This is a genomic window from Mesorhizobium sp. M1227 (genome assembly GCF_040318315.1).
GTDB lineage: Bacteria > Pseudomonadota > Alphaproteobacteria > Rhizobiales > Rhizobiaceae > Mesorhizobium.
On the sequence record NZ_JAMYLZ010000010.1, the window covers coordinates 115,344 to 167,667 of the forward strand.

General features: G+C 59.8%; 45 protein-coding genes and 10 pseudogenes (1 of these 55 running past the window's edge). 41 read left to right on the forward strand and 14 right to left on the reverse strand.

Annotated features, from left to right (window positions below; genetic code table 11):
- The 30 genes and pseudogenes from NKH28_RS15320 to NKH28_RS15465 form a co-directional block, all read left to right on the forward strand.
- Positions 1-791 carry the 3' portion of an SDR family oxidoreductase gene (locus tag NKH28_RS15320; RefSeq protein WP_352529852.1) on the forward strand. Its footprint begins 52 nt before the window's first position, so 791 of the gene's 843 nt are visible here — the last part of the coding sequence; its start codon lies off the left edge, out of view; its stop codon occupies positions 789-791.
- A complete protein-coding gene (locus tag NKH28_RS15325) occupies positions 791-2,134 on the forward strand; it encodes a cytochrome P450 (RefSeq protein WP_352979443.1) in 1,344 nt (447 codons plus the stop codon). The genes NKH28_RS15320 and NKH28_RS15325 overlap by 1 nt, the downstream gene beginning before the upstream one ends.
- A gap of 149 nt (positions 2,135-2,283) precedes the next feature.
- On the forward strand, positions 2,284-3,282 hold the full coding sequence (locus NKH28_RS15330; protein ID WP_352979445.1) for a polyprenyl synthetase family protein: 999 nt from the start codon (positions 2,284-2,286) through the stop codon (positions 3,280-3,282).
- Positions 3,283-3,431: 149 nt separating this feature from the next.
- Entirely contained in the window at positions 3,432-4,982 is a 1,551-nt protein-coding gene (locus NKH28_RS15335; protein ID WP_352979447.1) for a hypothetical protein, read from the forward strand.
- A complete protein-coding gene (locus tag NKH28_RS15340) occupies positions 4,979-5,881 on the forward strand; it encodes a terpene synthase family protein (RefSeq protein WP_352979449.1) in 903 nt (300 codons plus the stop codon). The genes NKH28_RS15335 and NKH28_RS15340 overlap by 4 nt, the downstream gene beginning before the upstream one ends.
- Positions 5,882-5,966: 85 nt before the next feature.
- Positions 5,967-7,016 (forward strand): type 2 isopentenyl-diphosphate Delta-isomerase, encoded by a 1,050-nt coding sequence (gene fni / locus NKH28_RS15345; RefSeq protein ID WP_352979451.1) that lies wholly within the window; start codon positions 5,967-5,969, stop codon positions 7,014-7,016.
- 289 nt (positions 7,017-7,305) lie between these two features.
- Positions 7,306-7,635 carry a helix-turn-helix domain-containing protein gene (locus NKH28_RS15350; RefSeq protein ID WP_352979453.1) on the forward strand — a complete coding sequence of 110 codons (330 nt, stop codon included), beginning with the start codon at positions 7,306-7,308 and terminating at the stop codon, positions 7,633-7,635.
- Positions 7,610-8,866 (forward strand): type II toxin-antitoxin system HipA family toxin, encoded by a 1,257-nt coding sequence (locus tag NKH28_RS15355; RefSeq protein WP_352979455.1) that lies wholly within the window; start codon positions 7,610-7,612, stop codon positions 8,864-8,866. Before NKH28_RS15350 ends, NKH28_RS15355 begins: the two co-directional genes overlap by 26 nt.
- Before the next feature lie 486 nt (positions 8,867-9,352).
- Complete coding sequence (nifH, locus tag NKH28_RS15360; protein WP_352979457.1) at positions 9,353-10,246, forward strand: nitrogenase iron protein; 894 nt, start codon at positions 9,353-9,355, stop codon at positions 10,244-10,246.
- Between the two features lie 98 nt (positions 10,247-10,344).
- Positions 10,345-11,847, forward strand: a complete 1,503-nt coding sequence (gene nifD, locus NKH28_RS15365) for a nitrogenase molybdenum-iron protein alpha chain (protein ID WP_352979459.1) — start codon at positions 10,345-10,347, stop codon at positions 11,845-11,847.
- Between the two features lie 127 nt (positions 11,848-11,974).
- The gene (gene nifK, locus NKH28_RS15370) at positions 11,975-13,516 is read left to right on the forward strand and encodes a nitrogenase molybdenum-iron protein subunit beta (RefSeq protein WP_352979461.1); all 1,542 of its coding nucleotides are present in this window, start codon (positions 11,975-11,977) and stop codon (positions 13,514-13,516) included.
- Between the two features lie 61 nt (positions 13,517-13,577).
- Positions 13,578-15,068: a nitrogenase iron-molybdenum cofactor biosynthesis protein NifE gene (nifE, locus tag NKH28_RS15375; protein ID WP_352979463.1), complete on the forward strand. Its 1,491-nt coding sequence runs from the start codon at positions 13,578-13,580 to the stop codon at positions 15,066-15,068.
- A gap of 7 nt (positions 15,069-15,075) precedes the next feature.
- Positions 15,076-16,458, forward strand: a complete 1,383-nt coding sequence (gene nifN, locus NKH28_RS15380) for a nitrogenase iron-molybdenum cofactor biosynthesis protein NifN (RefSeq protein ID WP_352979465.1) — start codon at positions 15,076-15,078, stop codon at positions 16,456-16,458.
- The gene (nifX, locus tag NKH28_RS15385; RefSeq protein WP_352979467.1) at positions 16,424-16,921 is read left to right on the forward strand and encodes a nitrogen fixation protein NifX; all 498 of its coding nucleotides are present in this window, start codon (positions 16,424-16,426) and stop codon (positions 16,919-16,921) included. The genes nifN and nifX overlap by 35 nt, the downstream gene beginning before the upstream one ends.
- Before the next feature lie 17 nt (positions 16,922-16,938).
- On the forward strand, positions 16,939-17,418 hold the full coding sequence (locus NKH28_RS15390; protein WP_352480403.1) for a NifX-associated nitrogen fixation protein: 480 nt from the start codon (positions 16,939-16,941) through the stop codon (positions 17,416-17,418).
- A gap of 27 nt (positions 17,419-17,445) precedes the next feature.
- Positions 17,446-18,222 carry a response regulator transcription factor gene (locus NKH28_RS15395; RefSeq protein WP_352739315.1) on the forward strand — a complete coding sequence of 259 codons (777 nt, stop codon included), beginning with the start codon at positions 17,446-17,448 and terminating at the stop codon, positions 18,220-18,222.
- A gap of 107 nt (positions 18,223-18,329) precedes the next feature.
- On the forward strand, positions 18,330-19,217 hold the full coding sequence (locus NKH28_RS15400) for a universal stress protein (protein ID WP_352979470.1): 888 nt from the start codon (positions 18,330-18,332) through the stop codon (positions 19,215-19,217).
- 748 nt (positions 19,218-19,965) lie between these two features.
- Complete coding sequence (locus NKH28_RS15405; protein ID WP_352979472.1) at positions 19,966-20,160, forward strand: FixH family protein; 195 nt, start codon at positions 19,966-19,968, stop codon at positions 20,158-20,160.
- 408 nt (positions 20,161-20,568) lie between these two features.
- Complete coding sequence (locus NKH28_RS15410) at positions 20,569-21,738, forward strand: TlpA disulfide reductase family protein (RefSeq protein WP_352979474.1); 1,170 nt, start codon at positions 20,569-20,571, stop codon at positions 21,736-21,738.
- 335 nt (positions 21,739-22,073) lie between these two features.
- A pseudogene (locus NKH28_RS15415) lies at positions 22,074-22,539 on the forward strand (NifX-associated nitrogen fixation protein).
- Positions 22,540-22,563: 24 nt separating this feature from the next.
- Complete coding sequence (locus NKH28_RS15420) at positions 22,564-22,767, forward strand: CCE_0567 family metalloprotein (RefSeq protein ID WP_352571114.1); 204 nt, start codon at positions 22,564-22,566, stop codon at positions 22,765-22,767.
- On the forward strand, positions 22,764-23,084 hold the full coding sequence (fdxB, locus tag NKH28_RS15425; RefSeq protein WP_352979476.1) for a ferredoxin III, nif-specific: 321 nt from the start codon (positions 22,764-22,766) through the stop codon (positions 23,082-23,084). The genes NKH28_RS15420 and fdxB overlap by 4 nt, the downstream gene beginning before the upstream one ends.
- 29 nt (positions 23,085-23,113) lie before the next feature.
- The gene (locus NKH28_RS15430; RefSeq protein ID WP_352979478.1) at positions 23,114-23,437 is read left to right on the forward strand and encodes an exopolysaccharide production repressor protein; all 324 of its coding nucleotides are present in this window, start codon (positions 23,114-23,116) and stop codon (positions 23,435-23,437) included.
- Between the two features lie 89 nt (positions 23,438-23,526).
- Positions 23,527-23,933, forward strand: a pseudogene (locus tag NKH28_RS15435) (PALP domain-containing protein); the annotation flags it as partial.
- 515 nt (positions 23,934-24,448) lie between these two features.
- On the forward strand, positions 24,449-24,826 hold the full coding sequence (locus NKH28_RS15440) for a hypothetical protein (protein ID WP_352979480.1): 378 nt from the start codon (positions 24,449-24,451) through the stop codon (positions 24,824-24,826).
- 1,154 nt (positions 24,827-25,980) lie between these two features.
- Positions 25,981-27,240 (forward strand): diaminobutyrate--2-oxoglutarate transaminase, encoded by a 1,260-nt coding sequence (ectB, locus tag NKH28_RS15445; RefSeq protein ID WP_352979482.1) that lies wholly within the window; start codon positions 25,981-25,983, stop codon positions 27,238-27,240.
- Positions 27,230-28,072, forward strand: a complete 843-nt coding sequence (locus NKH28_RS15450) for a 2OG-Fe(II)-dependent halogenase WelO5 family protein (protein ID WP_352979484.1) — start codon at positions 27,230-27,232, stop codon at positions 28,070-28,072. The genes ectB and NKH28_RS15450 overlap by 11 nt, the downstream gene beginning before the upstream one ends.
- A gap of 644 nt (positions 28,073-28,716) precedes the next feature.
- Positions 28,717-29,508: a LuxR family transcriptional regulator gene (locus NKH28_RS15455; RefSeq protein ID WP_352979486.1), complete on the forward strand. Its 792-nt coding sequence runs from the start codon at positions 28,717-28,719 to the stop codon at positions 29,506-29,508.
- 135 nt (positions 29,509-29,643) lie between these two features.
- Positions 29,644-29,911 (forward strand): annotated as a pseudogene (locus NKH28_RS15460) (transposase); the annotation flags it as partial.
- A 22-nt stretch (positions 29,912-29,933) separates the two neighbouring features.
- Positions 29,934-30,224, forward strand: coding sequence for a hypothetical protein (locus NKH28_RS15465; RefSeq protein ID WP_352979524.1), 291 nt, complete (start codon positions 29,934-29,936; stop codon positions 30,222-30,224).
- A 179-nt stretch (positions 30,225-30,403) separates the two neighbouring features.
- On the opposite strand, the pseudogene NKH28_RS15470 reads toward NKH28_RS15465, so the two are convergent.
- Positions 30,404-30,691, reverse strand: a pseudogene (locus tag NKH28_RS15470) (IS110 family RNA-guided transposase); the annotation flags it as partial.
- Between the two features lie 459 nt (positions 30,692-31,150).
- Here NKH28_RS15470 and NKH28_RS15475 point away from each other — a divergent pair.
- Entirely contained in the window at positions 31,151-31,342 is a 192-nt protein-coding gene (locus tag NKH28_RS15475) for a hypothetical protein (RefSeq protein WP_352979526.1), read from the forward strand.
- Positions 31,263-31,586 (forward strand): transposase DNA-binding-containing protein, encoded by a 324-nt coding sequence (locus tag NKH28_RS15480; protein ID WP_352979521.1) that lies wholly within the window; start codon positions 31,263-31,265, stop codon positions 31,584-31,586. Before NKH28_RS15475 ends, NKH28_RS15480 begins: the two co-directional genes overlap by 80 nt.
- A 23-nt stretch (positions 31,587-31,609) precedes the next feature.
- Here NKH28_RS15480 and NKH28_RS15485 read toward each other — a convergent pair whose 3' ends face one another.
- Positions 31,610-38,857 (reverse strand): non-ribosomal peptide synthetase/type I polyketide synthase, encoded by a 7,248-nt coding sequence (locus tag NKH28_RS15485; protein WP_352979488.1) that lies wholly within the window; start codon positions 38,855-38,857, stop codon positions 31,610-31,612.
- A gap of 181 nt (positions 38,858-39,038) precedes the next feature.
- Here NKH28_RS15485 and NKH28_RS15490 point away from each other — a divergent pair, with 181 nt between their 5' ends.
- From NKH28_RS15490 to NKH28_RS15500, 3 genes are all read left to right on the forward strand, one after another.
- Entirely contained in the window at positions 39,039-39,617 is a 579-nt protein-coding gene (locus tag NKH28_RS15490; RefSeq protein WP_352979490.1) for a 4'-phosphopantetheinyl transferase family protein, read from the forward strand.
- Between the two features lie 240 nt (positions 39,618-39,857).
- Positions 39,858-40,217, forward strand: a complete 360-nt coding sequence (locus NKH28_RS15495; protein WP_352979492.1) for a transposase — start codon at positions 39,858-39,860, stop codon at positions 40,215-40,217.
- A 43-nt stretch (positions 40,218-40,260) separates the two neighbouring features.
- Positions 40,261-40,518: a hypothetical protein gene (locus tag NKH28_RS15500; protein ID WP_352979494.1), complete on the forward strand. Its 258-nt coding sequence runs from the start codon at positions 40,261-40,263 to the stop codon at positions 40,516-40,518.
- Between the two features lie 167 nt (positions 40,519-40,685).
- On the opposite strand, the pseudogene NKH28_RS15505 reads toward NKH28_RS15500, so the two are convergent.
- Positions 40,686-40,951, reverse strand: a pseudogene (locus tag NKH28_RS15505) (ATP-binding protein); the annotation flags it as partial.
- A 13-nt stretch (positions 40,952-40,964) separates the two neighbouring features.
- Between NKH28_RS15505 and NKH28_RS15510 the strand changes: the two are divergent.
- A pseudogene (locus tag NKH28_RS15510) lies at positions 40,965-41,160 on the forward strand (IS21 family transposase); the annotation flags it as partial.
- A gap of 255 nt (positions 41,161-41,415) precedes the next feature.
- Here NKH28_RS15510 and NKH28_RS15515 read toward each other — a convergent pair.
- Positions 41,416-41,598, reverse strand: a pseudogene (locus tag NKH28_RS15515) (transposase); the annotation flags it as partial.
- Between the two features lie 104 nt (positions 41,599-41,702).
- On the opposite strand from NKH28_RS15515, the gene NKH28_RS15520 reads away from it, so the two are divergent.
- Positions 41,703-41,894, forward strand: coding sequence for a hypothetical protein (locus NKH28_RS15520; protein WP_352979496.1), 192 nt, complete (start codon positions 41,703-41,705; stop codon positions 41,892-41,894).
- A gap of 151 nt (positions 41,895-42,045) precedes the next feature.
- Here NKH28_RS15520 and NKH28_RS34465 read toward each other — a convergent pair.
- The 3 genes and pseudogenes from NKH28_RS34465 to NKH28_RS34470 form a co-directional block, all read right to left on the reverse strand.
- Positions 42,046-42,188: pseudogene (locus NKH28_RS34465) on the reverse strand (IS1380 family transposase); the annotation flags it as partial.
- Between the two features lie 508 nt (positions 42,189-42,696).
- A complete protein-coding gene (locus tag NKH28_RS15525) occupies positions 42,697-43,455 on the reverse strand; it encodes a class I SAM-dependent methyltransferase (protein WP_352979498.1) in 759 nt (252 codons plus the stop codon).
- 112 nt (positions 43,456-43,567) lie between these two features.
- Positions 43,568-43,945 (reverse strand): hypothetical protein, encoded by a 378-nt coding sequence (locus tag NKH28_RS34470; protein WP_502906623.1) that lies wholly within the window; start codon positions 43,943-43,945, stop codon positions 43,568-43,570.
- 237 nt (positions 43,946-44,182) lie between these two features.
- On the opposite strand from NKH28_RS34470, the pseudogene NKH28_RS15540 reads away from it, so the two are divergent.
- A pseudogene (locus NKH28_RS15540) lies at positions 44,183-44,635 on the forward strand (transposase); the annotation flags it as partial.
- 64 nt (positions 44,636-44,699) lie between these two features.
- Here the strand turns inward: NKH28_RS15540 and NKH28_RS15545 are convergent.
- The 7 genes and pseudogenes from NKH28_RS15545 to NKH28_RS34480 all read right to left on the reverse strand — a co-directional run bounded on the left by NKH28_RS15545 (position 44,700) and on the right by NKH28_RS34480 (position 50,854).
- Positions 44,700-46,226: a M81 family metallopeptidase gene (locus NKH28_RS15545; RefSeq protein ID WP_352979500.1), complete on the reverse strand. Its 1,527-nt coding sequence runs from the start codon at positions 46,224-46,226 to the stop codon at positions 44,700-44,702.
- A gap of 701 nt (positions 46,227-46,927) precedes the next feature.
- Positions 46,928-48,217 carry an ATP-grasp domain-containing protein gene (locus NKH28_RS15550; RefSeq protein WP_352979502.1) on the reverse strand — a complete coding sequence of 430 codons (1,290 nt, stop codon included), beginning with the start codon at positions 48,215-48,217 and terminating at the stop codon, positions 46,928-46,930.
- Between the two features lie 216 nt (positions 48,218-48,433).
- A pseudogene (locus NKH28_RS34475) lies at positions 48,434-48,894 on the reverse strand (transposase); the annotation flags it as partial.
- Between the two features lie 28 nt (positions 48,895-48,922).
- Positions 48,923-49,123, reverse strand: a complete 201-nt coding sequence (locus tag NKH28_RS15555; RefSeq protein ID WP_352979504.1) for a hypothetical protein — start codon at positions 49,121-49,123, stop codon at positions 48,923-48,925.
- 246 nt (positions 49,124-49,369) lie between these two features.
- Entirely contained in the window at positions 49,370-50,011 is a 642-nt protein-coding gene (locus NKH28_RS15560; protein WP_502906625.1) for a hypothetical protein, read from the reverse strand.
- Positions 49,923-50,444 (reverse strand): recombinase family protein, encoded by a 522-nt coding sequence (locus tag NKH28_RS15565; RefSeq protein ID WP_502906626.1) that lies wholly within the window; start codon positions 50,442-50,444, stop codon positions 49,923-49,925. The genes NKH28_RS15560 and NKH28_RS15565 overlap by 89 nt, the downstream gene beginning before the upstream one ends.
- Positions 50,336-50,854, reverse strand: a complete 519-nt coding sequence (locus tag NKH28_RS34480) for a recombinase family protein (protein ID WP_502906627.1) — start codon at positions 50,852-50,854, stop codon at positions 50,336-50,338. Before NKH28_RS34480 ends, NKH28_RS15565 begins: the two co-directional genes overlap by 109 nt.
- A 184-nt stretch (positions 50,855-51,038) precedes the next feature.
- Between NKH28_RS34480 and tnpA the strand changes: the two genes are divergently transcribed.
- From tnpA to NKH28_RS15585, 3 genes are all read left to right on the forward strand, one after another.
- The gene (gene tnpA / locus NKH28_RS15575; protein WP_352979508.1) at positions 51,039-51,350 is read left to right on the forward strand and encodes an IS66-like element accessory protein TnpA; all 312 of its coding nucleotides are present in this window, start codon (positions 51,039-51,041) and stop codon (positions 51,348-51,350) included.
- Between the two features lie 118 nt (positions 51,351-51,468).
- Complete coding sequence (gene tnpB / locus NKH28_RS15580) at positions 51,469-51,801, forward strand: IS66 family insertion sequence element accessory protein TnpB (protein ID WP_502906624.1); 333 nt, start codon at positions 51,469-51,471, stop codon at positions 51,799-51,801.
- Between the two features lie 178 nt (positions 51,802-51,979).
- A partial coding sequence (locus NKH28_RS15585) for an IS66 family transposase (protein ID WP_352979512.1) occupies positions 51,980-52,324 on the forward strand: 345 nt, incomplete at its 3' end.

Consider the following 52,324-nt stretch of genomic DNA (forward strand, 5'->3'; position numbering starts at 1 on the left):
TCGGCAAGGCATGCGCTCTCGCCATCGCGCGCGGGGGCGGCAGAGTGGTGGTGGCCGACATTGATGGCTCGGCGGCCATCGCCTGCACCGCGCAGATCGGGGCCGAAGCAGGCCACGCGCTGCCCCTAGCCATGGATATCGCCGATGCGCAGGCGGTGGCAGCGCTGTTCGAGACGGCGGAGCGGCACTTCGGTGGGGTCGACCTCCTAGTGAACAATGCGAGCGCCATGCATCTGACCTCACGCGACCGCGCGATCCTCGACCTGGACCTGGCGGTCTGGGATCAGACCATGGCGACCAATCTGCGCGGCACGCTGCTCTGCTGCCGGCAGGCCATCCCACGGATGATCGCCCGCGGCGGTGGCGCGATCGTCAACATGTCGTCGTGCCAGGGGCTCAGCGGTGACACGGCGCAGACGTCCTACGCCGCGTCGAAGGCGGCGATGAACATGCTCTCGGCTTCGCTCGCCACCCAATACGGTCATGCGCAGATCCGCTGCAACGCCGTTGCGCCGGGTCTCGTCATGACCGAGCGTCTCCTCGCCAAGCTGGACGAGTGCATGCAACGGCATCTGCGCCGGCACCAGCTCCTGCAGCGCGTCGGCCGCCCCGAGGACGTGGCCGCGCTCGTGGCGTTCCTGCTCTCCGACGATGCTGCGTTTATCACAGGCCAGGTCGTGTGCATCGATGGCGGCATGCTGGCGCATGTGCCGACATACGCCGACGGTGGCAACAGCTGCGCCGCGCGCCCTGCCGGCGACACCGAATCGGCGGCGGCGGCGCGCTGCTGATGGACATGCTGCTCAACCCACTCAACCGTCGGCACCGGCTGCGATGCGACATCCCGGTCATGCCTGGCGCTTTCCCCCTGGTCGGGCATCTTCCCGCCATTGTCTGCGACCTGCCGCGCCTGCTGCAGCGCGCAGAACGGACGCTGGGCAGCCACTTCTGGCTGGATTTCGGCCCTGCCGGACACCTGATGACCTGCGTGGATCCGGAAGCGTTCGCACTGCTCCGGCACAAGGACGTGTCCTCGGCGCTGATCGAAGAGATCGCGCCCGAATTGCTTGGCGGAACGTTGGTTGCCCAGGACGGCGGCGCGCACCGGCAGGCGCGCGATGCGATCAAGGCGGCGTTCCTGCCCAAGGGGCTGACCCAGGCCGGCATCGGCGACCTGTTCGCGCCCGTCATCCGGGCGCGGGTGCAGGCGTGGCGCGACCGCGGCGAGGCAACCATCCTGCGCGAAACCGGCGACCTGATGCTCAAGCTCATCTTCAGCCTCATGGGAATCCCCGCGCAGGACCTGCCGGGATGGCATCGCAAGTACCGGCAACTGCTGCAGCTGATCGTCGCGCCCCCGGTCGACCTGCCCGGACTGCCCTTGCGGCGCGGCCGCGCCGCCCGCGACTGGATCGACGCGCAGTTGCGCCAGTTCGTTCGCGACGCGCGCGCGCATGCTGCGCGCACCGGGTTGATCAACGACATGGTGAGCGTCTTCGACCGCAGCGACGATAGGCTCTCCGATGACGTCCTGGTCGCCAATATCCGCTTGCTGCTGCTTGCCGGTCACGACACCACTGCCTCGACGATGGCCTGGATGGTGATCGAGCTGGCGCGGCAGCCTGTGCTGTGGGACGCCCTGGTCGAGGAGGCTCAACGCGTGGGCGCGGTGCCGACCCGGCACGCGGATCTGGCGCTGTGTCCGGTCGCCGAGGCGCTGTTCCGCGAGACACTGCGTCTGCATCCGGCGACCACGCTCCTGCCGCGTCGCGCGCTGCAGGAATTGCAACTCGGCCAACGGCGCATTCCCGCGGGCACCCATCTGTGCATCCCGCTGCTGCATTTCTCGACCTCGGCGCTGCTGCACGAGGCGCCTGATCAGTTCCGTCTGGCGCGGTGGCTGGAACGCGCGGAGCCGATCCGGCCGGTGGACATGCTGCAGTTCGGTACCGGCCCACACGTCTGCATCGGCTACCACCTGGTATGGCTGGAAATGGTGCAGTTCTGCATCGCCTTGGCGCTGACCATGCACCAGGCCGGGGTGCGGCCGCGGTTGCTGAGCGGCGTCGAAAAAGGCCGGCGCTATTACCCGACCGCACATCCGTCCATGAAAATCCGAATCGGATTCTCATGAGCTGGCATCGTATGCCCCGTGTGGCGAGGCAGCGGCGCCGGCGACGCGCGGCATTGCTGCACTCGGCGCGCGCGCTCGGTGCGACGCCGGCAACACCGCGGCGGCTCGGCGCTCGCCGTGGCCATGTCAGGTACAAGGACATAAACAACATGCAGACCGGTTCCACGCTACACGACGACCGAACTGGCGTTCCCGCGCTCGGCGGATTGGGCGCGCAGGCGCGCGCCGCATCCGGCAGGCTGCTGCCGGAGATCTGGATGCAGGACGGCGCAAAGCGGGTCGAACAGGCGCTGGCGCGTCTTCTCTGCGCCGAAGACGACGGTGAGACCGAGCTGATGGCGGCGATGCGCTACGCCACCTTGCATGGCGGGAAGCGCACCCGCGCCTTGCTCTGTCTGGCGGCCGGCGCACTGGCCGACACGCCGGCGCACATGCTCGACGACGTCGGCGCCGCCATCGAGATGATGCACGCCTGTACCCTGGTCCACGACGACCTGCCCGCGATGGACGACGACGTGCTTCGCCGCGGCCTTCCGACCGTGCACGTAAAGTTCGGCGAAGCCACTGCGATCCTGGTCGGCGATGCGCTGCAGGCGCACGCCTTCCTGACCCTGGCGAGCCTGGATGCGCCGGGCGACAACCGAATCGCGCTCGTGCGCGAAATGGCGCAGGCGGTTTCCGCCGAGGGTGCCGCAGGCGGGCAGGCCATGGATCTGTCGCTGGTCGGAAAGCACGTCGAGCTGGACAGGATCGTGGCGATGCACCGGATGAAGAGCGGAGCGTTAGTGCGCGCGTCCGTTCGCATGGGCGCGCTATGCGCCATCGCGGAGGATGCCGCGCACGCTGCTCTGTACTGTGCGCTCGATCGCTACACCGCCTGTTTCGGCCTGGCGTTGCAGGTGGTCGACGACATTCTCGACGCGACAGCGGATACCGCGACGCTGGGCAAGACCCCCGGCAAGGACGCGGCGGCGCAGAAGCCGACCTGCGCGTCGATCATGGGGCTGCAGGCAGCGCGCCAGTTCGCGCTGGATTTGTTGCGCGACGCCGGGGAAGCCATCGCCCCGCTGGGGCCGCGTGCGGAACGGTTGGCGCAGATACTGCAGCGGGCCAACGGGTATCTGTCCAAGCACGCGCCATGCGCATGAGCACGCCCGTCCGCATGGAGTCGCCCCTGTGCCGCTGCGATCGGCTGGCGGCAGCGGTGCATGCTGCACTGTGTCCGAATCCGCGACGACGTGCGCGGCGTCTGCCCGATCCTGGTTCTCGTTAACCCTCTGCAGAAGGAACATCCCGCGTGAACGCGCTGTCCGAACAGATCCTTTCCGAATTGCGCCACCTGCTGAGCAAGATGAGCGACGGCGGCAGCGTCGGTCCGTCCGTCTACGACACGGCGCGAGCTCTGCAGTTCCACGGCAACGTCACCGGTCGGCAGGACGCATACGAGTGGCTCATCGCGCAGCAACAGGCCGATGGCGGATGGGGAAGCGCGGACTTCCCGCTGTTCCGCCATGCGCCCACGTGGGCGGCGTTGCTGGCATTGCAGCGTGCCGATCTTCTTTCCGGCGCTGCCGACGCAGTCCAGGCTGCAACCCGGTTCCTCGAGCGCCAGCCCGATCCCTACGCGCATGCGGTTCCGGAAGACGCGCCGATCGGCGCGGAGCTGATCCTGCCGCAGTTGTGCGGCGAGGCCGCATCCTTGCTGGGCGGCGTGGCTTTTCCGCGCCACCCGGCGCTGTTGCCGTTGCGGCAAGCGTGCCTGGTCAAGCTGGGGGCGGTGGCGACGTTGCCGAGCGGCCATCCGTTGCTGCACTCCTGGGAAGCCTGGGGGACGTCGCCGACCACCGCATGCCCGGATGACGACGGCAGCATCGGCATCAGTCCGGCGGCCACCGCCGCGTGGCGTGCGCACGCCGTGACACAGGGGAGCACGCCGCAGGTCGGGCGCGCCGACGCGTATCTGCAGGCGGCATCGCGGGCGACGCGCAGCGGCATCGAAGGTGTCGTTCCCAACGTCTGGCCGATCAATGTGTTCGAGCCATGCTGGTCGCTGTACACCCTGCATCTGGCCGGTCTGTTCGCGCATCCCGCGCTCGCCGAGGCGGTGCAAGTGATCGTCGCGCAGCTCGACGCCCGCCTGGGCGTGCGCGGTCTGGGCCCGGCCTTGCACTTCGCGGCCGATGCGGACGACACCGCCGTTGCGATGTGCGTCCTGCGCCTTGCAGGCCGCGACCCGGCGGTCGATGCTTTGCGCCATTTCGAAATCGGCGAGCTGTTCGTCACCTTCCCCGGCGAGCGCAATGCCTCGGTGTCGACCAACATCCATGCCCTGCATGCGTTGCGAATGTTGGGAAAGCCCGCCGACGGCACCAGCGCCTACGTCGAGGCCAATCGCAACCCGCATGGTCTATGGGACAACGAAAAATGGCACGTTTCGTGGCTGTATCCCACCGCGCATGCGGTCGCTGCGCTGGCGCAAGGCAAGCCCCAGTGGCGCGACGAGCGCGCGCTGGCGGCGCTGCTGCAGGCGCAGCGCGGCGACGGCGGCTGGGGCGCCGGTCGCGCGTCCACATTCGAGGAAACCGCCTATGCGCTGTTCGCGTTGCACGTGATGGACGGGAGCGAAGAGCCGAGAGGGCGCCGGCGCATCGCGCAGGCGGTGGCGCGTGCGCTGGAGTGGATGCTCGCCCGCCATGTGGCGCATGCATTGCCGCAGACGCCGCTGTGGATCGGCAAGGAACTGTATTGCCCCACCCGGGTGGTGCGCGTGGCCGAACTCGCCGGGTTGTGGCTGGCGCTTCGTTGGGGGCGGCGCGTCCTGGCCGGGGGAGCAGGAGCGGCGCCATGATCCAGACCGAACGCGCGCTGCAGCAGGTGCTGGAGTGGGGGCGTTCCCTGACCGGGTTCGCCGACGAGCATGCCGTGGAAGCGGTCAGGGGCGGCCAGTACATCCTGCAGCGCATCCACCCGAGCCTGCGCGACACCAGCGCCCGCACCGGCCGCGATCCGCTGGACGAAACGCTGATCGTGGCGTTCTATCGCGAACTGGCGCTGCTGTTCTGGCTCGACGATTGCAACGACCTTGGCCTGATCGGGCCGGAGCAGCTCGCCGCCGTGGAGCAGGCGCTGGGGCAGGGCGGGCCGTGCGCGCTCCCCGGATTCGGGGGCTGCGCTGTGCTGCGCGCTTCGCTGGCCGCGCTCGCCTACGATCGTCGCGACTATGCTCAGCTTCTCGACGATACCCTGTGCTACTGCGCAGCGCTGCGCGCCGGACACGCGCAGGCGGCAGGGGCGGAACGCTGGTCCTACGCCGAGTACCTGCACAACGGCATCGATTCGATCGCCTACACGAACGTGTTCTGTTGTCTGTCGTTGCTGTGGGGGCTGGACATGGCGACCTTGCGCGCGCGTCCGGCGTTTCGCCAGGTCCTGCGGCTCATCTCGGCGATAGGGCGCCTGCAGAACGATCTACATGGACGCGACAAGGACAGGTCGGCCAGCGAGGCCGACAACGCGGCGATCCTGCTGCTGCAGCGCTATCCGGCTATGCCTGTGGTGGAGTTCCTCAACGACGAGCTGGCCGGCCATACGCGCATGCTGCACCGGGTGATGGCGGAAGAACGCTTTCCCGCGCCGTGGGGACCGTTGATCGAGGCCATGGTGGCCATCCGCGCGCAGTACTACCAGACCTCAACCAGCCGCTACCGCAGCGACGCTGCGGGGGGAGGCCAGCGTGCGCCGGCCTGAACGCGGGGGAGGCGGCGGCGTGCGCGCGCTGCCGTCGGTCCGATCCGACGCAACGCCGTCGCCCGACGCGACGTATGGAGCGAGCATGAGCGACACCAACCTGAGCCGGCGCAAGAACGACCACCTGGACATCGTGCTGGATCGGCGAACGGCGCTGGCCAAGGCCGCCGCCGGCTGGCAGTACATCCGTTTCGAACACTGCGCATTGCCCGAGTTGGACCTGACGCAGATCGACCTGCGCGCTTCGCTGCTGGGCAAGACCATGGGCGCGCCGCTGCTGATCAGCTCCATGACCGGCGGCATGCCACGCGCCGAGGCCATCAACCGGCATCTGAGCGAGGCAGCGCAAGCCTTGGGGATCGCAATGTGCGTCGGTTCGCAGCGCGTGAGCCTGCAATCCCGCAACTCCCAGGGGCTGACGCGCGCGCTGCGCCGCCTGGCCCCAGACATTCCCTTGCTGGCCAATGTCGGCGCCGCGCAACTGCGCGAGGCTGACGGCCTGGACTTGGCGCGCCGGGCGGTGGATGCGCTGGAAGCCGATGGACTCATCGTCCATCTCAATCCGCTGCAGGAAGCGGTACAGCCGGAGGGCGACCGCGACTGGCGCGGCGTCCTGGCGCAGATCGCTCGCGCCGCGCGCAGCGTGGGCGTGCCGATCGTGGCCAAGGAAGTGGGGTCGGGCCTGTCCGCCTCGGTGGCCTGTGCGCTAGTCGAGGCGGGCGTGGCGGTGATCGATGTCGCCGGCGCCGGCGGCACCAGTTGGGCCGCGGTGGAGGGCGAGCGCGCCCGCGATGCCGCCGACCGTGCAGTGGCGATGGCGTTCGCCGATTGGGGGATTCCGACCCCCGCCAGCGTGCAGGCGGTACGTCGGGCGCTGCCAACGGTGAAGCTGATCGCGTCGGGCGGGATCCGCGACGGCGTCGACGTGGCCAAGGCCATCCGCCTGGGCGCGGACATCGCCGGGCAGGCGGCCGGCGTGCTGCGCGCGGCTACGGTATCCACCGAGGCGGTTGTCGCGCATTTCGAGATCGTCATCCGCCAGTTGGCCATCGCCTGCTTCTGCACCGGCTCGGCTGATCTGGCGTCGTTGCGTCAGGCGCGCTTGTTGCCCTCGGCACATCTGCCCGCCGGTTGATGCCGGGGTCGCGTCTCTTTCGCATTCATAGGGCCAGCGTCGGGCGCATCGGCGCTGAGGTAAACTAGCCATTCGCTGAAGTGGCGGTGGCCATAGCAGCTGTTGTCGGAGGAACGCCGTTCGCTTGTGCGGCGCTAAAGCCTGGGAGATCCTCGAATGAAGAATTGATCTCTTTGCATATCATTATCTTCATATATGATACGCGAACAGATCATAAAAGTTTTGACTTGCTCGCTGGATGAGATACCTTTGCGTATCATCGCGCATTGGAAAAGATCGTATAGGTATCATGATCGACTCTGAGTCGGAAATTCTCCGCGAAATCGGTGGGCTTTTCAGGCAGGCGAGGCTGGCCGCTGGCCTAACGCAGGAGCAGGTCGCTGATTTGGCGGGTATATCCCGTCCCCGCTATCGCGACATCGAAAAGGGAGCCGCAGCGGCGCGTGCGACGACGCTCATGAATATCGCTCGCGCGCTCGGTCTGGAAATGATGCTGGTTCCGCAAGTCATGGTGCCGGCTGTCCAGGCTCTATTGCGTCCGCATGATGATGACGATAGCCCCGCCTTTGTTTCTCAACCTGACGATGACGATCATGGCTCCAGTCTTTCGCGCACCTAAGACGATCCCGTCGCTGGACGTGCTCTTGAACGCAATGAAGATCGGCACAATCGTTAGGACGCCGGGCGATTTCAATGCATTCAACTTCGATGAGGCCTACCGCGCGACGGGCGGCTTTCCGGTTTTCAGCCTGTCGTTCCGGGCAGCGACGGGAGGATTGCGGAAAGATCCGAAGCCTCTGGCGGGCGCCTTGCCCGCTTTCTTCGCGAACCTCCTACCGGAGGAGAAATTGCGCGAGGCGATGGAAAAGCACCACGAAGGCAATGTGCGGCCAGGCAATGATTTCGATCTTTTAGCGGCGCTGGGCGCCGATCTGCCGGGAGCCGTACGGGCGTTGCCCAGTGACGGCGCGATAGCGGTTTCGCAGGATGCTTCAAAGGATAAGCCCAAGGCACGGTTCTCACTTGCCGGCGTGCAGATGAAGCTGTCGGTCATGAAGAACACTGGAAAAGGCGGTGGCCTTACCTTGCCGATGGACGACGAGCAGGGCCGGTACGTCGCCAAGTTCCCTTCGACGGCGTTTCCGGGCGTTTCCGAAAATGAATTCGCCAACCTGGCGTTGGCTGCAGCGATCGGCATGGAGGTGCCTGAACGCGAACTTGTCGAGAAGTCCGATTTCGAGGATATTCCCGAGGAATTCAATACGCTGTCAGAGGGCAAGGTCCTTCTCGTCAAACGCTTCGATCGCGGCGCTGAGGGGGAGAGGATTCACATCGAGGATTTCGCTCAGGTCTTCGGTGTCTATCCCTCGCGCAAATATGAGGGGGCCGCTTATCACGACATAGCCTTGGCCCTTGGCGTGGCCGTCTCCCCTACGGCGGCTCTCGAATTCGTCCGCCGCCTGGCGCTGACGGTCATCACTGGCAATGGCGACATGCACCTCAAGAACTGGTCTTTGATTTATCCCGGCAACGGCGACAAGCCGGTGCTTGCACCAATCTACGACGTCCTGTCGACCGTGCCATATATTCCCGCCGACGCCATGGCGCTGTCCCTTGGAGGGGAGCGCTCGTTCAAGGCGCTAGCAGCACAGCGATGGAAAGCGTTTGCGAACCGTGCAAGGCTTCCGGAGCCGGCAGTCCTGAAGGCAGTGGTCGAGACCGTCGAACTCGTCAACGAGCACTGGTGGCATCTGCCTGAGCGCGACGTTGTCGCGGCGAAAGTGCTCGAGCGGATCGACGAACATGTGAAGGCGATGACGCCGATACTGAAGTCCTGCGCCGATAAGTGAGCCGAGCTCCCTTGAGTTGGTGATATGGCGGAATTATCGCCCGCGGCCCCGGATGGATGGCCGTGGATCGATGGTATGCCAGCGTGGCGCGCAAGACTCCGCGCAGTGTCGATGAGGATACGCGAGACCAAGCACGTCAGCTCGCCGGAACAGAAGAGCTCGCCCATCCCGCAATTAACGTTAGAGGGTCGAGAAGCTGTTCGCTCACCTCAACACAACGATGCGGTTCGAACGAATGCGCTGACTGAGGATCGAGATCCGACGCTTTATGTCCCCATTGTCGGGTCCGCTACACGGCTTGTACCGACGATCCTTTCTTTGGCCTCTAAGCTAAATCCCTGAAAAGCAACCATGAAATTATTCTTCGGTTCCATCAGCCAAATTGGCACGAGTCTTGAGATCCTTGGGTGCGAGGCGGCGACAGCTGCCCGACCGGCATTCATGTCGCGGCAGCCGCGATGAATGGAACGAAGGAAGGAAAGCTACATGTCAGGTTTGCGTCAGATCGCCTTTTACGGCAAGGGCGGCATCGGCAAGTCCACCACCTCCCAAAATACGCTCGCCGCCCTTGTCGACCTCGGGCAGAGAATCCTTATCGTCGGCTGCGACCCCAAAGCCGACTCCACCCGCCTGATCCTGAACGCGAAGGCGCAGGATACGGTCCTGCACCTCGCGGCTCAGGAAGGTTCGGTGGAAGACCTGGAACTCGCGGACGTGCTCAAGGTCGGCTACAAAGGCATCAAATGCGTGGAGTCGGGCGGCCCTGAGCCGGGTGTCGGCTGCGCCGGCCGCGGCGTGATCACCTCGATCAACTTCCTCGAGGAGAACGGTGCCTACGACGATGTCGACTATGTCTCCTACGACGTGCTCGGGGATGTGGTGTGCGGCGGTTTCGCGATGCCGATCCGCGAGAACAAGGCCCAGGAAATCTATATCGTCATGTCCGGCGAGATGATGGCGCTCTATGCCGCCAACAACATCGCCAAAGGCATCCTGAAATACGCCCATTCGGGCGGCGTGCGGCTCGGCGGCCTGATCTGCAACGAGCGCCAAACCGATCGCGAGCTCGACCTCGCCGAAGCGCTGGCTTCCAGGCTCAATTCCAAGCTCATCCACTTCGTGCCGCGCGACAACATCGTCCAGCACGCTGAGCTCAGGAAGATGTCTGTGATCCAGTATGCGCCGGACTCCAAGCAGGCCGGGGAATACAGGGCGCTGGCCGAGAAGATCCATGCCAATTCGGGCCAGGGCACCATCCCCACCCCTATCACCATGGAGGAGCTCGAGGAAATGCTGCTCGACTTCGGCATCATGAAGACTGACGAGCAGATGCTTGCCGAGCTTCAGGTCAAGGAAGCGGCCAAGGCGGCCGCACAGTAACGAGCGCTGCCGAACGAGGCGCGGCCTTGACCTGGCGCGCCTTTCAAAGAACGGCGCCTCGTTGGTGAGGCGTCACCCTGAACCTTGAAAGGGGTCCCATGAACCTGGAATACGAGAATGACGGCGCCCTCCATGCGAAGCTTATCGAGGAGGTGCTGTCGCAATATCCTGACAAGGCGGCGAAGCGCCGCAAAAAGCACCTCAGCGTCGCAAAGAGCGGCGACGAGGCTGGCGAGGAAAGCGATGTCCTTTCCGAATGCGAGGTCAAATCGAACATCAAGTCCATCCCCGGCGTGATGACGATTCGCGGCTGCGCCTACGCCGGCTCGAAAGGCGTGGTGTGGGGTCCAGTCAAGGATATGGTCCATATCTCGCACGGCCCGGTCGGCTGCGGGCAATATTCCTGGTCGCAACGCCGCAACTATTACGTCGGCACGACGGGCATCGACACGTTCGTCACGATGCAGTTCACCTCCGATTTCCAGGAGAAGGACATTGTTTTCGGCGGCGACAAGAAGCTGGAACGGATCATCGACGAGATCGAGGAACTGTTTCCGCTGAACAAGGGCATGAGTGTGCAATCCGAATGCCCGATCGGCCTGATTGGCGACGACACCGAAGCGGTGTCCCGCAACAAGGCAAAGGAGCACGAAAAGACGATCGTGCCGGTACGCTGCGAGGGCTTCCGCGGCGTCTCGCAATCCCTCGGCCACCACATCGCCAACGACGCGATCCGCGACTGGGTGTTCGAGAAGAAGGACGTCGAGTTCGAGGCCAGCCCGTACGATGTCAATGTGATCGGCGACTACAATATCGGCGGCGACGCCTGGGCTTCGCGCATCCTGCTCGAGGAGATGGGCCTGCGGGTGGTGGGTAACTGGTCGGGCGACGCTACGCTGGCCGAAATAGAGCGAGCGCCAAAGGCCAAGCTCAATCTCATCCATTGCTACAGGTCGATGAACTACATCTGCCGGCATATGGAGGAAAAGTATGGCATCGCCTGGATGGAGTACAATTTCTTCGGCCCCTCCCAGACTGAAGCCTCTCTGCGCAAGATAGCCAAGCATTTCGGGCCGGAAATCGAGGCAAAGGCCGAGGCGGTCATCGCCAAATACCGGCCCCTGGTCGATGCGGTCATAGCCAAGTACCGGCCGCGCCTCGAAGGCAGGACGGTAATGCTCTATGTCGGCGGGCTGCGCCCCCGTCACGTTGTCACGGCATATGAGGACCTGGGCATGGTTATTGTCGGCACTGGCTACGAATTTGGCCATAACGACGATTATCAGCGCACCGGCCACTACGTGAAGAAGGGCACGCTGATCTATGACGACGTGACTGGTTACGAGTTGGAGAAGTTCATCGAGGGGATCCGTCCTGATCTCGTGGGCTCCGGCATCAAAGAGAAGTACCCGGTCCAGAAGATGGGCATACCGTTCCGCCAAATGCATTCCTGGGATTATTCCGGCCCGTATCACGGCTACGACGGCTTCGCCATCTTCGCCCGCGACATGGATCTGGCCATCAACAACCCGGTCTGGAACCTCTACGACGCCCCCTGGAAGAAAAAAGCCGAGCCGTCGGCGGCGATCGCAGCCGAATGAAAACCTGGCCTCCCGTAAGCCGGGAGGCCGTTAAACGCCTGTGGCCCTTTGTCCGCGGGAGACATGAAACGTTTCGACGTCCCTGTGCCGCCGTATGGCGGGCCAGATGGAGAAGAGGTAACCACCCATGCCGCAGTCGGCTGAAAAAGTTCTCGACCACGCGCCCCTGTTCCGCGAGCCGGAATACAGGCAGATGCTCGCCGAGAAGAGGCTGAATTTCGAATGTCCGCACCCGGACCAGGTCGTTACCGACCAACGCGAATTCACCAAGACGTGGGAATACCGCGAAAAGAACCTTGCTCGCGAAGCGCTTGTCGTGAACCCCGCCAAGGCCTGCCAGCCGCTCGGCGCGGTGTTCGCGGCCGCAGGCTTCGAGCGAACCATGTCCTTCGTCCACGGCAGCCAGGGCTGCGTGGCCTATTACCGCTCGCACCTGTCGCGCCATTTCAAGGAGCCTGCTTCGGCAGTTTCCTCGTCGATGACCGAGGACGCGGCAGTGTTCGGTGGCCTGAAGAACATGGTTGACGGGCTCGCCAACACGTACCAACTCTACGACCCGAAGATGATCGCCGTCTCGACCACTTGTATGGCCGAGGTCATTGGCGACGACCTGCACAGCTTCATCGAGAACGCCAAGGACGAAGGCTCGGTCCCGCGCGACTTCGACGTGCCCTTCGCCCACACGCCGGCCTTCGTCGGTAGTCATGTCGACGGCTATGACGTAACGGTCAAGGGCATTTTGGAGCACTTCTGGAAAGGCGAGGAGCGAACGGAAGCCGAGGGAACGATCAACATCATTCCGGGTTTCGACGGCTTTTGCGTTGGCAACAACCGGGAGCTCAAACGCCTGCTCGATCTGATAGGCGTGTCCTATACCTTCATCCAAGACGCCTCTGACCAGTTCGACACGCCGTCGGACGGCGAATACCGCATGTACGACGGCGGCACGAAGATCGAAGACGTGAGGAAGGCACTCAACGCCGAGGCGACACTTTCGCTACAGCATTACAACACCCGAAAAACACTGGAGTATTGCGAGGGGGTAGGGCAGACGACTGCCTCGTTCCATTACCCGCTCGGAGTCCAGGCGACCGACGACTTCCTGATGGAGGTCTCCGCGATTTCCGACAAGCAAATCCCCGAGGCAATCCGCCTCGAGCGCGGCCGACTTGTTGACGCCATGGCGGACAGCCAATCCTGGCTGCACGGTAAGAAATACGCCATCTACGGTGATCCGGACTTTGTCTACGCCATGGCCCGCTTCATCATGGAGACGGGCGGCGAGCCGACCCATTGCCTCGCCACCAACGGCACCTCGGCATGGGAAGCGGAGTTGAAGGAACTGCTTGCATCATCGCCCTTCGGCAAGGATGCTCAAGTCTGGGCGGGCAAGGACCTCTGGGCGATGCGCTCGCTGCTCTTCACCGAGCCGGTGGACCTGCTGATCGGCAACTCCTATGGCAAGTATCTGGAGCGCGACACCGGCACGCCGCTGATCCGGCTGGCGTTTCCGATCTTCGACCGCCACCATCACCATCGGTTTGCGCTCATGGGCTACCAAGGCGGGTTGCGCGTCCTGACGACGATCCTCGACAAGATCTTCGACAAGCTCGATCGCGAGACAAGCGAGACGGGCGTGACGGACTATTCGTATGACCTCACCCGCTAAGCGTGGCGGCCGGCTTCGGTGAGGCCGGTCGTCTTCTCGAGGGACTTTGGAGACCGACGCAATGTCCTCGCTCAGAGCCAAAATCCAAGATGTCTTCAACGAGCCCGCCTGCGAGCAGAACCGCGGCAAGGATGCCAAGGCGCGCAAAAAGGGCTGTTCGAAGCCACTGACCCCCGGGGCGGCGGCCGGCGGCTGTGCCTTCGATGGTGCCAAGATCGTGCTGCAGCCGATCACCGACGTTGCGCATTTGATCCATGCGCCGCTCGCCTGCGAGGGCAATTCCTGGGACAACCGCGGTGCGGCTTCGTCCGGGCCAACGCTGTGGCGCACTAGCTTCACCACCGATCTCAGCGAACTCGATGTTGTGATGGGGCAGGGCGAGCGGAAGCTCTTCAAAGCGATCCGCGAGATCAAGGAAGCGTATGGGCCGCCGGCTATCTTCGTCTATCCGACCTGTGTGACGGCGCTGGTCGGCGACGACATCGAGGCCGTGTGCAAGCGCGCTGCGGAAAAGTTCAGCCTGCCGGTGGTACCGGTCAAGGCGCCGGGCTTCGTCGGCTCCAAAAATCTTGGCAACAAGCTTGCGGGCGAGGCGTTGCTCGATCATGTCATCGGCACGGTGGAGCCCGACGATGCCGGCCCTTACGACATCAATATCCTTGGCGAATTCAACCTCTCGGGCGAATTCTGGCTGGTGAAGCCGCTCCTTGATAGGCTCGGCATCCGGGTGCGCGCCTGCATTCCGGGCGACGCGCGTTACTTCGACATTGCCTGCGCGCACCGCGCCCGGGCGGCTATGATGGTGTGCTCGACCGCGCTCATCAATCTCGCCCGCAAGATGGAGCAGCGCTGGGAGATCCCATTCTTCGAGGGCTCCTTCTACGGCATCACCGACACCTCCGAAGCACTCCGGCAGATCTCTCAGCTGCTCGTGAAGAAGGGTGCCGATCCGGAGATCCTCGGCCGCACCGAGGCATTGATTGAAGAGGAGGAGGCGATTGCGTGGAAGAAGCTCGCGGCCTACGGGCCGAGGCTCGAAGGCAAGCGCGTGCTGCTCAACACCGGCGGTGTGAAGTCCTGGTCGGTCGTCCATGCGCTGATGGAGATCGGCATCGAGATCGTCGGCACCTCTGTCAAGAAGTCGACCGTCGAAGACAAGGAGCGCATCAAGCAGATCCTCAAGGACGACAACCACATGTTCGAGCAAATGGCGCCGCGCGAGCTTTACGCCATGCTCTCAGAACACAAGGCCGATATCATGCTGTCGGGCGGGCGCACGCAGTTCATCGCGCTGAAGGCCAAGACACCCTGGCTCGATATCAACCAGGAGCGCCAACATCCTTACGCCGGCTATGACGGCATGGTGGAACTCGTACGCCAGATCGACCTCGCCATTCATAACCCGATCTGGTGTCAGGTGCGGGAGCCGGCACCATGGGATTGCCAGCCTGCGGTGAGGGAGGAACTGCCGCGCACAAAGAGCGAGACCGCGACTGTCCAGGCTTTCAAGAAATCCGCCGGCACGATAGCCGACGATCTCGGCGAGTGGTGAGGAGGCGATGGTCCGCATCCTTCCCCAGACCAAAGCGGCGGCGGTCAATCCGCTGAAGTCATCGCAGCCGTTGGGTGCCGCCCTCGCCTTCCTTGGGGTCGACGGCGCGATGCCGTTGTTCCACGGCAGCCAGGGGTGCACCAGCTTCGCGCTCGTGCTGTTCGTTCGGCACTTCAAGGAAGCCATCCCCTTGCAGACGACGGCGATGGACGAGGTGGCGACGATCCTCGGCGGGGCAGACCATCTGGAAGAGGCGATCCTCAACCTCAAGGCCCGCACAAAGCCAACGCTGATCGGGGTCTGCACGACGGCGCTGGTGGAAACCCGGGGCGAAGACTGCGCAGGGGATATCGCCAATATCAGGCTGAAGCGCCAGGAAGAACTCGCGGGTACGGAGGTGGTGCTGGCTAACACACCGGATTTCGATGGCGCAATCGAAGAGGGTTGGGCCAAGGCTGTCACCGCGATGATCGAAAGGATTACACGGCCCGGCCAGCAGGCGCGGCAGTCGAAGAAGATCGTGATCCTGCCTGGCTGGAACCTCACTGTCGCTGATATCGAGCATTTACGTGAGATGGTTGAAAGCTTTGGACTCAAGCCGGTGATTCTGCCGGACGTCTCCGGCTCGCTCGACGGTACTGTGCCCGACCGCTGGGTCACGACCACCTATGGCGGCACCAGCGTCGAGGATATCCGCGAGCTTGGCACGGCCGAGCAATGCATCGTCATCGGTGAGCATATGCGCCGCCCGGCCGAGCTGCTGCAGAGGTTGACCGGCGTGCCTTACGTGCTGTTCCGGTCGCTGACTGGATTGAAGGACGCCGACCGGTTCGTCTCGCTGCTGTCCGCGGTTTCGGGCGCGGCGGCGCCGGCTGGGGTGCGCCGTCGACGGGCGCAGTTGCAGGACGCGTTGCTCGACGGACATTTCCACTTTGGAGGCAAGAAAATTGCGATCGCTGCTGAACCAGACCAACTCTACCAACTCGCGAGCTTCTTCATCGGCATGGGCTCCGAAATCGCGGCGGCGGTCACCACGACCGACATGTCGAAAATTTTGGAGGAAGTACCGGCGCAGTCGGTTCAAATCGGCGATCTTGGCGATTTGGAAGCTCTTGGCGCCGGCTCTGATCTTCTCGTCACCCATTCCCACGGCCGCCAGGCGGCGCAGCGCCTCGGCATTCCGCTCATGCGGGTCGGCTTTCCGATCTTCGACCGGCTCGGCAGCCAGCACAAGCTCACAATCCTCTACCAGGGAACCCGCGACCTGATCTTCGAGGTCGCCAACATTTTTGAAGCCAACCGGCACGCGCCGACGCCTGAGGCGCTTGATCCACTCCGTAAGCGAGAAATCCCAGATGAGCTCCGTTCGTCGCCTCTCGCTCGTCACTGACGAGGTTCACGCACCGAGGCCGGAACCCCAAGCCGGCGCATTGCGCGTGGCGATCGCCACGCAGGACATGAAGAACCTCAACGCCCATTTCGGGTCGGCCAGGCGCTTTGCTGTCTACGACGTGATGCGCGAGGAGTGGAATCTCGTGGAAGCCGTGGCCTTCGATGACGTTTCCGACGAGAGCGGAGAGCACCGAACTGAGGGCGATGACCGCATCACCCCGAAGGTGGAGGCGCTGAAGGGCTGTCATCTGCTGTTTTGTCTGGCGATCGGCGGACCTTCGGCAGCCAAGGTTGTTTCGGCAAAAATTCATCCGATCAAAGTGCCGCACCCCCAAACCATCCAAGAGGTGCTGTTGCGCACGCAGATGATGCTCAGGACGTGTCCTCCCCCTTGGTTGCGCAAGGTGCTGGCGCAGGCAGGTGTCGCCGAACAGAAACCGTCCTTCGAGGACGAGGACTGAAATGAGGAGTGGGCGAAATGTCTGACGCCGTGGTTAGCCCTGCTGTCGCCGAAGACGAGGAGGCCCTTGCCACCCCGTTCGTCAAATGTCTCGTGCGGCTGGTCCGGGCTCATGATTCCCACGGGTCTTGGGAAGGCAAATCGGACGCCGAGCTGCTGGGCGACTTCATCATCACCAGGGAACAGCGCCGTTCGATCCCGATCATCGGCGATCCCGATCCGGACGTGCTGTGGAGGCTCGAGATGTTTTACACGGCCGTCGGGCTTGCGATCGAGGAGCGCTCCGGCCTGATGGCATCGCCGATGATGGAGATGAGCCATGAGGGCTTCGGGCGCGTGCTTTTCACGGCCGGGCGGTTGGTCGTTCTGTCGAAGACCCTGCGCGACGTCCACCGGTTCGGCTTCGAGACGTTCCGGAAACTCGCCGCGGCCGGTACCAAACTGGCCGGCGATGCGACCGCAGCCATTGAGGCTCATCCCGAGGTGGCGCGGGCGTGATGGAACCAATTTGCGATCAACGGGATCGTGTCAGGCCTTGAGGACATGCGATGGCCAGCCCTCTCAATCGAGGCCGATGTGGTTCTTGGGGCAGCGCTGATGAAGCCACTGGTCCTGATCTGTTCGCAGGATCCGGAGTTCTATCTGGTCCACAGCCACATTCTGGAGGTGGATGGCTTCACGATTCAACTGGCCGGCGGCGTGGAGGAGGCGCTTGCATTGGCCAGTGAACGGGCGCCGAAGGCCGTGGTGCTGGACTGCCAGCCAACAAGCGCGACAGGCTCCACAATCTGCGCCCGGCTCAAGGGGGAGCCCCGGACCGGCGGCCTGCCCGTTATTGCCCTGATCGCGCCCGGCGCCGAGAACCAGCACCTCGATCTCTGGAAGGCAGGCATTGACGAGAGCTTTGTGCGGCCCTTCGCGCCGGCCAAGCTGCTTGACTGTCTACGGATGAAGCTGGCGCTGCCAAAGCCGGGTTCGAACGGGATCGAAAACGGCGGCTGGATCTCCTGTGGCGACCTTGAGATAAGGCTCGATGCCCACCGCGTTCGGGGTAATGGCCACGAAGTCCACCTTGGGCCGATCGAGTTCAACCTGCTGCGGCTTTTGCTTGAGACTCCCGGCAAGGTCTTCACCAGAGACGAGCTGATCAGCGCGGCCTGGCCGCCCAATATCCATGTCGGTGTACGCACCGTGGATGTCCATATCAGCCGGCTCAGAAAGGCGCTGAAGGCGGCCTCCCCCTCCAGCGTCATTCGTACCGTCAGGTCGGCCGGCTACTCGCTCGAGTGGCCGGACGGCTGAATAGATAACCGATGTGGTGCCACTCCGCATTTCCGCCGTGCTGAGGGCAAGTCTTGCGGCTTCGAAACGCGCCGGCAGGTACGACATATTCAGAAAGAAGCAGTCAAATGGCTTTCAGAAGCGTACTCATTGTGACGGGAGCTGACCACTCCGATCAGGATGTCAGAACAGCTGCCAGCTTGTGTGCCGAAGTCGGCGCGTATCTTTCCGTACTGGTGATGTCGCCTCCGCCGCTCATTATGCCTTCTCCGGTGCTCGGCGATGGCATCCCCGAGTGGCCTGGACAACACGCACAGGCCATCGCCACACTGGACAAACGGTTTAGGCAGATCGAAAGATTTTCACAGGACATGGCCAACCTGGAAAAGACATCCAGGGAAATTCACAAACTGCTGAGAGCCACGTGGCGGTGCTATGATGTCGATACCGAACACTGCGACAAGGCTGGCGTCGGTGAGGCGGTGCGACAGCGGGCGCTCTGCACCGACCTGACAATCATCGGCCCCGCACTTCTCAACGACACTAGTCTCGGACCTCTTGTTATCAACGGCAGCTTGTTCGATACGGGAAGGCCGGTGCTTGTCGTACCGAAGGGCGCTGACCCGACTCTGTCGCCACGGCGCGTGCTGGTCGGATGGGATTCGCGAGCCGAGGCGTCCCGTGCGGTTCGGGGAGCGCTGGATCTGCTATCCGGTGCTGAGGAAGTTCGTGTCGCCCTTGTCGATCCTGAGGCGGCCTGCACCGGAAGCGGCGCCGAGCCGGGAGCCGACATCGCTGCCTATCTCACTCGGCATGGTGCTCGGGTGTCGGTCGACCGGCTGGCGAGCGCCGGCAAACCGGTGGCCACTGTGCTCGCGCAGCACGCAATCGATACGTCTGCCAACATGATAGTCATGGGCGCTTATGGCAGCCGACGGCTGCGCGAGCGGCTCTTCGGTGGCGTCACAAGATGGATGGTGGGGAAGCCGCCATTGCCGCTGTTTTTGGCTCGCTGACGGGTTCCGAAGCAGCACCGATGCTGTTCGAAGCTCTATTCCCCTGGGTCACCTATCCTGATGCCAAGTCGGAGAGAAAGGCCGCGGCAAACGCGCAAGTTTCGCGAAGCTCCTCGGAGCCAATCTGCACGCGCCGTCGCCGAGAACATCGCGGACGTCTCGCGTTCGGGGTTCTGCTCGACCGAGATGATCCGTAACGCGGAGACCGACGGCCGGCAGAGGTACAGGCGCTCCTCAATGCAGTCAAAACCGAGGCTTCGCAGGTCGGCGTCAGGTCGAGAAAGAGCGTCGTTTCAGCGCGGCAGGGCGAGTTCGGACCCGTAGCCGGCATCGTAATTGGCGTTATCACGATTCCCTCACCACTGGCCGGGAGCTGAACACCGCAACGACCGTGCAGGGGCCAAGGTACCGACCTTCGAGTCGGAGGGTCGGGCTCTTGCCGGCCTCGGCGCGAACGATGGCATCAATCACGTTGTCATCGCCTGGAAGGTAGCCGGTCAGCGGCGAAGGCGGCCGCATCTTCAGCGTTTTCAGTCGGTCCGGTTCGGCCCGACCCGACCCGCGTGGCGACCGAGCGGCCTTTGGGGTTGGTCAATCCCGACAACGCTCACATTCGAACAAGGTGGTCCCTGTAGCGCCTGAGCACAGCGGAACACAGAAGATAACGAGCCCGCAGAGTTCACCGGCCGGCACACGCCGGTACTCATCCTGGCCTTTTTTCGCCACGATCATCATCGTCAATCTGACGATGGCGGTATTGGCGAGCCGCAGCTGGACCGGCTTCGTCGTGAAGAACTCCTATGTCGCCAGCCAGGAATTCGCAAGGCGCAAGAGGGCAGGGCGCAGGCGGCGCTCGGGATGGAGCGCCTCCCTGCAGTCGCAATGGCGAGATCCGCTACCGCCTGAAGGACCGGAATGGCAAGACGCTAAGCCGGTGGCGTGAAGCGGACGATGACGAGCCTGGCGGTAGCCAACGCAGTCACGATGTCCATCTGCTCGTCCATCAGCCCGAATATATGTCGAGTCGTCCGTGGCCACGCTTCTCTGGCGACGCGAAGCGCGTGATGCGTGTCCAAGACCTGACAGTGGCAGAAAACATGTCGCGTCCAATACAATGGGATCTTGGGCACCCGGAAGTCTCCAAGTGGAATCAAGCATTTACTGCGCGCTGAGCGCGTTGGCACGGCCTTTGCGAATTGAGATTCAGCAACACTGAGTGAAGGCTGACTGCACGCAGATGCGCGAGACGAGCGATGCTCTCCCTTCCTTGAACCCTCGTGCCCCGTCTCAAAGGGGGAACAAGCTCGCGCATAAGGTCACGCGACCTTTGGCAACAGCTTTGGAGAGCAACATGGTAGTGCAGCTGGGGTCACCGGCCCCTTCGATGAAAGTGGAGGACTGGCTGCGTGGCGAGCCCCTGACGAACTTCCAACCCGGCAAAGTGTATATCGTCGAATTTTGGGCAACTTGGTGCGAACTATGTGTGGCGGAGATGCTGGAGCTGATGCGGCTCCAGGAAAAATACAAGGGCGGCGGACTTGAAGTTGTCGGCGTCGCGGCTGATGAAGACGCTCCAACGGCCGTTGAGGCTCGAACCAAGTTGGACGCGTGGTTGACCGAAAAGTGCTCGCATCTGAACTATCGGATCGCGTTCGACTACACAGGTGAAGTGAAAAAGCTTTGGAGGGAACCCAGCTTTTCTGTTGGGATTCCGACCTCGTTCGTGGTCGACCGAGACGGCCACATCGCCTTTATCGGTCATCCCAGCCAACTCGATGAGATTTTGCCGAAAGTGCTCAACGGCAGTTGGAGGATCAGCGATAAAGCTAAAGCCGCCGATACGGAGCGGATCGCCACAAGCGAACCCATGGCGCGCGAACAAGCGTTGAAGCAGCCGATCGATGACAGATTCTGGGCGGCGGTGAAGTTAGAAGATTGGAAGACGGCGCTCTGGGCGATCGAAGAGGGCATCGCTTTGATGCCGGACGACATCAATTTCCGCCTGGCCCATGCGCATCTGTTGCTTCACAAAATTCAAGACATGTGGACCGGCTTGCCCGTGATGCGCCAATTGGTTCGCGACGCGATCGACAAAAACTCCGAAGACTGGATGGTATCGGCGCTAGACCAACTTTTCCATCCCGCCAATGACCATTCGCGCCTTCCCCCTGCTGAGCGCTTCGCGATGGGCAAGGAGCTGTCCGAACACATTCTGGCACTGAATCCCCCGCAAGGCGACAGCCCTAAGTTCCGGTCTTATCCCGCGGTCGCCCGGTACTATTACGAGAACGGCAACAACGATCGCGCGATCGAGTTGGTCGAACTGGCACTGCAGTCGCTGGACGGTCCGGAGCCTGTCCCGGACGAATTGAAAGAGCACCTTCTACCGGATTTGCTGCAGGCCCTCGCCAACTACAGGGGTGGGAAGGTTTGTTACGGCGCTCTCTGTGCGGCTCCGCAAAACAATTTGCCGAAGGTGCCAAAGCGCGGTCGGCAGAGGAGAAAAAACAAAAAGGGTTGATTGGTCGAAATGGATTACTGGCCAATTCGTCCATTTCCCTGGTGTGGCCGCAGCAAGGAGGGCCCATGCAGCACTTGGTCGATTGTTTGCAGCAGGATCGAGGCTCGAATCTTCATGACCTGTGGCTGCATTGCGGCGGAAATAATGTTCGACGCGAGTTCGCGTGGAAGACCTCGCAGTCGAGGAGGTGTTCAAGGTCGGCCACGGGGACATCAATTGCGTGGACTGGGCCGCCCCGAGCCGGGCGTCGGCTGCGCAAGGGTGCCCGAAGTAGGCGTCCCCGAAAACAGGCAGCGTGCTTCGAGGAAGAGGACTGAAACTGGGGAGAAGGCGAAATGTCTGATACCGCGATCAGCCCTGCCGAGGACGAGGCGGCGCTTGCCATGCCTTTTGTCAGATGCCTCGTGCGGCTGATCCGTGCTCAAGACTCCTACGGCTCGTGGGAAGGCAAATTGGACGCCACGCTGCTGGCCGACTTCATCGTCACCAGAAAACAGCGCGCTGCGATGCCTGTCATCGACGATCCCGATCCTGATGTGCTGTGGAGGCTCGACATGTTCTAAACCGCCGTCGGGCTCGCGATCGAGGAGCGCTCCGGCCTGATGACATCGGCAATGATTGAGATGAAATTCACGAGGACTTGGGGCCGCATGCTTTCCACGGCCGGGCAGTTGGTCATTCTGGCAAGACGTTCATCGGTTCGGCTTCGAGACGCTCCGGAATCTCACTGAGGCCGGTGCGAAACTGATCGACAATGCGACCGCAGCCACGGAAGCCGGTCCCGGTGTGGCGCCGGCGTGATGAAACCGATTTCGAGGAAGGGTTATGTCAAAGCTAGATGAAATGGGGAAGAAGGTCCGAAAGCTTCAGCTGCGCGCAGCAGTCGCCAAGATGAAATTGCGCGACCTTGCAGAGGATCTCCCGGGAAAATGGACCGAGATAGAGGACGTTGCCAAGGAAACGTCCGCGGTTTTTGCCGAGTTGGATGGTGCCAAGAGAGAGCTCGCTGCAATGAAGAAGTTACGATGACGAGCACATTCACCACCCGCGACGGCTCCGGATGGATGCCGGAATATCTCACCGCTATAGACGGCACGACCTGCATCGGCTGCGGCCGCTGTTTCAAAGTCTGCTCTCGCGAGGTCATGCATCTTTACGGCGTCGATGACGCGGGTGAAATCCTCGGCGCCTGCGACGGCGAGGACGACGACGACTTCGATGGTGAGCTCAATCGCATGATTATGGTCGTCGACCATGCCGGCCGCTGCATTGGCTGCAGAGCCTGCGGCCGCGTCTGCCCAAAGAACTGCCAGACCCATGTTGCGGCCGATCAGGTCGCAGCATGATCTGAGGAGACAAAACCAGGAGAACGGCGTTGCCCTTTAGAATCTTTTGTCGCGTCCTGGGCCTGGTGCTGTGCAGCACCGCACTGATTGGCTACTTCGTTTCTCATTCCATTGGCACAGTAGTCATCACGACGCTGACTTGTTCGCTGCTCCTTCAGCTGGCATATTTCGCAAGCGTGCTCTTTCTGATCTGGCGGTCTGGCTGCGTTAGCCGAGCTGGCCAAAGGGCTGAGCATTTCGACAGTTGCAAGGAAGTTGGATCCGAGCCGCCAGACCTTGATGAGGTGACGAATGAATCCCCAGATTTGCTCCAGCGCGATCAAATGCTGGCCATATCGCTGCTGCTGCCTTGAGGCGCCATGAAAAGGTCAGTGCTCAAGCTGGCGCCACTTTGGACCAACCATAAACATTGAGCAGATATTAGAAGGAATACTGTGCTTGGACACATGCCGGCATGCTCGTTGGATTCGCCAAGGACGGTCGACAGCGCAACGTGCTCGGTATCGATGCCTCCGCCACCCCGCCCAAACCAAGGCGCAGGTGCTAAGTATTGCCCGGGATACTGCGAAGCTCGTCAAGTTGGGGATGGAAATCGTCCAGGATGACGTGGTGTTGCTCGAGGGGTACGCGTCTCCCGGTTACGGCCTTCCGTCCGAGGCAACGAAGCAGGCCATCCGCCTGTGCGCGCGGCTCGAGGGTATAATTTCCGATCCCGTCTACGAGGGCAAATAAGGGATGATCAACCTCGTCCAGAAAGGCTTCTTTCCAGAGGGATCGAGCGTGCGCTACGCGCATCTCGGCGGCGGGCCGGCCATCAACGGGTACAGCTACACCTTCCGCAACGGCTGACGCTCGACAGATTGCGATTTCGCCGTCCTGCCGTGCCGGCGATGCGCCCAAAGTAGGTGCGGGCCGCCCAGCAAACCGAGGGAGCCGGCGGTTGATTGCCGCCCAACGCGAAGCTGACTGAGTTTATTTGGAAAACTTTGATCGATGGATATTTGCTGAGGAAATCGAAAATCGCTGGGAGTATGATCATAGCAATATTGGAATTCTAGTTGATAGGCCAGACATCCCAAGCGACTTAGTTCAATATCTGATGGCCGGCGAAACAACGTTCGATCAGAATTAAATGAACTAACTTGTTATTTGAAAGTTCAGGCTTCGCCAATAGCGCCAGAAAAGTGGAGGCAGCCGATGATCTTACAGGAACTGGGCTCTGCCATCCCGGGCGGCAGGGTTTTGGAAATAACGACGACCACCGGCTGCATCGTCGGATGTTCTTATTGTCCGCAGGACAAGTTCGCCCATCGGCAAAGAGCGGTCTCTCATGTGAAGCATCTTCGTCTTGAAAATTTCAAGCGATGTCTGGCGCGCGTACCAACTTCCGTCGACATAGTTTCGCCGGGTACTGCGAGCCTTGGCTCAATCCGGATTGCACCGAAATGGTCGATCACGCTTACGCCAGGGGCCATGGCGTCCGGATTTTCACGACGCTTGTAGGAATGAAGGGGCGGGATCTACACCGCTTGCAAGCGCTGCGCTCAAGGGTATTCGTGATCCATTTTCTCGATGATGGCGCATACATGAATAGCCGCCTCGTCGGAGACAATTATCTCGCTTTGATTCGTCAAGTGGTCGACACAGACATTGCCTCAGTTCGGTTTATAGTCCTGGGCGAGGTCCATCCCGATATCGTCGAGATAGTCCCCGCCGACGCGCTAGTTCGCGCCCGCCTCTGAGCAGCAGGGGTGGAAGCGTCGATCCGAAGATCGTCGAACCACGGCAGCCGGTCCAAACGGTGACGTTACGCTCTGGATTTTGAACGGCGCCACGTATCGGGCAATCTTCTGCGCGACAAATACGAAGATCTCTTCGAAGGGTCAGCTTTTTGTGAGATCGTCGACCGCATGAATGGGACGGATGGTGTTTGCAGGATGTGCGAATATGCCCATGCAAAGGCGGCCGCATGCTGATTGGGGGCCGGCGAACCGCCTGAAAGCGGGGCCGGGACGAATGTCGATCCTCTCGAAACTGCATAAGGCGGGCCGCCTCCATCGGCCTCGCGTGAACCTGGTCGATGGAGTCAAGTTCCCTACTTTTACGCGGCTTCGACGATCCTGTGGTTGCATCTCCCAGCACGAAGCTGTCTGTAAGCTTTTATTGGCCTAAAAGGGGGAGAACCGGCTTAGTCTGGTCCGACATCCAGATTTTATTATCCTCCGCTGTCGGCGTTTTTGAGACCCTGATCCTCATTTAGGCAGAGTTGGTCGAGACGCTTCAGAAACGGTCCGAAGCGGCTCCGACATCGAAGAACGCCGATCGTCGCCGCTACACCGCTCGCTCGCTAGAGCGCTGTTGAGGGCGCGCTCGCGAGCGGCTTCGCTACCGGCCGAGCTAAACCACCAGCCGGGGCACGAGGGGTCGTGTTGCTGCCGGACCGGCCTGCAACGCCTTAGCATGCTGCTGCACGGCAGAAGCGCCGGTCACATGAACCGGTCTAGCGCTGAGCTTGATAGGACCGGCAGGGCGTTTCGCCGGGTACAAGCAGGTGCGTCAACTACCAGATGCCGTAGTATCGACGCCTGCCCGAAAACTCTACAACTGAATTCGTTCCAACGCATTGACCGAGAGATATGGGCATACATTACCACATGACGACGGGAGGTTTCCAAGTGCGTCTGTGCAGCAGTTGAGCTGCCGCGCAAGCCCCGGTCTCCTTTATCGCGGAACTTTTGAGGAGTATGAAGCAAACAAATTTGTCGGAAGTCACCGACCTCCAAAGGGTGTCCGGACTGTGCTGATCTTTGGTGAAATTGAAGAACAACCGCGACCGACCAAAACGCATAAACCAATCTCTCGTTGAACGCGACTCTACATGCAGAGGGATCTTGAAATGAACACCGACGTTTTTACGACTTATGAGTCTAACGTTCGTCGCTACGCGCGGTCGTTTCCCACAGTCTTTACGAAAGCCCTTGGGGCGACAATCTGGGACGAGGCCGGCAACCCATATATCGATTTCCTCGTAGGGTCCGGCGCCCTGAATTATGGACACAACAACCCGAATATTATTGCACCAGCAATCGAATACATGGTTGGCGAGAACATTCTTCTATCGCTCGACATGTATACGGCGGCAAAACGTGACTTCATTGAAGTGTTTGTGGATTCGATCCTGAAGCCTAGAGGCCTTTCCTACAAAATACAGTTTCCTGGGCCGACCGGCACAAACGCTAACGAAGCGGCACTGGCCCTGGCGCGAAAATATACCGGCCGCTCAAGCGTCATGGCCTTCACAAATGCGTTCCACGGCATGTCGCTCGGCTCCCTGGCGGTGTCGGGTTCGGCGTCAACCAGGGAACTGGGCGGCGTTGCTCGCCATGATGTGATCCGTGTCCCCTACGACGGCTACCCCACGCAAGCTTTCGATTCCGCTAGCTACATCGACTATGTTTTAGGCGACCCGGGGAGCGGCATAGAAAAGCCAGCCGCAATCATTCTGGAGACTATCCAGGCAGAAGGCGGCCTGAACACTGCATCTGCAGCATGGCTCACAGAAATTCAGCGCATTTGCCGTACGCACGGCGTCCTCTTGATCGTCGACGACATTCAGGCAGGTGCGGGACGAACGGGCGATTTTTTCTCATTCGAGTTCGCGAAGATCGACCCCGACATTGTATGCCTTTCGAAGTCCCTAAGCGGTTCAGGCAGTCCGTTCTCCATCGTTCTGATCCGCCCCGACCTGGACATTTGGAATCCCGGAGAACATAGCGGCACCTTCAGAGGCAACAATCTCGCCTTCGTGACTGCAGGGGCGATGTGCAAAATGTGGTCCGGTAGGCAGTTTACTGCAGGCGTCGAGCGGACAGCCGTCAAACTGCAAAGACACCTTGATCGCCTCGTTGCCAGATTTCCCAAGTGCATCGACCAAAAGCGCGGCCGCGGTCTGATGGCCGGCCTCAAGTGCCGTTCGCAGGCCGTTGTCGGCCGTGTGCACGATGTCGCATTCGAAAATGGCCTACTGATCGAATCTTCAGGACCAAATCGCGACGTCATCAAAGTCCTCCCACCGATAACCATCACCGATGACGAACTCGATCATGGCATCGCCATCCTTGATCACGCACTAAAGGAGCAAGCCAATGGAGACTAATCAAGTATCCCAAGCCCCAGCCACCTCGCCTGTTGCGATCAGAGAACGAACCGGCTCGATCAGCACTGCGGACATCATCTCAGTCCTGAAAGGTGAGATCACCGCTCTGCACATCAGGCAAGCTTTCAGCACCGAAATAGCCGAGGAGATCACCGCGAACTTCAGTGGCAGTCCCGGTCTCAAGGAGCGTAAGGATGGCGTCCCCGGACAATATGTCGGCGCATCCCATTACAGGAAGGATGCAGCCACCTATTTTGCAGAGGCGGAAACTGCGCGACCGTACGTCGACGCCCTTTTTGAGAATCTGGTTGATCCGGTCCGAGCATTGTTCGACGCGTTGAGGCGCGAGCTTCGCAAACAGGGCATTGAGTTGCGGCTGGCCCGTTCGGAGCACGGTCAGGCCAATGTCTGTCGCGCTCTCAGTTGGTCTGGCAGCGGCACATTCTCCTTGGACCCCCACGACGACGTCGCTCAAGTGTTATGTGCTGGGAACGATTACGAGCTTTCTGCGGTGGCGCACAACACCGTCGCAGCACTCAACTTCTATCCCAGCATGCCCGAGGAAGGTGGCAATCTGCGGCTCTGGAGCCACAAGCCGACAGTCACCGACCGAAAGTCTCAATGTGTGGAGACTACGGGATATCCCTATTCGGCAGCCTATCTCGAGGGCGTTCCTTGTCGCGACTTCCAGCTCAGGGCGGGGGATATCGGCCTGATCGATGGCGGTTTCGTTCACGGGGTCACCGGTCAATCAGGCAACGGAAAGCGTCGCCTAGTGCTGAACAGCTTTTTCGGGTTTGCCCAGCCAGATCTAGTTCTCTGGTGGACCTGAGGTTGGATGTCACGGCGACCGACCGACCTCCGCTGCCAGTGAAGGCGTCACATCCGCCGCAATGGGGGCCTTCAGTCACGGCCCCCCGGGCTGATCCGAACCGACATTATCATGAAGCTCTTGGCCCTCCAGGTGCTACCGGTCTCGGACAGGATCGCCAATTATTCGGGCTGGACCCAATTAACCGCACCATCGCGCGGACCGCGCAAGTTCAAGAAAACTCTTGCCGCCACCGATGTAATAGCTTGACACGCCAATCTGAGGTCGCCGGATTTCGACTTCTTGATCGGTAGGTCGTTTGCGCGCCGACTAAATGATGCGGTATGTAAAACACTCCAAAATATCGATATGATGGTCGGATATAGGATAGAAGCATATCACAACAGCGGCTTTGTTTTGGCTATGTTGCGTTCGTATAATGCAAGCATAAAATAACTTCAAATTAAAATAACTACGCCGATTGCATTGAGATGTTAGAGCTTTGACGATGCTGGCCTGCTGAGGACGGCTCGCGAAGCCCTAGCCTTACGGCCGGCAGCTTTGGTGCGCCAGTGACAACATCCAGCGCAAATGGCTACGGAGCAGAGACCATGGAACCCCCGCGGATGACTGCTGTCTCTCAACTTCGAGGGCTCTCAACCAGAGTGTCCGACCAGTTTTCTTTGGTCCCGGCGATGCATTTCCCTGAGGCTGCCAGGGAGGCGTTTGCGCGCGACTTTGGCCGATTTCTCGACCAAACCGATCGTGTTGCAAAATCCGAGCGTTTGTTCGACCTGATATCTGATTTTGCCCTGAATTTTGATTGTGCGTGGATCGCGTATGGCTCTCTTGCACCAGGCCAAAAAGGCTTAAAGCCGGTCGGAGGCGATCCGGCGGTCATGCTGAATTATCCTCATGAATGGCAGGAGCGCTATTTCGAAATGGGTTATGACAGGATAGACCCCACCATCAAGAGGAGTCGGAGGCGAGCAGAAGCCTTTCGGTGGAGCGAGGTGTACAACGACGAAAGCACGACTGAAGACGAACGGCGCGTTTTGGACGAGGCGGCGACGTTCGGCTTAAGATCGGGCATTAGCGTTCCATTGCACGGCCCCGACGGCCGCTTTGCGATCATGAACTTTGCTCAAGCCTGGGACGGTGAATTCCAAAATAGAGCAATCACCTACTTGCAGCTCGCCGCGTTACACTTCCATCTGAGAGTCGGTAAGTTCGCTAATTCAAGCGGCACCGAGGAGGCACCTAATCTTTCTCCAAGAGAAAAAGAGTGCATCCTATGGACCGCGAAAGGGAAATCGTCGTGGGAAATAGGTAAGATTGTAGGAATATCTGTAAATACTGTTAACTTCCACATAAAAAACGTGATGCGAAAAATGGATGCGGCCAGCAGAACAACCGCGGCTATAAAAGCGCTAAAATTCGGAATTATTGAATTGTAAAACTCGGCTTCCAAAATGTCGCGCAAAGCACCCTCAAGCCTAAGTCAACGGGTGAGCTGTTATACCGGATGACCGGCCACTGAGAATTTCCTCCATCTGAGATTAGAGTCCGGGCCTTGATTGAAGGACGGACTGATGAAGAGAAAGCGGTTTACGGAAGAGCAGATCATCGCGGTTCTGCGCGAGCATGAAGCGGGTGCGAAGGCGGGCGATCTTGCCCGCAAGCATGGGATCTCCGAGGCGACGCGTATAACTGGAAGGCGAAGTATGGCGGGACGTCTCCGATGCCAAACGGCTGAAAGCCTTGGAAGACGAGAACGCCAAGCTGAAGAAGCTGCTCGCAGACCAGATACTCGAAGCCTCGGCATTGCGCGAGCTTCTATCAAAAAAAATGTATAGTCCGCCCCGTCCGTGCAAGGTGCAAGGTGTCGCGCCATCTCGCCGATACGCGCGAGCGCCCGGTTCCATCGCAACTCCAGTTCCGCCGCGACCAGCCGGTTCTTTGGATCGATGGCATCGTACTGCCTGAATGCCCGATCGGCGCTGTAGCGTGCCGCCTCCAGATCGCGCACCAGCGCATTACGAACCTGATCGCGGCGACTGGCCGCTTGTGCTTCGGCCTCGACGACCGCGGTAATCGCTCCCGGCTCGACAACCCGCAGAAGACCTTGCTCGCCAACAGGAATAGCGCGGAATGTTATGTGGTCCCTGTGTAGCGGCTTGGCTGGCAAATCCAGCCCATGCTCGAGGAGCCAGAGCAGGGCCTGCCAGGCGCTGCCGAGTTCGGCCACCTTGTCGAAGACGAGAATGATGACGTGTCCTGGACACGGCGATCGGAATCCTTCTCAAGCCTGTCGCCGACCTTCACGAAGCCGACAGGGGCCGAGACAATGAGCTCGCCGCGCCGGGCCTCCTCGTAGTGTGCCGACAGGACTTTCACATGGCGCGTCTCGAGGCAGATGACCGGCAACCCGACACTCGCCAGCCCCTCGAAAAGCCATTGCGACAATGGCCCGGCCTCGAGACCGACCCGTTCAATATTCAACGCAGGATCGTTCAGCACGGCGAGGAGATCGTCGGGATTGCTGACGACCTTCACCTCGCGGCAGATCCTGCCGGCTTCATCCACAATGCAAACGGCGGTCTCTTTCACCGCGACACCGAGGCCGATAAAATGCTTCATGCTGCGCTTCCTTTCCTGATGCTTGTGGCTGGTTAGACAGACCATGCTCTATCATGAGCTCGAAGCGCAGCACCTTCCTGCCTCACCGTTGAAGATGGGCGCAAGCCGAATACCCCATCTACACCGGACGGAGGACCATCAAATCACCACCTTCGCCCTTGGTCATAGCTCATAGCGGCCCGCTCACTAAGTGATCGTCCTGAACTGGCCCCTCGAGCTCCTTCTTCGCGAATTATATGGCGGGGCTCAATCCGGGCACCGAGTTCTTCGCCGGCGCCAACAGAACCCATTTTCCCGTCCCATTGCCGTGCCTGATCACAGGCACCGAGAACCACCTGAACCTTCTGTGGCGTACGCCACCGGCGAGGCTTTCAATTACCCACATCGTGGGCGGGCCTATCGCCGCGTATGAATCTGCCGTGATTCTGTCTGTGGCGCCGAATCACGGAGGCGTCACGGATGCGAGACAAGACCAGCAGCAGCGAAGCCGCTTGGCAGGAGGAAGAGCTTTCTACGGCGGCCCTTCCCGACAAGCGGTTTGGCCCGTCGGTTGCGACGGTTGCTGGATCAGATGTCAGCTGCGCCGGGCAAGCCAATCCCGGCGGCCTGCGGCGACTGGGCGGCGGCGAGGGCGTCCTACCGCTTCTTTGACAACCCGCGCGCCTGGCTCGCCGATATCCTGGCGCGCATCGCAGCCCAGCCAGTACAGGGGGATCGACGAACTTCTCCCTTGGAAGTGGCGCCGCGAGGGCCTCGACGCCGCGGCCGCCTGATATGCACATCGATGAAGTCTGCCGCGTCAGCACGGTCCGGGCGACGTTGCCTTCACCGACTTCGGCATCGAGCAGTTGCAGGAACTCATCGCAATTCACTGCGATCAGCTACTCGACCATAACCCGGTGGGCTGCTGGGGCCATGTTAGTCGTTTCGATCGAGGTAGTTAGCAAGTTTCTTGGCAAGGACGCTCACATGCGGCGGAGCGACCATCGTGTAATGGTCACCTGGAACCTCGTGAATTTCCAGGCGGCCCCGCGCGAACTGCTTCCACCCAAGATCGCCATCAGGTTGACTGGAGGACACGCGCAGGCCATTCTTGGCCGCAAAAAGAATGGCCCTGCTGTCGTTGGGCCGAGGCGTATAATCACGCAGCGCAATTCTATTGGCCTCGGCAATCGTCAGGATATGGTCGAGCTGTGTGTCGCTCATGTTTGGGACATGGCCAGCTTGCCTTCCGAAATCGAATAAGGCCATCACCTGACGCTCACGTTTCATGGATTTCAGCTTTCGCCAATGTTTTTTGAGCGCGGGAAAAAGGACGCTCATTATGATCGCTTGCTCGCTTAGCCAATCAGGAATGGGGCTGTTGCCGACCAGCTGATGATACCGGCCGCTTGCGACCTCTTCATGCTTGTGGAGCGCTTTAGCATCGAGCAGCGCAAGGATTGCTACCTCGTCACCAGCGTCGCGCAATTGACAGCCCATTTCCCAAGCAATGCTGCCGCCCATGGACAAGCCGGCGAGCTGGTAAGGGCCGCGTGGCTGAACGCTTTTGATGGCCTCAACATATTCCCGCGCCATCTCCGGAATGCTCAGGTGAGGCCTTGCCTCGCCGTTTAGACCGCGTGCCTGGAGACCGAAGAGTGGCTGCTTCGCGCCCAGTGCTTCAGCAAGAGGCGCATAGAAGAGCACATGCCCGCCAAAGGGGTGTGGGCAAAAAAGAGGCGCCCACGAACCGCCGGTTTGGATCGGCACCAATGCGCTCGGACGCGCGCGTCCGCGGGTCTTCGAGAGGACCATCGCGAGTTCTCTCGGTGTCTGCTGTTCCAACAGCCGAGAGACGGCCAATCTCTCTCCCGTGAGCTGCTCGATCCGATCGATAACGCTCAAGGCACTCAATGAATCGCCTCCAAGATCAAAAAAGCTGTCGGTCAGGGCAACGTCATCCAAACCCAAAATGTCCCGATAGACTTCCGCAATTTGGCGGTCCAAAGCTGCCCGGTCCAAAGCTGCCTGGTCTGACATCTCAACGACGGTCGGACTGCGCGCTTCTTCGTTGCCAGCCGGCCGAGCGACCGATAGCGCCGCAGTATCAGGTTGATCCAAATCGGCATTCTGTCCCGGCTCCTTGGCGGCGTCCGCATCGAGCCAATAATGCTTCCGGTCAAACACATAAGGCGGGAGGGGGGTGCGCTGCGGGAGCTTCTGGTCATGCAGGCCAGACCAATCTATGCGAGCGCCGCAGGTCCAAAGCTTGCCCAGCATCTGCAACAGTCTCGCGTGATCGCCTTCTTCCCCATGATCGTCTCCTGGCATGGCTGGAAAGCCGATGGGGCTACGCAGGTCGCTTTTCGACTTGAACTGTTTGGAATGTCTGGTCAGGGCTGCGCCAGGCCCCATCTCAACGAATAAATGATCGCCCGATTGCATCAGGCGATCGAAAGCCAGATGAAACTGCACCGTCTCGCGCAGATTGCGGACCCAATAGCTGCCATCCGGCGGCACGTCCGCCTCAAGCCAGTCGCCGAGCACCGTCGACATGAAGGGTATTTGCGGCGCCTGCAACTCGACTTGTTCGGCATGAATCCTAAACTCCGGCAGGATTGGGTCGAGCATGGATGAATGCACGGCATGACTTGCATGTATTCGCTTGCACGCAATGGATACAGCCTCCAATTGCTTTTGAAACGCCACGATCTCCGATGCGGCCCCCGAAACGACGCACCGACGCGGCCCGTTGATGGCCGCCAATGACAGGCGTTCATTCAAATATGGCTGGAGTTCTTGCGGCGACAGATGGACTGCAACAATCCCGCCGGCAGGCACATGCGACGTTAACTGCCCCCTTTTCAGTGTCAGTCGGATGGCATCGGGTAGCGAGATGATCCCTGCAATATGAGCAGCTGCATATTCTCCGATGCTGTGGCCGATCACAGCTGCAGGGTAAATGCCCCACGAGATGAAGAGCTTCGCCATTGCATATTGCGTGGCGAAGATGACGGGCTGCATGACGGCTTCCAGCTGGGGCTCAAACTCGCCATCGGATTTGCCTTCCCTGTAGAGCCACGCGCGGAAATCAATATGTGCGAACTCGTTAAGCCACTTTGCGCATTCGTCGATGGCGCTGCGGAATACCGGCTCTTCTTCATATAGCTCCCGACCCATTCCAATCTGCTGCCCGCCCTGGCCGGAGAACATGAACACGATCCGGGGTTCACTGCTTGACACCTCTCGCATCGCGCTCGCCTGCAGCGCCGCCTGATCGAGTTGGTCGGCTATTTCCACGGGATCGGAGCACACGAAACTTGTGCGATATCTGAGAGCGGCTCGACCCTTCTGCAGCGTGTATGCGATATTTGCTGCTCTATGCTCAATATCGCTTCGGCGCATAAAGCCGGCCAGTTGCCGGAGCATTTCGGTCATTGCCGATCTGCTTGCCGCCGATACCGGAAAGACGTGCGGCCTACGACTGGCCTGCTTACCGGTTCGCGGCGGAGCCTCCTCGAGAATCGCGTGCGCGTTCGTGCCACCAATGCCAAATGAGCTAACCCCGCCGCGTCTTGGCGCATCACCTTTGGGCCAAGCGGTGCGGGTCTTGTTTACCCGTACCGGGCTCTCTTGAAAGTCGATATTTGGGTTGGGTGCATCGAAATGTAGACTAGCGGGAATGACGCCCTTGTTCAGCATTGTGGCGACCTTGATCAATCCCGTTACACCCGCTGCGGCGTCAAGATGGCCAATATTTGTTTTTACCGAACCTATTGCGCAGAATTGTTTTCTTGCGGTCTGGGAACGGAAGGCCTTGCTCAGGCCGGAGATTTCGATGGGGTCTCCAAGATAGGTTCCCGTACCATGCGCCTCCACGTAGCCAATCGTATCCGCTGGGACGTCAGCATCGGTGAGGGCAGCTTGAATAACTGCAGCTTGTCCGTCGGCGCTGGGGGCGGTGAAGCCTACCTTGGCGGCGCCGTCATTGTTGATTGCGGTCCCCTTTATGACCGCCCAGATATAATCTCCGTCTCTACAGGCATCGCTCAACCGCTTGAGAACGACGAGCGCGGCTCCGCTGCCTCTCACCGTTCCTTGTGCTTTAGCATCGAACGCACGGCAGCGGCCGTCAGGGGATAAGATGTGGCCCTGTTGATGGAGATAGCCTTTTCCGTGTGGCAGAGAAATCGATGCACCGCCTGCCAGCGCCACGTCGCACTCATTGCTGCGCAGGCTCTGGCAAGCGAGGTGGACAGCAACTAGCGAAGTGGAGCAGGCCGTCTGAACTGAGACGCAGGGGCCGGTCAAGTTGAGCTTGTAGGCAATGCGCGTAGCCGTGAAATCGCAGCCATTGAGAATGCGAATCTGCATCTTCTCTGAATCCAGCAGGCTGCGGCTCGCTTCGCGGTCAGCGAGATAGTGGTTGGCCCCCACGCCGGCAAAGACACCGACACGGCCACCTTCTGTCTCGCGAGATCCGTATCCCGCATGGTCTAGCGCCTGATACGCCGTTTCCAGCAGGATTCGCTGTTGCGGGTCCGTCCACGCTGCTTCCTTAGGCGAGATGCTGAAAAACGCTGCGTCAAACAGATCAACTCCGCTGATAACGGCTTCGCGCCTTACATAATTAGGCTTGCCGAAAGTGCCGGGATCGATGCCCGCTTTTCGCAACGTCTGTTCATCCAGATCTGCGATGGACTCTATGCCATCGACCAGATTGCTCCAGAATTGATCGACATTCTCCGCCCCCGGGAACCTGCCCGCCATACCGATGATCGCAACAGCATTGCCATCCTGTTTGGGCTCGTTCCCGTTTCCCGCAAAGCCGATTGGGTTCTTTAAATCTTCAACGGGGTCAAGAGCAGCTGGAATCGCCTTCAAGTGCCCAGCGAGCGCTCTTATGGTGGTATGCTTGAAAAGATCCAGAATCTTGCAATCAATGCCCAAACGATCATGGATGCGCGCCTGAACCTGAACGATGGCCAAGGAATGTCCGCCAACATCGAAGAAATTGTCCTCAACGCTGACGGAGTCCAGCTTCAACACGTCCTTCCAGATCTCAGTCAGTTCCGTCTGCAGTCTGTCGGTCGGTAAAGCTGTGGGCTTTAACTTCGAGGCGACTCTCGGCTTGGGAAGAGCGCGCCGATCGATCTTGCCGCTGCGATTGGTCGGTAGCTGCGGGAGGAAGACAAACTGTGAGGGAATCATGTAGTTCGGCAGTGCGGCACTCAGAAAAGCCTGAAGTTCATCGGTATTCTCCGAAATCTCCCGTTGCGTCACCACATACGCTGTCAGGCTCGCATTTTCATCGGGACGGTCTGTCAGCGTGACGCAGCATGCCTTGACGTTTTCGTGCTCCATTAGGCACTGCTCGATTTCGGCAAGCTCGACCCGCATGCCGCGGATCTTGATCTGTCCGTCCTTCCGGCCTAGGAACTCAATCCTGCCATCTGACCGATACCGGGCCCGATCTCCAGTCCTATAGATCCTGGACTGCGGCTCATCATCAAACGGGTTTGGCTGGAAAAGCTCGCCCGTGAGTTTATCGCGATTGATGTAGCCGCGGGCTATGCCGACGCCCCCGATGTAAAGCTCACCGATTGCGCCGATCGGCGCCGGATTTCCGTAACGATCGAGAATGTAAACCTTGGTATTGATGGCAGGACGCCCGATTGGCGGCTTTCGCCCATCGGGTTTCACCTCGGTCCTTATGCAATAAACGGTCGTTTCGGTCGGGCCATAGGAATTGAAGACGCGGCGCTTCTCACCCCATCGTTCAACGAGGCTCGAAGGCAAAGGCTCACCACCTGACTTGACTATGGTGAGATCAGGAAGGTCCGTCGACGGCAAGGTGCTCCACGCTGTGGGGGTAAGACCGGCAGCGGTAATGCGCTCTCGGCGCATGAACTCGACAAGCTCTGCTCCAGGCAGCGACGCTGATAGGGGCGCCAGGCACAGGCGCCCACCAGAAGATAAAGCCAACATGAAATCAAATAGAGATGCATCAAATCCGCAGGAAGCGAATTGCAATACCCGGCTATCCGGCCCCACCTGATAAGTGCGTCTTAGATCCTCCGCCATGTTGCAGGCGCTGCGATGTTCAATCATCACGCCTTTCGGCTGACCCGTGGAACCAGACGTATAGATCACGTAAGCCAGATCGGAGGGACCGGCGGAGCAATGCGGAGGCGCGGCTTCATGCAGAGCAATCTCAGCGTGGTGCTTGTCGAGGAGAATCACCGCGCGTCCATTCGCATCTTCAATGTTAAGCGCTGAGAGGGTCTTCTCGAACGTCTGCTCTTTGAACTCCGTTCTGCTGATGACCGCAGTGGCGTCAGCGTCCTGCATCATGAAGCGCAGGCGCCGGGCTGGCAGTTGCGGATCGAGAGGAAGATAGACGCCCCCCGCCTTCAAGACCGCTAGAAAGCCAACAATGAGATCGCACGACCGCTCAACGAGAACGCCGACCACGTTTCCATGGCTGACACCTCTTGAAATCAGATGACGGGCAAGCCTGTTTGCCCTTTGCTCAAGGCCAGCGTAGCTGAGCGACTCCAAGGGGCAGCTGACAGCGATATTGTCTGGGTAAGTGGCGGCCTGTGATTCGATCAGATTGTGCAGGCAATAGTCGGACGGAAAAGGTGCCGCTGTCTCGTTCCAACCGTGCAGAATCTGATGCTCTTCTTCTGGGCTGAGAAGATTATAACTGCCTATCTCTCGCCCTGGCGCATCTGCAATCGCCTCAAGCAGCAAACAATAGTGCTTCGCAAGCCGCTCGATGCTGCTGCGATCCCACAAATCGGCATTATATACGGTGTTAAGGCGGACGCTGTCTTTGCCGGCGAGGATACGAAAATCAAGATCGATCCAGACATCGATCTCGCAAAGTCGGATTTGTGCAGGCAAGCCGGACAGGTCGACGTCGCATGGGGTGAAGCCAAGAGAACTCACCGCCTCCGGAGTGAAGTTGAAGACTGCTTGCGCGAGCGGATTGCGATCAGGTGCGGGAGGGAGCTTGAGCTTCTCCAACAGCAGGGGAAGAGGGAAATACTCGTGACTGCGCGCGCATCGCATCTCATGACGGACCTGCTGCAAATGGTCGAGGAAAGTGGGATTTCCGGAAAGATCCTGACGTAACGCTGCCAAGGTCACAAAGTAGCCGAAGGTTCCTGAGAAATTTCCTGCCGGACGACCGAGGCGTGGGACGTAGAGGGTGATGTCGTCCTGCTCGCCATAACGATGCAGCAGGACGTAATATGCAGCAAGCAGGACGGTGGCCAGCGTTACCTTTTGTTTGTGCGCCAGTTGCTCCAAGCGCGCGATCAGCGGCATCTCAAAATCCAGCGAGACAACTGACCCGGTGTGCGTGGCAAGCGCTTCTCGTGGTCTGTCGGCCGGAAGGGCGAGGTCAGGTTCGTGATCAACAAACTGGCTGCGCCAGTAGGCCCACATCCGTTCTCCATCGTCACCGGCAAGGAGTCGATCTTGCCAGGCAACGAAGTCTTTATAAGGAGCTGCCGTCGTCAGACCCGGCATGTCCGTATCGCCGCAGCACGCCTGGTAGAGCCTTCCGAACTCGTGCAGGAATATACGAATGCTGTAGCCGTCGGATATGATGTGATGGAAGTTGAGAAGGAGAACCTCTTCCGTGGCACTGATGAACAGGTGAGCGCGAAACACCGGCCCATGTTCCAGATCGAAAGGCGAGCGGGCCTCTGCCGCGATAGATTGATGGAACTCCACCTCTTCGACTCCTGGCAGCCGAACAACATGAAAGCTTAGACAGGCTGTCCGATGAATGCGTTGAACGACGTGCTCGCCCTCCTGGTGGAAGGTCGTGCGCAGCATTTCATGGCGGTGGATCAATGATTGGAGCGCACGCCGCAAGGCATCAATGTCGAACGGTGCCTTAATGCGCAGTTCGACTGGCAGGTTGTATTCGCTACCCGTGGGTCTTCTTTGATGATGCAGCCAGAGGCCCAATTGGCCATGCGAGAGCGGATGCGTGATCGAATCCATTGCTTTCCCCAACAACTTCCTATTGTGCGGAGAACGATACGGGATTTTTTCGAAAACAATATTAACGTTTTGATAAATATTGCAACAGAATTCTACGAAATAAAAAATGGGATATTGCATTGCTAAGAAATAAAAAAGGACGATATGAGAAATATGTTTCAATAAATGCCAATTATCCTTAATATATATTTATCCATCGTGGTCCAGGCTATGTATAATCTCCCGCACATCAGTGACGACCCGCCCCATTGACGGCGGTGTGGAGGCACAAATAGAGGAAGGCACTTTACCATCGCGCTGATCAGGCAAGGATATGTGGTGGGCGAGCCATAGGCGGTGACGTATGCGGTCGCAGCGCGATACAATCGACGTTTGGGTTTTCCAGCATTCACGGCTGATGATCCCAATGTTATACATGCGTGAAGTTCTAAGCCAAACTGAGCGGGAAAGAGCAGAAAAAATCCGTCCCTCAAATCTGCGGCTTTCATATCTTCAAGCAAAGTTTGCTTTTCGGACCATCCTTGCTGCGCACTTGCATGTTCCGGCGCGAGAACTCCAGATCACTGTTTCGCGCTTCGGCAAGCCTCGATTGCCGGCGAGCAATATTGAGGTGAGCCAGTCTCACAGCCAGGATTGGTCCGCCGTCGCCGTGTCAGCCATGGGCTTGATCGGGATAGATATTGAGCGTTGGCGCCCCTTGGCAAATTGCCGCCAATTGGCCCGCCACATTATGACTGACCAAGAAGTCAGGATTTTCGAAGGCGTTTCGCGCGAGCCTGGGAGAAAATTCCTAGAGCTGTGGACCAGAAAAGAGGCTATCCTGAAATGCGCAGGTCATGGTCTCGGGCAAGACCCGCGAACGTTTCACGCGGGCTGGGATGAGCAGACCGTGCAATTTTGGTGGCCTGCCTTATTATCTTAATGCGCTCCCAATCCGCAGGCAGTTAGTAGGGCATATAGCGTCGCATTTTCCCCAACAGATCATCATGCGCACCTTGCCATGGCAATTGGACGGCCAACCACAGCCAGCCTAAAAAATTCATGGGGGGTTGGCGGATGTGGTGCAAGCCGTGGAAATGACGTAGGATTTGGTAGCTTACGCCGATCCCGGAGAGCACAACCGTCAAGAATGATCCTACGCTGCCGCTGACCGGTTTGTCATTTGGTTCGCGGCAAGTCCGTCGTCGCGCGTGTCGACGGCGGCATGCTGTCGTCCAACAATGGGGTTCTCCTCTGGCCGAGAAGGAAAAGCGCCTGCGGGTGGCTGACCGTCTGGCGCGCTGCATCGATGATCCGCGCTGCCCGCATCCATAGCGTGACGGACATGATCGGCTTCCGCATGAAGATGGTTGCCGCCGGTTATGAGGATGGCAACGACGCCAAGCGGCTGCGTTCCGATCGGATCTTCAAGATGGCCCAGGATGCGCTGCCTTCGGGGTCGGGATCTGGCCTCCCAGTCGACGATGTGCCGGCTGGAGAACCTGCGCGGGGTGCGGGAAACTGGGGCACCTTCACGCGATAGGTTGTCTGAATTCACTGTCCCGGCGATTTGCGAGGAGGTGATGATGACGAGGAGCCTGAGCGCGGGCCTTCGCGGGCGCGTGATTGCGGCCGACGTCGGGGTTTCGGCGCGGAAGGCGGCGCGTCGCTTCCGGATCGGGATTTCGACGGCCAAGAGTTGGTATCGTCCTTCATTGTATCATCGAGGACGCGCGGACATCACGCTTGCTGAGATCGGCGAGCGCCTTGCTGCCGAGCGCGGCGTGCGGGTAGCACTGTCCACGGTCTGGCTGTTCCTCGACCGTCGCGGCTGGACGTTCTAAAACGTATGGCCCGCCCGTCGGTTGATTTCTGATGGCTGCAGGTCTGCATCAAATAAGCGCATTTCGCTGATTGTGAGCGGCCATTTCAGGCGATCGTGAGCGCTCATTTCATTTTGATCGTGAGCAGGTATTTCACGCGACATGAGCGGCCGCTTCGACCGACCTGTTCATTGATCAGGTGCTTGGGGCTGCGTCAGGAGCGTGGGCGCGCGCGTTGTGTTTTCGCATGCTTCTCCGGTGAGTTGAAGGCGGTGAGCGTTGTGGACGAGGCGATCCAGAATCGCGTCGCCGAGGGTGGGATCGCCGATGATGTCATGCCAGTGCTGCACGGGATTTGGCTGGTGACGATTGTGGATGCACGGCCATGGCGATCGTCGAGGATCTCCAGCAGGTCGCGGCGCTCGGCCGCATTGAGAACCGACAGGCCCCAGTTGAACGCGCCCGAGCGCCGGCGCGGCGTACCGCGGGTGCTGCTGTGGGAAGAGTATCGTGCCGCCAATCCCGGCGGCTTTGGCTATACTTGGTTTTGCACGACCTCCGAGGCCTGGAAAGGGCGCGCGCGCCCGATGATGCGCCAGACGCGACCTGGGCGGCGAGAAGGTGTTTTTCGATTTCGCCGGCGATACCATCGACATCTTCGACCAAGCGTCCAGCACCTCCGAAAAGGTGCTCACGATCACCTGAAATCGCTGCTCACGATCGCCTGAAATCGTTGCTCATGATCCCGTGAAAATACCTGCTCACAATGCGATGAAATGTGTGCTCACGATCGCCTGAAATACGAAAACGTATACGGCGTGTTGGCTGATTGCCGTCGCCAAGATGGAGATCCGCGCTCCGAGCGAGCAGGCTACGCAGCCACGTGCCCAGCAACGTCTGACTTCGGGCCAGCTACGGCAAGGCCGCCCTTGCCACATGGATCAGGAGCGTGCTCAGGTATGTTTTGCCGTGCTTGGAGATGCCGAGCAGCCTGGGTTTGCCCCCGGTTGTATGTTGCCGGGGCACGAGCCCCAGCCATGCGCCGAGATCACGGGCTCTTGCGAAGGTCGTGCCGTCCCCTACAGCGGCGACGAGAGCGGTGATGCCGGCAGCCATCTTGGACTGCTGCCGAGGCCTTGGAGCTAGAGTTAGCAGGCGGTTGAAGAAGTCCACTTGCGAGCGATGAAGTCTGCTTCATCGCCGCCATGGAAGCAGATTTGCCCGATGACGGAGCCATCCGGTTGGTTTTCAGCCCAGCCATCCCCCTGGGCTTCGTCCATTTTGTCGTTGCCTTGCCAGGGAAAGGCGACATGATTGCCGTCGGCCCCGCCGAAGATCTGCCCGGTACGCAGCCGAAGGCGAATTCGCCGGAGCCATCTGCCGCGAACTCGATGTAGGCGAGCTCCATCATGTCGGCATAGTCCTCGACATAGTCGGGCATTTCTACAATCCGCCAGTGGCATGCGATGCTCATGCCGGCGCCGCCAGAAGCTTGGGGCAAGTGGACCAGATTGTAGGCGGCCAGGTTCAGGGTGAAGGCCGCGCCCCCAGACGCTCGGCCATCTGCAACCGCTTTTCCACCTCGGCCAAAGCCAGAACGCCGCTGTTGGACATGCGGCCGTCGAAACGGGCCGACGACAGATGCTGCGAACAGATGACAAACCCGTCAGCGGCAGCGTAGGATCATTCATGCCGGGTGTGGTCTCCGGGAAATGGTTCGGATCGGCTTAAGCAACCAAATCCTACGTCATTCCAATGGCTTGCGCCACATCCACCAAGCCCCAACAATTTTTCAGGCTAACACCGCAGTAAGGACGCCTCCAAGATTGTTCCAGTTTCATCTGAACCATCATGGAATGGCCGATGTGCCGATTTCGCAGAGAAGAGCAAGCCCGTCGGGATATCTAAAGTTGTCGGAAACAGTTACTAGAAGAAGCGCTTGACCTGCCAGCCGAATAGAGAAAGAAGCAGGACCCCGCGAAAGACGTCACGCGCCGGCCAAGCGGAAAGCTCGACAAGCGCTTGACTTCAACCTGTTGAATAAAGAAGAGAAACCCTCGTCTTTAATCGCACGAAAAGAGCGGGCCACCGATCTCCGATCGGAAACATGGTGTCTGATGTTCATTAAGCGACCCGCAGATTCGCACTACCCGTCCGCCATAAAGCCTGTAGCAATACGCAATCGCCATGACCGCCCATTTACTTGTACGCGACGACGACGAGACGAGGGCCATAGGGTGTAAACTCTTCGCCCTCCTGCCCATAGGCTTCAACAGATTCGAACCCCGCGCTTCGCAACATGCGAGTGCATTCGGAAAACCCATATTGTCTAATAGAAAGACGCATGCGTCTCACGCAACCACCGCGGACGACGATCCTTTCGTAGTTTCGACGATCGGTCAGCGCGTCGTTGTTGACTATATCGATTCTCAGATCATTGTCGCGCTCCACGATCTCGTAGGTAGGCGACTGCTCGCGCAGCAAAGAGAACCGATTGATCTGATCGATTAGCAGACGCCCGCCCTTTCGAAGTGAAGCAGCGGCTTCATGAAGAACTCTCTCATTATCAGCTTCATCGAAATAGCCAAACGTCGTGTACCACAGAAAGGCCGCGTCAAACCGATCCCGCCAAGGGAGTGAGCGCATATCCCCACGAGTATACTCAACATCTACCCGGCGTTCAGCCGCATCCGCTTCGGCTTTTTTCAGCAAGATCGGCGAGAGATCTAATCCGGTTACCCGCGCTCCTTTTTCCGCCAACCGGTTGGTAATCCGCCCGTAACCGCATCCGAGTTCAAGAACTGAGTTGCCGTGACCAAGGGAGAGAAGCTTCCAAATTGCCTCTACTTCCCGGTCACTTCTTTCAGGCGGATTGACCAAATCAGCAAAATACAAATAATCTTCACTGAAATATGATTCAAGTTGAGATATAGTATGTTTGGTAGGCCCATAGTTCATGATGATTTCTCCGTGTTGATTTACTGCGCGGCTACGCCCGACATCCTCTTACCACTTGTCCATTGTTGCATTTATCCGTGATCGTCAAAAGTAAAAGATTTATTATTGTTTTTTACGTTTGTAAAAAATTCGGCAGAGCTTGCTCCGAAATTCGGACTGGCATAAATGGATTTCCTGCCTGACGGCGGCGCGCCATGGTGCGAACCGCGCTCTTCGAAGCGGCGCACATCATGCTGACGCGGGTGACCCGCTTCTCGAGCCTGAAGCACTGGGCGTCGCGCTTCATCGCATGTGGGTCGATCTTGGCTAGAACTACGCGCTTCCTTTTGGACGTTCTCGCAAGTTCCACTTCAGTATTGATGCTCAGTGTTAGACAAGTGATCAAGGCAATCATTCCATCAACCGCCTCGGGCTCGCTGGCGATCTTGACCTCGCGCACGATCGTTCCGGTCGCGTCCACAACGCACATGCTGCTCTCTTCCAGAGACATCGATTCCCGCATAGTGTTCCATGGCTGTTCCTCTCATGATGCTTGGAGCCGATCGCGCGGACTCCGTTTCAACACCATCATTCAGAGGGACAGCCACCCAACCTGGCTATGCTCGCGAAGGCCGGCCCATTACGGCACTCGACGTGGCGAAACGTCGGGGCATGAAGCGCGCCAAGGTGGCCCCTGCCGGCAAGTTGGGGCCATCGCTGCGGCCCTGCTCCAGCGGAAGTAGGTCGACTGGTCCGCTATTTCGACGAACTGGAATTGGCTGTCAGCCGCATTGGGCTCGAGGCCGGGCCATTGTCGAAATGGCTGCATGCCGGGCTTGTGGCCGCCGGACGCGATGCGGTTTTGCTCGAAACCCGGCACGTGAAGGCGGCGCTCTCGGCGATGACGGTAAAGGCCGACCGGAAAGATGCGCGGGATCGCCCAACTGCTGCAGATGGGATGGTATCGCGCGGTTCATGCCAAATCGGTGACTTGCAAGCTTGCAAGGATAGCCGAGCCATTCTTCTTGGACGCAAGCTTCTGCAAGGCAGGCTTCTCGACCTTGAACTGAGCATCCGCGGGATATTGCGCGGCTATGGGCTAAAGGTTGGAGAAGTCAGTCGTGGAAAGTTTGAGGCGCGCATCCGGGATCCAAGGCATGTCACTTTGAAGACGGTGATTGGTGCGATGCTGACGGCGCGGACGGGCGCCACACGACGTGCGCCCTTATCTACTCGACCGCAGCGCAACCCTTTCAGCCTTGGTTTCAATTAATCTTCAACCTGTAGTTGAAACGTCCTTGTCGGGCAAACACCTGCGGTGGAAGGATCGGATCAGCTTCGACGTCGACGTCAGGCCATACGCGCGCCCGCTTCTTATCGAAAACACCCGGTAAATAGTATGCGAGGCCGGGGCTTGCAAGGTACAAAGAAGTCGCCAGGCCGTTGAAATTGGCATTGAAGTGATACTGAGACTTGACTACCACAAAATCCTGGTTCCTAATGTGAACCCCGTGCGATTCGAATACATTGGGATCACTGATGAAGCCGGGTTTCGATGTGGCGATAACCTGGAAGCGGTTGTCGATCTCAACAAGAGCCGTATCGCCCATCGCTGCTGACTCGCCGCCAAAATTGGGGCCGATAAGCTTGACGTCTTTGCGATTGATGACTTTCACGACGCCCTCAACATCGAACGGTTCAAATTGCGGAGTCAACTTCCCGCCGAGCCGCATCGCGAGGGTGGCTCCCACGCTAGAGGTATGCGCCTGCGCAACGGTTTCGGGATCGTGCACAGTCATCGCGCCTTTGAGGGGGCGCTTGTAGTTCATTGCGGCCTGAAGGATCAAAGTACTGTCGCCTGGCGCGCCGGCAAGCGTCCGATCCCCGAGGTCGGCAAGCGCTTTGGGTAACCGCTTCGGCCTTTCGGCCGCCGCATCGAGAGCTTCCTCGATGGTCAAAAGATCATCGTTGAACTCGTCGCGCCGCTCCCAAAATTCTTGCGCAAACTTGTAGACGATTTCTTTGGCTTGGGGATAGCGTCCATTGCTCAGCAAGACCGCCGCTTGGCCCATATCCGTGAAGTCACCGAAGCGATAGGCGTTGTAAAGGCTGATATCGACTATCGCCGGCGTTGACTGCTCCAACACCCGAGCGCGCGCGTGCAGTTGCTTTAGTGGGCCCAAATGCGTCTCGAGCTTGCCCGGCGCGATCATGCGTGCCTTGGCGAGCGTGTAAACTGGATGGAGCCTGCCAGCAAGCACCTCAAGAACCAACTCGACGACACGTTTGCCGGTGTCGTAGTAATCGTTGTGCGGGTTTTGTTTACAGGCGATGCAAATGTCCCCGGCTGATAACATGCTCGGCGTGATGTTCGCATGGAGGTCCAGCCCTACGCCAATCACAACGCTCTCTCCCGCAACGCTTCGCAGATGGTCGAGGAAGTCACCTTCGACGTCGTCGAGCTCCGTTGTTCCCATTGCTCCGTGGAGATCGATGATAAGCGCGTCAGGTCTTAAGCCTTTAACCTGCTCTTCCCAAAAACGGCGTTGATCAAGGTAAAAACCATGATCGATCAGACCGCTCGGCGCGATCATCGAATCCGAGATGGGCAAGAGTTCAACGTCACACCGCTCTGTCAACGCGTCTACAATGCCGCCAAACGTTGTGCCGTTTCCCCTTGCTTCCCGAATCAATCTATCACCGCGCACGACCGTAATGCTTTCCGATATCGTCGGCCGCGCGTAGCCATGTGATTCGTGAAATAGCCGCCCGACTGCAATTCGTTTTGTCATTTCCACCTCCGCGAAGACCAGGCATTTTAAAAGCGAGACCTCTGCCTGCGCTTACTGAATTGTGGAGTATAGTGCGACAATCAGGCAGGGTCGCGCCGCGACGACTGGATGAGAATCTTGTGTCGCGGTTTTGCTGAGGAAACGGTCCACTCGCGCTTCCAGCGAATGCACGCCAATTGCTGCCGCGTGACGGGCGATCTCGAACCTGCTATGGGAGGAGTTCCAGCAAAAGTGCCGCGCTGGCCTCGCAGCGGCCCAAGGCCTAGCCGAGAACTGCGTAGTTGGTGAGCGCTGCAGGTGCCGATATGAGGCGGATGCGGATATAAATATCCGTCGCGGCGATGAGAGCGGGTTCCACCCGTGCGGCCCGAGCTGAAGATGATCGGAACCGCCGGTGTCAGTATCTGAACTGCTCGCACTGAGCAGGAGCGCCATTAAGCTCCGACTTCGAGCAACGCCTGGCTTCGGTTCTTGCCAGGTGCCGGTGCTATTCTCCAAGGGAATAGCATTATTCGTGCGGCGCTCAAGAGATAAGTCGGGTAGTCCTTCGATCCGAACCGACCTCGCGCGGAGCAATTCGCGATTCGCGCCGCCTGATTCGCAGCGTACGAATCCTACTGCCCACGGTAGCTCGGCTACTTGCAACAGACTCGATTTCACTCGTGCTCTCAGCTGCGCCAATTTACAGCGACGATCACCTCTCATTTTGGCGCTGCCTGAGTTGGTGCGGAGAACTGATGCGCGTCAGATTGTTCCTGGCCGCCAACCGACGGAAATGGTGTGATCGACCAACTAATTAAGTCGATGGCATGCTGAAGTATTGCCTCTGTCCGGGCACGGCTGGGTGAAGCGGCGATGACATGTCCGATGCGGTCTCGATAGTCGCCCTTCCTGACAATCGGCGCCTTGGGTTTGATATACAATTTAACCTCGGTGACACCTGGCATAGCGGCTGCGCGACTGTCGCCATCGATCCAATCGAGTATGCCATCACGATCAGCGTTTAGGCACTGCGCGGCCGCAATGTGCGAATGCCGTCTGCGCAAGTCCCATTCGTTGCCGATGACAAGCTTGATGTGCTCGGCGATGAGATCGACACCGCAGGCCGCCTGAACCAGCCGAGGACTGGTTCCGCCCGGAATACGCGGATTGACTTCGATGACGACTGGGCCACGCTTCGTCCGCCGGAGTTCAACACACATTGGCCCCCAGCCGAGGCCGAGAGCTGGCAAACAGCTCAGCGATACATCGCATATACGCTTATGCTCGTCATCAGTTAGCGGGGCCGGGCAGGTGAAACGACGGAAGACGAAATGCGGTGGGGGGTCGAAGTCAGCGGCGTCAATCGCGATAACCTCATTTCCCATTATGTGAGCGCTATAATATGGGCCTTGGGCGAATTCTTCGACCAGTATCCTCGGCGAAGACCGCCATACGTGCTCCCCACCTAACAGATAAGTCGCATGTTCGGCCAACTCATCGACATTGCGGCACAATCGGACACCGCTGCTGCCACTGCCTATGGTTGGCTTAAGAACCACAGGCAGGCCGATCTCCGCGGCACAGCTTTCTACGTCCGCCGCATTCGATGCCAACCGATAAGCGGGTACTGGAACGCCCGCTTCCGCGAGGAGTTGACGTTGAATGAATTTGTCGCAGCATTGTTCAATCGATGCGGGGTTTGGTCCCGGTAAATCGAAATGCCGGCAGAGCTTGCCGACTGTCGCATAGATTGACTCGTCCGCGCCCGAAAAGCCAGTAATGCCAGCAATGTCATAGGTCGCACCCAGATGGGAACATTCTCGGATCAGCGCATCAAGATTGTCTGTGTCGACCCTGACTGCATCAATGCCTTCGGCCGCAAGATAGTCGTACTGAGTTGGATCAGACGACAGGGTAATTGGATGAAGATCAAGTCGCTGAGCCGCGTTCACGTACAGCAGACCAATACTCCCATGACCTTCAAGCAGGACGAGTGATTTTCTTGCCATTGTCGTCGATTCTCCGTTGCATGCTGGCGCGCTCTGAGCGTAAATCGGCATCAGCTTTTCAGCCGCGCCTGATCTCAGCCTTTGTGGCGAAGGTATCACTGGCAGATATCTGCGGTCGCAAAGACTCTGTAAACTTAGTTGAAGGATCTGTTGCAACGCTTTGGCTACCGGCGGTGTGACACGAAATACCAAGACGAATATCGGAGATGCCAGGCTTCAAGGGACGCCAGTTTGAGCCGCTCTGCACAGGGATTTTGACTCTTTGCCGGTGGGCTTTGGATAGGCTTTGGCCATTTTGAGGCGGGCCTGTTCGATTGAGAACATCCAATTAATGCGGGCGCCGCTGTTATTTCGCTGGTTTTTTCCACAGGGCGACCTCGGCAATGAGGCTGTCACGACTTTCTGCGGCGGTCGAGGCACTGACTGCGCAGACGCCGATCTCGACCATGTTGAGCCAACTGGCATGCTTGGGCGTATAATGGAATTCCAGCCGTCGCAGGATGCTTCGCGCCTCTGATGGCGGCAGGGCCGATAGAGCGCGGCAGCGTGTGGGTCGATAGGTTGTCGAGCACCACCCGGATGCGCCCAGCGTGAGGGTAATGGATATCGACGAGATCGCGCCTGCAGTGGGCGAAGTCGTCGGCCGCGCGCCGCTTGGTGACCTTCACCTTGCGCCAACAGCTCGTTTCATTGTACATCCCTTTGTCAGATTCCCGGCAGGCGGATTATCCTATCATATTGATAATCAATGTAGTTTTTTGTTCGGCGTTCGATGGCGCGCTGCACCGCTATGCGTACTGTGTCCGAGCTCAGCGCCTCGACAGGGACCAACCATTGCGAGCCCTTTACTGCCTGTGTTGCCGCCAAGATGCCCTTCAGCACCAACTCTTTGCTGATCCAACGCAAATTCCAAAATGTGCCGCAGCCTTCGCAAGGCTGATCGTTTGACCGACGGATGATGCGAGGTCGTAATCTGGTAAGCCCAAATGTTCGCGCATTTCTCGCACGCGAACGGTCGTCCAGGTCTCGCCGCTGCCAGTCTTACAGCGAATCTGATTGCGCGACACGGCGAGTTCTCGATCGGGCCAATGACCAGCGAGTTTGCGAAGTGCGTCAACGGCACTGCCATATCCCCCCGATATCGGCCCGTCTTTACGCGAGCACCACCAACATCCGTGTGCCGGCCGCCCGTCCAGTGGATGAGTAGAACCGCCTCATTGGTGTTCTTGTCGAGATCGCAAACAATCTCTCGGACCATGATGTGAACCAGTCGCTGTTTGGTGCGTGTGTCCGTGGACGGTGCGTTCCAAACTCGCGGCAGATCATGCGCAAGTTGCAGAAGCAGGGCGCGATCGATTTTGAGACTTTCCGCCGACGCGGCGCGCAACTCCGTGGTCCGCCTTCAAGCTCCGCAACCCGCTCCAATGTGCCGTTCCAGCGCGCCTCTAGCTCACGGGCAACGTGACGCTTGGCCAGATCCACAAGCTCGTATCGGCGTGCGGCGAGAGATGCTTCGTAGCGTGCAACTTCAAGCTCCCGTTCGACGGCGGCGATGACCTCTTTTCTCGAGCGCTCAACTTGGTCGGACGCCAATATCGCTGCTTCAACAGCCCGATCTGAGACAGCCTCAAGGATCTGCAGCGCAACCGCGCGATCGACCCGCACTCCGCCGATGCCGATACACAAGCCCGCACCGACATGGGCGTCATCGCCGCGGCATTGATACCGATGTGCATTCCCCTTGGCCTGACCATAGAACACACGCATCATCCGCCCGCAACGTCCGCACTGCATCAAGCCGGTTAGAAGCGCGTCCCCCGCGCGTCGATTTTCGCGAGCAGTTCTTCTTCATGTGCGCGTTTTCCAGCAGCAGCATCTGATTGTCTTCATACTCCTGCCAACTGATGTAGCCGGAATGATTGTCGCGCAGGAGGACATTCCATTCTTCCCGCGGCTTTTTGAACCCGCTGACCTTGTGGGCGCGACCGTCCACGATCCGTGTCTTCTGAGCGATTCTGCCACACGCATAGGCGCCAGCATAGAGCGGATTCTGCAGGATCTGCATCACCGTGTGGTAGGCTGGCGCCTTCCAAGTGAGCTTGTAGATTTGAACGTTTCTCAGGACCACAGGCATTTTGATGTCGGGGGCGCGCAGCCAAAGAAAGACCTGCCGGGCACTACCGAGCTCGCGGAACTTAGTGAAGACGAGTCGAACAACTCCAGCCACATGTTCGTCGGGATCGATTTCGATCTTGCCGAGTTCATTCCAACAAAAGCCGGGTGGAAGCATGAAGCGGTACTCGCTGCGCTAGGCTTGGAATCGCGAGCGGCGATTCCACGTTGGCGAAGCAGGCTCAGCTCATACTCCGACATCGTCCCCTTCAATCCAAGCAGCAGGGGGTCGTTGACCAGCCGCGGATCATAGGCGCCATCGGGATCGCTGACCAACGCGCCGGCCAGGGCGCAAAGGTCAATCAAGTGATGCCAGTCGCGTCCATTGCGTGCCAGCCGCGAAGCCTCGATGCAATAGAAGGCACCGACGTCACCCGAACACACCATCGCCACAAGTCGCTCAAATTCAGGCCGCTGCATCATCCCGGAACCCGAGCGGCCAAGATCGTCGTCAATTACCGTCACCGACTTAAATCCAGCGGTTTCCGCAGCCTGTGCCAAGTCATATTGCCGCCGCTGGCTTTAGAGATTCCCCATGACTTGCGCTCGTTGAGTAAGTGCCCGGTGACGACCGCCTTCCGTGGCGGGGTTCGGATCGGATAGGGGTCGGGCTCTGGACGCTGAAGATAGTGTCCACGAGCGGGGCTTAATGGACACGATCGCGACGGATGGAGTGGCAGGCCAACATTCTCGTGGCGAGACGGCGCGCGCCCGCCGGCGCAAGTCATACACTCTCGAAGAGAAGCAGCGGCTGGTTGCCGAGAGCTGTGAGCTTGGGGCGTCGGTGTCGCTGGTGGCGCGGCGGCATGACATCAATGCGAACCTGTTGTTCACGTGGCGCCGGCAGATGCGCACGCCGACGTCGGCGGCTTCGCCGCTGGAATTGGTCCCGTCGAAGTTATCAGCAGCGCGTCGGCTGCCTCACCAGCCGCGGCGGCCGGGGCTGAACAGCGCGGCATGATTGACCTCGTCCTGGTCGGCGGTGTGCGCGTGCGGGTGGACGCCGAGGTCAGCGAGGCAGCGCTGCGGCGGGTGCTGTCGGCTCTGAAGGCGGTGGCATGATAGCGCCTGGGTCTGGGGTGCGGGTCTATCTGGCGACGCAGCCGTGCGATATGCGCAAAGGGATGGATGGCTTGGCCGCCCAGGTCCAGAACGTGCTGGCCGCCGATCCCTTCTTCGGGGCGCTGTTCGTGTTCCGGGGCAAGCGCGGCGACATGTTGAAGATCCTGGCCTGGGACGGAAGCGGGCTGTGCCTGTTCGCCAAGCGCTTGGAGCAGGGAAAGTTCGTCTGGCCGCCGATGGTGGCGGGTCGGCTTCAGCTGACAGCGGCCCAGTTGGCCTTGCTCGTCGAAGGGATCGACTGGCGGCGGACAGTTGCGCCGGAACCGGTCACGCGCCCGGAAACCATCTAAATAGGTCCTGATTCCAAGCATTTATCCTCGCTCGCGAGTCATGACTTTGCTATAAGCCGGCATGTCTCTCGCCACTGCGGAATTGCCGTCGGATCCGGACGCGCTGCGCGCGTTCGCGGCGGCTTTGCAGGCCGAGCTCTACGCCAAGACGCTGCATATCGAGAAGCTGAAAGCCTAGTTGGCGACGCTGCGGCGGGCGCGCTTCGGCCAGTCGTCCGAGAAGCTCGATCGGCAGATCGATCTGCTCGAGCTGATCATCGGCGATCTGGAGGAGGCCGAGGCCGCCAGCGAAGCCCGCCAGGATGCGACTGCGGCGATGCCAGGCGCGATGCCGGCGCCGACCAGGCCACAGCGCGTGGGCAATCGCCGGCCGCTGCCCGATCACCTGCCGCGCGAGGTCATCACCCACGCCGGGGTTTGCGCCTGCCCGGCCTGCGGTTCCGAGCGGCTGCGCAGGATCAGCGATGATGAACGCGAGGTGCTGGAATATGTGCCGTCACACTTCAAGGTCGTCGTGCATGTG

What these genes read in the sequence shown, in the direction of transcription:
- NKH28_RS34470 (WP_502906623.1), bottom strand. Translation starts at nt 43,945, where the DNA reads ATGTCTCTGGAAGAGAGCAGCATGTGCGTTGTGGACGCGACCGGAACG.
- NKH28_RS15325 (WP_352979443.1), top strand. Translation starts at nt 791, where the DNA reads ATGGACATGCTGCTCAACCCACTCAACCGTCGGCACCGGCTGCGATGC.
- NKH28_RS15550 (WP_352979502.1), bottom strand. Translation starts at nt 48,217, where the DNA reads ATGGCAAGAAAATCACTCGTCCTGCTTGAAGGTCATGGGAGTATTGGT.
- nifE (WP_352979463.1), top strand. Translation starts at nt 13,578, where the DNA reads ATGTCCTCGCTCAGAGCCAAAATCCAAGATGTCTTCAACGAGCCCGCC.
- NKH28_RS15475 (WP_352979526.1), top strand. Translation starts at nt 31,151, where the DNA reads ATGCGAGACAAGACCAGCAGCAGCGAAGCCGCTTGGCAGGAGGAAGAG.
- nifX (WP_352979467.1), top strand. Translation starts at nt 16,424, where the DNA reads ATGAGCTCCGTTCGTCGCCTCTCGCTCGTCACTGACGAGGTTCACGCA.
- NKH28_RS15405 (WP_352979472.1), top strand. Translation starts at nt 19,966, where the DNA reads ATGGCGGTATTGGCGAGCCGCAGCTGGACCGGCTTCGTCGTGAAGAAC.
- tnpA (WP_352979508.1), top strand. Translation starts at nt 51,039, where the DNA reads ATGGACACGATCGCGACGGATGGAGTGGCAGGCCAACATTCTCGTGGC.
- fni (WP_352979451.1), top strand. Translation starts at nt 5,967, where the DNA reads ATGAGCGACACCAACCTGAGCCGGCGCAAGAACGACCACCTGGACATC.
- NKH28_RS15355 (WP_352979455.1), top strand. Translation starts at nt 7,610, where the DNA reads ATGGCTCCAGTCTTTCGCGCACCTAAGACGATCCCGTCGCTGGACGTG.
- NKH28_RS15440 (WP_352979480.1), top strand. Translation starts at nt 24,449, where the DNA reads ATGTCTGGCGCGCGTACCAACTTCCGTCGACATAGTTTCGCCGGGTAC.
- NKH28_RS15520 (WP_352979496.1), top strand. Translation starts at nt 41,703, where the DNA reads ATGGAAGCAGATTTGCCCGATGACGGAGCCATCCGGTTGGTTTTCAGC.
- nifN (WP_352979465.1), top strand. Translation starts at nt 15,076, where the DNA reads ATGGTCCGCATCCTTCCCCAGACCAAAGCGGCGGCGGTCAATCCGCTG.
- nifK (WP_352979461.1), top strand. Translation starts at nt 11,975, where the DNA reads ATGCCGCAGTCGGCTGAAAAAGTTCTCGACCACGCGCCCCTGTTCCGC.
- NKH28_RS15480 (WP_352979521.1), top strand. Translation starts at nt 31,263, where the DNA reads ATGTCAGCTGCGCCGGGCAAGCCAATCCCGGCGGCCTGCGGCGACTGG.
- NKH28_RS15330 (WP_352979445.1), top strand. Translation starts at nt 2,284, where the DNA reads ATGCAGACCGGTTCCACGCTACACGACGACCGAACTGGCGTTCCCGCG.
- NKH28_RS15500 (WP_352979494.1), top strand. Translation starts at nt 40,261, where the DNA reads ATGACGAGGAGCCTGAGCGCGGGCCTTCGCGGGCGCGTGATTGCGGCC.
- nifH (WP_352979457.1), top strand. Translation starts at nt 9,353, where the DNA reads ATGTCAGGTTTGCGTCAGATCGCCTTTTACGGCAAGGGCGGCATCGGC.
- NKH28_RS15350 (WP_352979453.1), top strand. Translation starts at nt 7,306, where the DNA reads ATGATCGACTCTGAGTCGGAAATTCTCCGCGAAATCGGTGGGCTTTTC.
- NKH28_RS15400 (WP_352979470.1), top strand. Translation starts at nt 18,330, where the DNA reads ATGGCTTTCAGAAGCGTACTCATTGTGACGGGAGCTGACCACTCCGAT.
- NKH28_RS15450 (WP_352979484.1), top strand. Translation starts at nt 27,230, where the DNA reads ATGGAGACTAATCAAGTATCCCAAGCCCCAGCCACCTCGCCTGTTGCG.
- NKH28_RS15420 (WP_352571114.1), top strand. Translation starts at nt 22,564, where the DNA reads ATGTCAAAGCTAGATGAAATGGGGAAGAAGGTCCGAAAGCTTCAGCTG.
- fdxB (WP_352979476.1), top strand. Translation starts at nt 22,764, where the DNA reads ATGACGAGCACATTCACCACCCGCGACGGCTCCGGATGGATGCCGGAA.
- NKH28_RS15560 (WP_502906625.1), bottom strand. Translation starts at nt 50,011, where the DNA reads ATGCAGTGCGGACGTTGCGGGCGGATGATGCGTGTGTTCTATGGTCAG.
- NKH28_RS15390 (WP_352480403.1), top strand. Translation starts at nt 16,939, where the DNA reads ATGTCTGACGCCGTGGTTAGCCCTGCTGTCGCCGAAGACGAGGAGGCC.
- NKH28_RS15525 (WP_352979498.1), bottom strand. Translation starts at nt 43,455, where the DNA reads ATGAACTATGGGCCTACCAAACATACTATATCTCAACTTGAATCATAT.
- ectB (WP_352979482.1), top strand. Translation starts at nt 25,981, where the DNA reads ATGAACACCGACGTTTTTACGACTTATGAGTCTAACGTTCGTCGCTAC.
- NKH28_RS15410 (WP_352979474.1), top strand. Translation starts at nt 20,569, where the DNA reads ATGGTAGTGCAGCTGGGGTCACCGGCCCCTTCGATGAAAGTGGAGGAC.
- nifD (WP_352979459.1), top strand. Translation starts at nt 10,345, where the DNA reads ATGAACCTGGAATACGAGAATGACGGCGCCCTCCATGCGAAGCTTATC.
- NKH28_RS15340 (WP_352979449.1), top strand. Translation starts at nt 4,979, where the DNA reads ATGATCCAGACCGAACGCGCGCTGCAGCAGGTGCTGGAGTGGGGGCGT.
- NKH28_RS15545 (WP_352979500.1), bottom strand. Translation starts at nt 46,226, where the DNA reads ATGACAAAACGAATTGCAGTCGGGCGGCTATTTCACGAATCACATGGC.
- NKH28_RS15490 (WP_352979490.1), top strand. Translation starts at nt 39,039, where the DNA reads ATGCGGTCGCAGCGCGATACAATCGACGTTTGGGTTTTCCAGCATTCA.